Raw genomic sequence first — 57671 nt, forward strand, 5'->3', positions numbered from 1 at the left:
GTGAACAGCTGCGAGGCGATCACGAGGGAGAACACGTTGTAGATGGTGTCGTACTGGGTCTGGGTTAGGGAGTCAGGTATCAAGATGTCCTCTACTGTCCACGAGCATTCGTTGAAATTACGGGGAACGAACCGAAAAAATGACTATCCAGGTTGCGTAGCATAATTTACTCTGACTACGCCAGTTTCCCGGCTAACGCCGCACGGACAATCCGGAGGTAGGCCTTCCGACCGTGTCAGGCCTCGACGTTTCCACGCCATCCGCCTTGGTCGGTTCCCTTCGCCTCGATGAATTCCTTAAAGTTGGCGAGGTCCTTCTTGATGGCGTGATTGTCCACACCGAGAATGGCTCCGGCCTTCTCAAGCAGCCCGGTGGCCTCCCAGTCGAGCTGAACCGTCACGCGAGTCTCGTTCACGGCTAACTTGTGGAACGTGACAACCCCCGCATGGTCGACTTCGCCGCCGGTGCTGTTCCAGGCAACGCGCTCGTCGGGGTGCTGCTCGGTTATCCGAGCCTCAAATGTGCGCTCCACGCCGCCGATTTTCACCTTCCACTCGGTGAGCGTGTCGGTCACCTGCGTGATGGATTCCACGAAAGCCAGGAACTTGGGAAATTCCTCGAATTTCGTCCACTGGTTGTAAGCGACGCTAACGGGAACATTGACGTCGACGGTCTCGATGGCGTTCGGCACGATAACCTCCTGAAGAGAATGGAACTGAAGAATTATTTTCTGCAATTTCCGTTCACAGTACTCAAGGCTGGCGCGAGGTCAACCCGGTGAGGGCATGAAAGTGCCGGTATACGAAAGCTCGACAGAGCGCACCTGTGGTCGTTGACGTTCAAGATAGGAAGGCGCGACGCGACCACGAGCGACATCCGCGAAACCGCCCAAGGCCGGTCACAACGAAAGATGCTGCAGCCGCTCTGCACCATTGCTGTACCCCGCTAAGAAACCGGGTCTTGGGCGCACGCTCGAAGCCGACACCTCTCATTTGCGAGGTGTCGGCTTCGAGTTGCGGGTGCTGCTGTACTACTTCTTTTGCGGCGGACGCGTCATGCTCAGCACGTCGAGCGCGGTGTCGAGCTCGGCGAGCGTCAGGTCGCCGCGTTCGACGTGGCCGAGGGCGATAACGGACTCACGCACGGTGAGGCCCTCAGCGACGGCCTTCTTGGCAACCTTCGCAGCGGCTTCATAGCCAATGACGCGGTTGAGCGGGGTGACGATCGACGGCGATTTCTCGGCCAGGGCGCGAGCGTGTTCGAGGTTGGCGACGAGGCCGTCGACGGTCTTGTCGGCGAGTACCCGGGTTGCGTTGGTCAGTAGACGGATCGACTCGAGCAGGGCGGTGCCCATGACCGGGATACCGACGTTGAGCTCGAACGAGCCCGAGGCACCCGACCAGGCGATGGTGGCATCGTTACCGATGACGCGGGAGCAGACCATGAGAACGGCCTCCGGAATGACCGGGTTGACTTTGCCGGGCATGATCGATGAGCCAGGCTGCAGGTCGGGGATGCTGATCTCGCCGAACCCGGTGTTGGGGCCGGATCCCATCCAGCGCAGGTCGTTGCAGATCTTGGTCAGCGAGACGGCGATGGTGCGCAGGGCGCCGGAAGCGTCGACCAGCCCGTCGCGGTTGGCTTGGGCTTCGAAATGATCACGCGCTTCGGTGATCGGCAGCTCGGTTTCCTGCACGAGCAATTCGATGACGAGCTGCGGGAAGCCGTACGGAGTATTGATGCCGGTGCCGACCGCGGTGCCGCCGAGGGGAACTTCGGCGACGCGGGGGAGTGCCGTGCGGATGCGCTCGATGCCGAGGCGCATCTGGCGGGCGTAGCCGCCGAACTCCTGGCCGAGGGTGACCGGGGTGGCATCCATCAGGTGGGTACGGCCGGCCTTGACGGCCTCTTTCCACAGTTCCGCTTTGGCCTCGAAGGAGACAGCGAGGTGGTCGAGCGAGGGGATGAGTTCGTCGATCAGGGCGCTCGTCACAGCGATGTGCACCGAAGTGGGGAACACATCGTTCGAGGACTGGCTCGCGTTGACATGGTCGTTCGGGTGCACCGAGCGGCCGAGGGCGCGGGTCGCGAGGGTTGCGAGGACCTCGTTCATGTTCATGTTCGAGGAGGTGCCGCTGCCGGTCTGGTACACATCGATCGGAAATTCGGTGTCGAACTGCCCGGTGATGACCTCGTCAGCGGCCGAGGCGATCGCGTCGGCGATGTCCGCATCGAGCACGCCGAGCTGGGCATTGGCGAGAGCCGCTGACTTCTTGATCCGGGCGAGAGCGGCGATCTGCGCGGACTCGAGTGTGGAGCCGGAGATGGGAAAGTTCTCGACGGCTCGCTGGGTTTGGGCACCGTAGAGAGCATCCGTTGGAACGCGGACCTCACCCATCGTGTCATGTTCGATCCGGTAGCCGGTTTGTGCGGAGGTGTCCACCACTGTGTGCATTCCCTTTCGGTGCTGTATGAGATTGTGCTGTGCGTAACGGGTACGCGGGTGGTCTGGTCTAAATGACGCCAACCACGATGTTGGGGTCGGCGTGCCCCTCGCGAAGAACGTAGTTCGCACCGACGATAGCCAATGTACCTTCTGCGATGGCCGCGCTGATCACCTCGGACTGCTCGAGCAGTTCGGTGACGGTGTCTTTGAGATGTTCCCGGCCCACGTTGCCGGCATCGATTTGGGTGGGGTCTATGAAAGCGGATATCGGCTGCCCGCTCACCCGACGCACTGCCGGAACGATCTTTTCGATAATGTGCGTGATGTGTGCGGGAAGGGCCGGGGCATCCTCTGCTTGAGAGTCGATGGCGGCGCGCACCGCACCGCACTCGTCGTGGCCGAGCACGAGGATCAGCGGAACGTGCAGCACGGCCACGGCATATTCCAGGGAACCGAGTACTGACCCTGAGATGATCTGGCCGGCATTGCGCACGACGAAGAGGTCGCCGAGGCCCTGGTCGAAGATGATTTCGGCGGCGAGGCGGGAGTCGCTGCAGCCGAACAGGGCGGCATGCGGGGTCTGCTGGCCGACCAGTTCGGCCCGCCGGTCGACGTCCTGGCGGTGCCGTGGGGAGCCAGCGACGAAGCGCACGTTGCCTTCGCGCAATTCGTTCCAGGCCTCAGCCGGAGAGGGGGTAGCCGTAGATGCGGGGTTCATGGGGCTCCATTCTTTGCCACATTGGCAGCTAACGCGGTGGCGAGGGTTTCGAAGTCGCCGGTGGGTGCCGTACCGATGAGTAGATAGGTGCTCGTGCCAGCGGTCGTCACAAGGGCATACTCGAAATTGCCCCGATCGGCGGCGGGGGCACTGTTGCGGTAGACGTCCCAGGTGACGCCCGCAATGCTGGCGGTGTCAACGACGGGGGAGTTGGGCAGTTTCTGGGCCAGCCAGGTGGGGTTCGCGTCGAAGGCCTGGTTGAAACCGATGAACTGGTTATCAGGTGTGAGTAATCCGATATACCAGGACGGTACCTGGCCGTTGGTGCCGGCCTGCCACTCAGCGTCGTTGGCGCTCCAGCCATCCGGCAGCTCCGGGCTGGCGAGGGGGTGATCAACGACCGGCTGTACCTGGGCGGCGATGCTCGCGTAGTCGACGTCGCGAGTGATCGGGTTGTCGTTGCGCGGCACCAGAAGCACGAGTACGAGCACGGCGCCCACCGTCACGAGCAGCGAGAGCACGAGATTGTTCACGGTCTTGTGCGAGCGATACTTGCGTGAATTCTCGGCGAGCCGGTCGGCGGTCTCCTGCGGAGTCTCCGGCCGACCGAGCTCGGCCACGATGCGCGGCGGTTTGGGAGCGCGGCTCATCTGGTGGGCGCGGCGTCTTCGGTCGTGGGCGCCGTGGCCGCGAGGCGGGCCGCGTCGAGTCTGGCTTTGGCGCCGATCAGCCATTCTTCGCAGCGGCGGGCGAGGGCTTCTCCGCGTTCCCATAGCGCCAGCGACTGCTCCAGGGTGCTCGAGCCCTGCTCGAGCTCGTTCACCACGCGAATGAGCTCGTCGCGGGCCTGTTCGTAGCTGAGATCACTGATGGCGGGGGCAGGCGAGGTCATGGCATCTAGTCTAATTATTTCGACGCAGCGCTGGGGACGCCCGCAATGGCGGCGACGGTTCCGTGGGCCAGGGTGAGCAATAGCTCGGTTCCGACCGGGGAATCATCGGCGCGGCGCAGTACGAGACCGCCAGGCAGTTGGGCAATCGCGTAACCACGGTCAAGGGTGCCCTGGGGCGACAGGGCGCGCAGCTGGGAGCGCAGTTCCACCACGGCGGCCTCGGCGCGCTCGAGAATGCGCCCGGTCAGTTCGGCGCCGCGTGCAACGTAGCGGGTGAGGTCTTCGCTGCGGGAGTCGATGATCCAGCGCGGGTCGACGAGCACCGGCCGACTGCGCAACTGCGAGATTCGGTCGATTTCCGACGAGAGGATGCCGGTGAGCCGGCTGCTGAGACGCGCCCGGGCCTGCTGCACCCGGTTCAGCTCGTCGCTGACGTCGGGAACGACGCGCTTGGCGGCATCCGTCGGGGTGGACGCTCGCAGGTCGGCCACCTCGTCGAGCAGCGGACGGTCGGCCTCGTGCCCGATCGCGCTCACCAGCGGCGTCACACAAGCGGCCGCAGCGCGCACCAGGCTCTCATCGCTGAAGGTGAGCAGGTTCTGAAAGTCGCCGCCGCCACGCGCGACGATGATCACATCGACCTCGGGATCAGCATCGAGACGCGCGATGGCACTGGTGACCTCGCCAACGGCGCGATCACCCTGCACGGCGGCGTGAGCAACCCGAAAGTTGACGGCCGGCCAGCGCAGCTGGGCGTTGCGAATGACGTCTTTCTCGGCGTCGGAATCTTTTCCGGTCACGAGGCCGATGCAGTGCGGCAGAAACGGCAGACGCTTTTTGCGGGAGGCATCGAACAGGCCCTCGCTGGCGAGCTGTTTGCGCAGCCGTTCCAGCCGCTCGAGCAGGTCACCGAGCCCGACGTGGCGCATTTCGAAGGCCTGCATAGTGAGTGTGCCGCCCTTGACCCAGAAGTTGGGCTTGACCAGCGCGACGACGCGGTCACCCGCTTTGAAGTCGGCGGTGAGTTTGGCACGCACAGACGACCAGATGGTGAAACTCACGGTGGCGTCTTCGGAGAGGTCCTTGAGCTTGCCGTAGACGTTGCCGCCGCTTGCACCCCACTGGGTGATCTCACCCTCGACCCAGACCATCCCGAGACGTTCGATGTAACCGCGAATCTTGCCCGAGAGCAGGGCGACCGGCCACGGTGCTTCCACGGTGGCGGGGGCATCCGTCATGCGGTTGTCCTGGGTGTTGTGGTGGCTGTGGGCACAGTCGGATCCTCCCAGATTTCTTCGTGCGTGCGTGCGTAGACTGAGGCGGTGAACACCAGCGCGCACACTACAAGCAAGCCTCCCGTTATCGGCCTGGGTATGCCGCGCATTCCCAGTGCTCGCAACAGACTCAAGGATACCCCGGTGGTCGGACAGAAGCGCGTGCTGCTCGCCGCCCCGCGCGGGTACTGTGCCGGGGTCGACCGTGCGGTCATCGCGGTCGAGAAGGCGCTCGAGCATTACGGCGCCCCGGTTTACGTGCGCAAGCAGATCGTGCACAACATCCACGTGGTCTCCGAACTCGAAAATCTGGGTGCGATCTTCGTCGACGAGGTCGATGAAGTGCCGCACGGCGCGCACATCGTCTTCAGCGCCCACGGCGTTTCACCGGCCGTCGTCAACGCGGCCGCCGCGCGCGGCCTGCAGGCCATCGACGCCACCTGCCCGCTCGTGACCAAGGTGCACCGCGAAGCCGTGCGCTTCGCCCGCGACGATTTTCAGATTTTGCTGATCGGCCACGAAGGCCACGAAGAGGTCGAGGGCACCGCCGGCGAGGCCCCCGAGCACACCACGCTGGTCGGCAGCCCGGAGGAAGCCGACACGGTCGTTGTGCGCGACCCGGACCGCGTCGTCTGGCTGTCGCAGACCACGCTGAGCGTCGACGAGACCATGGAGACCGTGCGCCGGTTGCGGGTGCGTTTTCCCAACCTGCAGGATCCGCCGAGCGACGACATCTGCTACGCCACCCAGAACCGTCAGGTCGCCATCAAGAAGGTCGCCCGCGACTCCGACCTGGTGATCGTAGTCGGTTCCGCGAACTCCTCCAACTCGGTGCGCCTGGTCGAGGTGGCCCTGGAATACGGTGCCAAGGCCGCGTACCGCGTCGACTTCGCAAGCGAGGTCAAACAGGAGTGGCTCGATAATGCGGTGACCGTGGGGGTGACGAGTGGGGCATCCGTTCCCGAAGAACTGGTTGTCGAACTGCTCGAAGCGCTCGCCGATGCCGGTTACAGCGACGTCGAGCAGGTCAAGACCGCGCAGGAAGACCTCATCTTCTCGCTGCCCAAAGAACTGCGTAAAGACCTCTCCGGCGAGACGGATACCCGTGCCTTCGGCGGTCGCGCCGCCCCGGCCGAGTAGGCGACCGAGGCGCGCGAGCTACTGCTGGCTCAGAAAGTTGATGAGCGTCTGGTCGCCGAGCATAGCGGCGAGCATGAAGGAGAACAGCACAACGGTCGAGACGGCGCCCCCGATGATCGGCACGTAGAACGCTCGACGGTGTCTCAGGAGCAGGCCAATCGACACCGCCGTGGTAGCCAGCCAGACGAAGACTACGGTGACGGCCCCGACCGTAGTCAACGGGCCAATGTTGGCGGTGGGCGTGTAGGTTCCCAGCCCCTGCTGGGTGTAGATCAACTGCATGGCGTCAGGGAGCGCGCCGAGTGAAAACGCGCCGTACAGGGTGGCCAGCAGTCCGAACGCCAGCAGCCCGATAGTCAACGGCCGGTCCCAGCGTGGCGCGGTGCGCTTGGCTGGCCAGGATGGTTGGCCTCGCTGGTACTGCTTATGCGGTTCTGACGGAGCCGCCGGAATGATCGGCTGGTTCGCGCGTGGCGGCCCGCCTGCTCCCGCCCCGACAATGGGGGCGGGAGCAGGTTCAACCCCGACTTCTCCTTGCGGCGGCTGCCAGGTCCAGCCCTCAGGGGCGAGTTCGCCGTACTGGGGCCGTGGGCGTGGGTCTTTCGCGGGGGGTGGAACGAAATCCGGGTTCTCTGACATTGCTCTAACTGCGTGCTCTAACTGTTTGAGTGCCCGGCTGAGCCGAGCTGGCGGGTGGCATCGACAACGCGAGCGGCCATGGCCGACTCGGCCACCTTGCCCCACGCGCGCGGGTCGTAAACTTTTTTGTTGCCGACTTCGCCGTCGACCTTGATCACGCTGTCGTAGTTCTTGAGCATGTAGTCGGCGATCGAGCGGGTGAAGGCGTACTGGGTGTCGGTGTCGATGTTCATCTTCACGACACCATTGGCGACGGCTTCGGCGATTTCCGCATCGGTCGAGCCGGAGCCGCCGTGAAAGACGAGGTCGAGCGGCAGAGCGGCGAGCCCGAACTTGGCGGAGAGACCGGTCTGGATCTCCTTGAGCAGTTCCGGGCGCAGCTTCACGTTGCCAGGCTTGTAGACGCCATGCACATTGCCGAAGGTGAGGGCGGCCATGTATCGGCCCTGCTCGCCGAGGCCGAGAGCCTCGACCAATTTGATTGCGTCGTCAAGGGTCGTGTACAGGTTCTCGTTCACGTCGGCCTGGACGCCGTCTTCTTCACCGCCGACGGCGCCGATCTCAACTTCGAGGATGGCGTTGATCGCGCGGGTGCGCTTCAGAATGTCCGTGGCGATGTCAAGGTTCTTGTCGAGTGCGATGGCTGAACCGTCCCACATGTGCGACTGGAAGATGGGTTTGCCGCCATCGGCGACCGCAGACTCCGAAGCTTCGATGAGCGGGATGACGAAGTCGCCGAGAGCGCTCTCTGGACAGTGATCGGTGTGCAGCGCGACGGTGATCGGGTAGTTGTCAGCGACCGAGTGCGCAAAGCGGGCGAACGCGAGTGCGCCAGAGGCCCGGTTCTTCACGGTGTGCCCGGCGAAGTAATCGGCTCCACCAGTGGTGACCTGAATGATGCCGTCGGATCCGGCCTCGGTCAGGCCCTGGAGAACGGCGTTGATGCTCTGAGATGAGGACACGTTGAACGCGGGGTAGGCGAACCCGCCGGTCTTCGCTGTGTCGAGCATTGCGGCGTACTGGTCGGGGGTTGCGATAGGCATTGCTTCTCCTCGAAAATGTGCGGGGGTGTGACCCGAGTCTAGCGATGCCCGGTTCGGCGTGGTCCCTCGCGATAGGGTGACTCGGGCGGACAATCAGCGCGACCCGCCGCGCATCCGTCGTAATCGAAGTCGAACTTACGTCCGGGAGGACCTTTTGAACAGCACCGAGACCGCCACTCTGTTTCAACACCCCGACCGTAACCTCGCTATGGAGCTCGTGCGCGCCACCGAGGCCGCAGCGATCCGTGCCGTACCCTTCATCGGCCGCGGCGACAAGAACGCCGCCGACAAGGCCGCCGTCGACGCTATGCGCGTCTTCCTGGGTACCGTCAACTTCGACGGCCTCATTGTTATCGGTGAGGGTGAAAAAGACGAAGCCCCCATGCTCTTCAATGGGGAGCACGTCGGCAACGGCCGTGGCCCCGCCTGCGATATCGCGGTGGACCCGATTGACGGCACGAGCCTCACGGCCGCCGGCCGCCAGAACGCGGTCTCCGTCATCGCAGTGTCGGACCGCGGCACCATGCTCGACGCCTCTTCCATCTTCTACATGGACAAGATCGTCACCGGTGCGGCCGGTCGCGGCGTCGTCAGCCTGGACCAGCCGATCGCCGATAACATTCGCGATCTGGCGCAGGCTATGAAAAAGCCGGTCGGTGAAATGACGATCGCCGTGCTCGACCGTCCGCGCCACGCTGGCTTGATCGAAGCCATTCGCAGTGCCGGCGCTGGCACGCGTCTCATGCTCGACGGCGATGTCGCAGGCGGAATCAATGCCGCCCGCTACGAGACCCGGATCGACATGTGCGTCGGTATCGGCGGAAGCCCGGAAGGCATCACCACGGCCTGCGCGCTGAAGGCGCTCGGCGGTTATATGCAGGGTCGTCTCGCCCCGAAGGACGACGCTGAGCGTGCCCGTGGCGTCGCGGCCGGGCTCGACATCGATAAGTTGCTGGAGATCGAGGACATGGTCAGCGGTGACAATACGTTCTTCGTGGCGACCGGTGTGACCGACGGCGGCCTGGTCGACGGCGTGCGTCGTAAAGGCCCGATGATTCGCACCGAAAGCATCGTGCTGCGCTCGCGTTCAGGCACGGCTCGTCGCGTCATCGCCGAGCACCTCGCCGAGAAGTGGCTGTAAGCACTTCAACCGGCTTCTCGGGCCTCACCGAAACTGCACGCCTCGGATCTGTTCGTTCAGATGCGAGGCGTGCAGTTTCGTGAGTAGCCTGCACGGGGCATGGCAGTGCGGAAACCGACCTACGCGGGTACCTCGGAATCAGATTCGTCGACGTCAGCGAGACGTCGATTGATCACGCTGTGTTTAGCCTCGTTCAAGTCAGCGCCGTTCAAGTCAGCGCCGTCCAATCGCGGTGGAAGGTCCAGCGTGTCGCGTTCGGATGCTGGCGCCTCCAACTCGGGCGCAGTCAGTTTGCGCGGGGAATCGTGGATGACGGTGGGTTCGGTGAGCAGCCCGATCTTGGTCTGGTCGATCCCGGGAAACTGCCGGGCGGTCACGAGCACCCGGGATTCGAGCGAGTTGGCGAACTTGTTGTAGCTGTCCACCGTGCGCTCCAGCGCTTTGCGCAGCGACTCGGCATGGCCTGACAACGCACCGAGCCGCTGGTACAGGGCATTGCCAAGGTCGAAGAGTTTCTGCGCCTCGTCGGTCACCGCCTGTTGCTGCCAGGTGAAAGCCACCGTCTTCAGCACCGCCCACAGATTCACCGGCGACGCCAGGGCCACTCGTTTACTGAACGAGTAATCCAGAATTGACGGGTCGGCCTCGAGCGCCGCCGACAGCAGGGACTCGCTGGGTATAAATGCGATCACGAACTCTGGGCTGGCATCGAAACCTTCCCAGTAGGTCTTCTTGGCAAGCGCGTCGATGTGCATGCGCACAGCTTTCACGTGCTTGTCGATCAGCAACTTGCGGCGGGCGCCTTCCTCGCCGGTGGCCGTGTAGGGAATGGTGCTCGCCTCGATGTAGTGCTCGAGGGGAACCTTGGCGTCGATGGCGATCGACTTGTTGCCGGGCAGGCGCACGACCATGTCGGGCCGGCCGAGCCCGGCATCTGTCGAGATGTTGGTCTGCGTGTTGAAATCCACGTACTGGGCGAGGCCGGCGGCTTCGACCACGCGCCGCAGTTGGGTCTCTCCCCACACACCGCGGGTGCTGTTGGAACGCAGAGCGCTCGCAAGCGATTCGGTGGTCACCCGCAACTGTTGGTCAGAAATCTGGGCTTGCTTGAGTTGCTCCGAGAGTGATCCGTACTGTTCACTGCGCTGGGTTTCGAGCTCGGTGACTTTTTCCTGCATGGTGCGCAGGGTTTCGCGCACGGGGCTGAGGGCTTCGAGTACGAGGTGTTCGCGTTTCTCCCGCTCGGACTGCAGTTGCTGGTCAGAACGCTGCCGTTGGCCGGTTTCGCGCGCCGTGGCCCGGTCGTGCTCAATCTGCGCAGAGAGTCCGTCGACGGTGGCAAGGGCGGCCGACAGCTCACTCTGCAGTGCGGCGCGAACGGTGGCCTCACTTGCCCGAGCGTCGGCGAGGGCCACCTGATGGCGTGCCTCAAGCACAGCGGGATCGACAACGAGCGAGTCGTGGCCGGTAGTGCCCGCGCCGCGCCGTTGTACGAACACCAGCGTGAGCAGGGCGCCCAACGCGGCGCCGATGACGAGACCGACAATCAAACTCAGCATTGGTTCCATGCTTGAAGTCTGCCAGCGCCCACCGACATCGTCGAAATGACACTCGGATCGGGCGAATTGCTGACGCAGCCTGACTAGCTGAGCGCCATCGGACCGTGCGTCGATGCGTGTTCCCGGGTGGCCACCGGCCCAATAACGCCGACTTTGACCCGGGTCACGTGGGCGAGCTGCTCAAGTGTGTCAACTTCGTGGCGCCCAGCTGCGTGAATCATGATGGCCGCACATGCCTCGGCGTCGGCGAGCGCATTGTGGTGCGAGAAGTCCTCAAAACCGGCCGCCATGGCCGCCACCGGTAGCCGATACGACTCCAGATGATAGGTGCGGCGGGCCACCTGCAGGCTGCAGACATAGCGAAAGTCGGGCACCGGCTGGCCTGTCACGAGCGATGCCGTCTTGATCACGCCGAGGTCGAACCCGGCGTTGTGGGCCACGAGGTCGTCGCCGTCGACGAAGGCGACCAGCTGCGGAAGCTGCTCGGCCCAGGTGGCTGCACCCACGACATCCGCTGCGGTGATGCCGTGAATACGAGTGTTCCACTCGGAGAATTCATCGTGACCGGGAGGCGGGGCAATGAGCCAGTAGGCCGAATCGACGACCACGCCATGACGAACTTTCACCATTCCGACGGAGCACGCCGAGGCGCCAGAGGAGTTGGCGGTTTCGAAATCGATCGCGGTAAAATTCAGCACACCTTATGCTCTCACGGGCCACCGACAGAGCCCGTGTCCCGAGCTGCCGGTAGAATAATCTCTCGTGGCTCTTACTATTGCAATCGTCGGACTCCCCAATGTGGGCAAGTCCACCCTCTTCAACGCCCTGACCAAGAACAACGTGCTCGCTGCGAACTACCCGTTCGCAACCATTGAGCCCAACGTTGGAATCGTGAACCTGCCCGATTCGCGCCTGGCCGACCTGGCAACCATTTATGGCAGCAAGGCCTTGCTGCCGGCACCGGTGTCGTTCGTCGACATTGCCGGCATCGTTCGTGGTGCGAGCGAGGGGGAGGGCCTCGGCAACAAGTTCCTCGCCAACATTCGCGAAGCGGATGCCATCGCCCAGGTTATCCGCGGATTCGCCGACCCCGACGTGGTGCACGTCGACGGCAAAGTCAACCCGGCCGGCGATATGGAAACCATCAACACCGAGCTGATCCTCGCCGACCTGCAGACCCTCGAGAAGGCCGTGCTGCGCTTCGAGAAAGAGGTCAAGGGCCGCAAGATGGCGCCGCTCGTTCTGGAAACCGCGCTCAAGGCGCAGGCGATCCTCGACGGTGGCCAGCCGCTGTCCTCGGCGACGCTCGATATCGAGCCGATTCGCGAGCTTGGCCTGCTGACCGCGAAGCCGTTCATCTATGTCTTCAACGTGGATGAGGCCGTATTGCAGGACCAGGCCAGGCTCGACACCCTCGCCGCGCTCGTCGCTCCCGCGAACGCCGTCTTCCTCGACGCCAAGCTCGAAAGTGAGCTGAGCGAACTTGATGCTGAAGACGCCGCCGAGATGCTTGCCTCGACCGGTCAGGCCGAGAGCGGCCTCGACCAGCTCGCCCGGATCGGCTTCGACACACTCGGCCTGCAGACCTACCTCACGGCTGGCCCCAAAGAGTGCCGCGCCTGGACCATCCACAAGGGCTGGACCGCGCCGCAGGCCGCCGGAGTCATCCACACCGACTTCCAGAAGGGCTTCATCAAGGCGGAGATCTTCTCCTTCGAAGACCTCATGGCCGCCGGTTCGATTGCTGAAGCCCGTTCCAAGGGCAAGGCACGCATCGAGGGCAAGGAATACGTCATGCAGGACGGCGACGTGGTCGAATTTAGGTTTAACGTCTAATCAGGCCGGCCAAGGCCGCTTCTTGCAGGTCGAGGAGGTCCGCGAGAGCCTTTTCTGATGGTCGAGGAGGCCCGCGAGGGTCGTCTCGAGCGCGGTGTCCGTCGGTGTGCCGCCTCGCCGCATCAACGAGGTCGTGCACGGCCAGCGTCGAATCACCGCGAACACGGCTCTTTGCCTGGCCAGGTACTTCGGCACCTCGGCGCAATTCTGGTTGACGTTGCAGGACCGGCATGACCGCGATGTTGCCGAGGATCGCATGGCTGAGCAGATTGCGGCAATCACTCCGCGCCGCCCGCGGGACAAAGACCCTTCTTTCGAGGCACGGCGAACCTGGTGGGCGGCGAGCGGACTAGCATTCGGTTATGCTCACGGTCGACTCGCTCAGGAACCTCCTCGCAACGGGCCGTTCGGGTGACCTTGCGGCCCGACTCGCTTCCGTTGAGCCGTACGAGCGCCGCGCGGCGTGCAAGCCCCTGGTTGGTCAGGCCAAGGCCATCCTGTGCGCGAGTTCAGCATCGACGGTGACTTCGTGGCTTCGCGATCTGCGAGCAGACTATCCCGGGGGGTACGCGCAATTCGTTGACGCCTGGACAGGGCCATTGGAACTAGGGCACTGGGATGCGGCGACCACCGTCCTGCTGGCCTCCAAAGTGCCCGCTCAGGCCGCGAAAGTCTGGCCGATACCAGAGGACCGTTCGTTTGCGCAGTGGGTGTACCCGGCCTTGTTCCCCAACGACCTCATCGCGTTCGTCGATCAATGGTCTTCGGATTTCGCAGCGAATCCCAAGAACTGGGACCGTAACCGGGGTCGGGCCGTGATGTATGAGTGGATTGAAGAAGGTCTCGTCGAGGCACCACATCATGATGGAGCTGTCTTGATGCTGATCAGCGGTTGGGCTGACAGGCCGGGGAAGCCGCTTTTGTACTGGCTGCTTGCGAGACCGAAAGTCACCAGGGTGCTCTTCGCTCGTCTCTTCACGACGCGTGGCATCAAAGGTGCTTCTTTGAGGCAGAGCGACCGGAGTGATGTCAACGATCCACTTCGAACAGTGGTCGTGCCCGGGCTCGTGGAGGCTGGAGTGTGGAGTCGGAGCTTCGTCGTTCAAGGCGTCGAGTCAGCCTTGAGAAGTGATCTGCCCGCCTACCAGCGCCGCTGGTTCGTTCAGCTCGGTGCAGACCTGGGTCTGCCGGCGGCGGGGACGACCGCACTCGCTCGCTCACCCGGTTCAGGGGTTGTTCTGTAACGTAACGTGGTGGAGTTCCGGTTCAACGTGTAGCCGCAGCCGTCTTGGGTTGCACCCAAGGCCCGGATGAATATCTGGGACGGAGTGCTGACTCGCGTCTGGACCCAGGCGCGAGAGTTCTGGACGTGAGGCGACGTCAGGTCGTACGGTAGTCCTCACCTGGCCAGATCGGCCTGCAACAGGGCGTCCTTTTGCCTTGTTCTCTCCAACGAGGCAAAGGCTTAGGTGTCTCATTGTTCGGATTCCGCAAGAAGGCGCCGGTTCACAGTGTCTGGGACTTCCATTTTGAGGTGTCGGACGGGGATCGTGACCGGCTGATGCCGATGGAGCGACAATTATTGGCTATCTGTGACCTTCGTCAAGAGGTGCAATCTGGTGGGTTCGACTCGTACTTCCGGTACTGGGGTGGTGACACTGCTCCGCTAGCTCGGAGTGCGATCGGTCATCTGCTGGGGCGACCGTGGGCCGACCTTCTCGCAGAGGCGATGAGCATCTTCGGAGAGGTTTACCCTCTCGACTGCGACTCGCGAACGGAGCAGCTCGAGGTGCTTGACGCAGACGCGACGCTGAACGAATTCGATACCCGCCTGTACGACCTCGAACCGCAGCAGGATTCGGACGCGCTCCTGACTGCTGCGTTGAACACCGCGCGAACACGACCGCGATCAGGTAGGTCCTTCGCTACAAGGCAAAGCACCTCTTTTCCGAGTTAGCGCTTCGTGGGAGCTGTGCTGATTCCCGTGGGGGCCACCCACTGGGGCGTTGAATGAGAATCGTGCGCACCCGAGGTCACCCGCTGGTCGCGCAACTGGCGCACCTGTAATCGACGAGAACTGTCGGTGTTAAGCCTGGGAACGGCTACGCGCGACAGCGCCTCACTGCGGTGAAGCGTAGGTTCGTCTACGACCGCGAAATCATTCAGGCGCTCGACGGTCTGGGAGGCTTCTTCCCTGATGTTGCGAGCACGGAACCCTGGACCGAGCTGGGTGATGTTGATGTGGTGTTCCTCGACAAGCACGGCGAGGTGCTCGGAGCGACAGTGACGCATGAAGGAATGGTCATCACACCGGACGATGACGAGCGCCTCGATCGCCAGGCGTGAGGTTGCTTTGTCACGGAATCCGGTGGAGTTCCGCTTCAACGTGTAGAGAGCATGCCTTTGGCGGCAAGAAAGATACGGTCGGGGTACCGATTCTGATTGTGGTGCCGCATCCCCTCCAAACGACGTGGTAGGTGTCAGAGTGAAGACGGGTCCGCGTGGTCGGGCCGGGATCGAGTCGATTCTGACGCAGAGCGGAGTTCCCGTCGGGGTAGCGGCGTTCATCGGCCGTGACCGCGCCAAGGTGGCGGGACTGCCACCTCTGGGTTCGTGACCTAAACGCTGGGGATGTGCGTCTGCAGGCGGTGGTCACCGATCGATGCGCACCACCGAGTAGGGAGTGTCGGGTGTCGGGGGAGTGCCGAAGCGGGCGTTCGGGAGGTAGAGCCCGTTGCCAAACCTCGCAATCGTCGTGGGCACCTGAAAGTCGGGGTCCGTGTACCGGTCGATGAGTTCGCCGCTGGTCCCGGCTGCATTGAGGCGGATCACGGCGACGGTGTTCAACTGATTCTGCACGACGTACAGGGTGCGCCCGACGACGAGCAGCCCGTCACCGTTGGGGAGCAGGAGCCCACCCAGATCAACGACCGCGGCGGCGCCGGTCTCGGGGTCGACGCGGAACAGAATGCCCGTGGACGACTGGATGACCAGGAGCGCTTGATGGTTGGGGGTCTCCGCGATACCGTTCGCGTTGAAGCCCGGCTGCTGCATCCAGCTGCCCGACAGGGGAACGACTTCGATCGCATCCGCTCCAGGAAGCGCGCCGCCCGGTCCGAGGGGGAGCTTATAGAGTTGCGCTTGCTGGCTGTCGGTGAACCATGCGGCGTCGCGAGTCAGAACGACGTCGTTCACGAACGTTGGCGCACCGGTGAGGGCGTAGCTCTGCAGGAGGTTACCCGTGGCGGCATCCACGACCCGCGCCTGGCCAGTGGGCCCGCCCGCGATGAAAAGCCGACCGCGATTGTCGATCTTCAGACCGACCGACGGAGTGCCCGGGCCCTCGAGGGTTCTGATCTCCTCGCCGGTGCGCACGTCGAAGACGTAGACGTCGCCGTCGGCGAGTGAGCCGACGTAGGCAGTGCCGCGCGGGCCGATCGCGATTCCCTCGGGCTGGAATCCGTCGGGAAGCGCGATAACATCCTCGACATGACCGGGCCGTGGCTGCGGTGCGGCGTGGACTGCTGGTATCCCTGAAACAAGGAAGAGAGCACCCAATGCGGCGGCGGACAGTGTGCGTGCGACGATGCGACTGGTCATGGCGACAACAGTAGTCCGGCTCGGGCGCTGCCAATAGCCCTGATCGGCCTCGGGCGAAAATCACCGGGCCGGTCGTTGCTGCTCTCTCTCGTCAATTGTCGATTCGTGAGGTCACAGGAGACCACCGTCGCGCCTGATCGTTCGTATCGATGAGAGGAAGGAACAATCGCAGCATAGGACGAGTGGTCTATCGATCCGCAACCAGATCGCGTTCCAGAGTGATGTCGCTCATTCTCATTCTCGTTCCGGCTCCCGGTTGGGCCCAAAATCGACGCAATTTCACCGGCCGAGGCTGAAGGCTACCGTGCCGCTGAGGCCATGGCTGTGCCTCGGCAAGCGATTTCTGTCGTCACGGTGCCTGGTGACGCAATCCGGTGGAGTTCCACTTTAACGTCTAGCGTTATTGACGCGATGCGTTATACACTGCTCCTGTGATCAAGTCGTTCGGCAACGCTGCGACTGAGCGGCTGTGGCGTCGTGATCGTGTGCCGTCGCTGGATCCACGGATTGAACGGGTAGCGCTCAGAAAGCTGAGGCAGTTGAGTGCGGCAGAAGTGCTCGACGACTTGCGCGGACCACCGGGCAACCGGCTTGAGCGGCTCAAGGGCGACCGAGCCGGCCAACACAGCATCAGGATCAACGACCAGTGGCGGATCTGCTTCGTGTGGACCGACGCTGGCTCAGAGGAGGTAGAGATCATTGACTATCACTGACAAGAGTGACAAACTCGCGCCGATTCACCCAGGCGAGGTTCTCATGGAGGACTTCATTGAGGCGCTCGGCATCACCCAGAACAAGCTTTCCGTATCGATTCGTGTTCCGCCGCGACGGATCAACGAGATCGTCCACGGAAAGCGCGGTATCTCGGCCGATACCGCCCTGCGCTTGGCCAAGTACTTCGGAACATCAGCGCAGTTCTGGCTCAACCTGCAGTCGCAGTTCGACCTCGATGTCGCTGAAGACCGTGCGGCAGAAGAAATCAACGCCATCACCCCGCTCCGCGTCGCCTAACTTGTCGCATTGCCCTGCAGTGGCGCAATCGCTCGCGCACGCCATAAATTTGAGGGTCACATGCTCTAGGTACCGGCGATGTTCAGATGTCTCTGAACGACTGAATCCCGTGGAGTTCAAATTCAACGTTTAGACTGAACCCTTTCGCGTTAATCATCACAGCAGCATCAATCGAAGGAGACCATCGTGCCTGTCATCGCCATCATCGGAGCCGGACCGGGACTCGGAGCAGCAGTTGCGCGCAGGTTCGGCAGCGAAGGCTATTCAATTGCTCTGATCGCCAGGAACCAGTCGAAACTAGACGCTATGGCTGCCGAGCTCACCGCTGCCGGCTATACCGCGAGTGCCTACGCTGCGGACGTCCGCACGCCGGCGTCGCTCGAAGCGGCTCTTGGGAACGCCGCGGCAGAGCTCGGGCCCATCACCGCCCTGCAATATAGCCCGCTTCCGTCACGCGACTACCTCAAGCCGGTGCTTGAGATGACGCCCGAGCTGGCCTTAGAGGCACTGCAGTTCTCGGCTCTCGGGCTCATCCACGCGGCGCGAGCAGTGCTTCCAGCGATGCGGCAGGCAGGTAGCGGCAGCATCATCATGATCAACGGCGGAACCTCGGTCAAGGCCCGCGCCGGCTACGCCGGCACATCGGTCGCTTTTCCGGCGGAGAGCGCCTACGGCGAGATGCTCCACGAAGCCCTCGGGGATGAGGGTATCCGGGTCAACCAACTGGTGATTCCCGGCGGCATCCCACAGCTTCAGCTTGCCAACGGCATCGACGGGGTCGCCGATCGCATCTGGGACCTCCACACCGTGGCCGGTCCGTTCCGGACCATGCTCATCCCCCTTGAGGACGGTCGGGAGTAGGGCGGAGGCTGCCCTCGCTCTCAACTGGATTAAAGGGCGAGAGCACAGTCAGTTATCTGTCGGTGATCGGTGCCGAAACATGGTGAAGTTCCGCGTCAACGTGTAGCCCGCTCTGAGTTGGGCATGACAACGTTCGAGAGCTATCCGGCCGACTTGGTGTAGGAAGTGGGACACATCGTCATGTCGGCGGCGTGGGTCGAGGACGAGGCTGGTGAGGTGATCCAGTTCGTCCCGACTTTAAGGGGTGCGGTTATGTTAGCGAATACAAGTCGCTGGGGGCAACGATGTTTTCGATGATGCCGGTGTCCCGGCCGGTGAAGCCGATCACGCCGTACGTCATCGACAGCCCGTAATCCGGAATCACGCCTGAAAATGACGAGGGCATGTCGAGGGTCACAGAGTCGATCCCGAAGGTTTCGTCGTAATGCACTTGATCGACAGGCTTGCCGTCAACTGTTGAATCGAAGTCCTGACCGGTCTGGTTGCCGTTGACATCCTCAATTGCGACACCGTTGGTGGCCATGGTTCCGGAGGCTCTGACCACAAAGGCGGGGTTGTACGGGTCCGGCCGCGGATTGAAGCCTGCGTCAGGACGGTTCACCCCAATCGTGAAGCCGTTCCATTCCGTGAGGTCGGCCTTTGGGTAGTGGGACGACTCTTCCACTGATTCTGACGTCGGCTCGCCGAGAAGGCCCCTGAGTACGGCCACGGCTGCATCCCCATCGCTCTGATAGCTCAGCGATGAGAGGACGGTGCCGTCGACTGCGACGATATCGGTGGCTTCGGCGCCGATGATTATGGTTGCCGGCAGCGCAGCAGGGGTCGCCGATGGAATGGGTTCCGGTGTGTGTGTTAGCGCGGCGGTTGCGACCGGTTTCGGAGACGATGCGGTATCATCGCCTTCGGTCTGTCCGGTGCTGCATGCGGTAATGGTGAGCAGGGCGACCGCCGCAATGACGGTCAAGGTCAGCGTTCGGCGCATTACAAAGTCCCTCAGGTTGTGGAGTCGCGGCTGGTCAAACTCTACTTCTTCCTCGCACGGCCCCTGTCGGTTTAAGGGCTCCGAGACGGAGCTTCCATGCATTCATGCTCCCCCCAGAAGAGGTCACACGCGGTAGCCGGAACGTCCCTGCAGAGTCTCTGGCTCTCGGGTGCATTCACTCTATAATTCCTCAAGTCCCCACTCTTCGTCTTCCGTGAGCGAGCGCAACGTCGAGTCTGCGGTGAGAGGCGCTGGAAGGAACTGGGCGCTGGTACCCATCAGCCAAAGCGCGTCCACTGAGCGTATTTTCCTATTTACTATATTTCGGACGGGTAGAGCTTGGTTGGAGTGCTTGGAATCATTCATTGGTACCAATAAATAGTTAGTAGACACGGAACATGGTGGAGTTCCGCTCCAACGTTTGAGCCTGTCGGGAAACTACTGGCTCATAGCGCCTGTTACAGGTATCTTCGGCGCGTGCCAGGGGGAGATCGGGTCGGAGCACATCGTCAATCTGTTGCGGTCGGCCGCATCGATTCAACGAGCGACGACCAGTCGTGTGTTGTATCGGTATCGGCATCGTGGGACGGGTGATCCAGGGAAAGATCTGGACCGTCGCTGGAGGCGTCCAGGCCGCGAAGCCTCGCCCCGCGGTGGTGTTGCAGGATGATCGTTTCGACGGCAGTGGTGGGCGTGCTCGCTAGGCGAACCGGATCAATGGCGGAGCGGTGGCACAATGGGCGGATGACCACCCTGCACCTCACCGGCGACGCCGCCGCCGACGCTCTCCTCAGCGAGAATTCGTTCGCCCTGCTCGTGGGCATGCTGCTCGACCAGCAGATCGCCATGGAAACGGCCTTCGCCGGCCCGGCCAAAATCCGTGACCGCATCGGCGCGCTCGACCCGGCCGCGATCGCTGGCTACGACGCCGACGCCTTCGTCCTGGTGTTTCGCCAGTCGCCGGCCGTGCACCGTTTTCCGGGCTCGATGGCCAAACGCGTACAGGAAGTCGCCGCGGTCATCATGAGTGACTGGAACGGCGACACGGCGTCGATCTGGACCGCTGAGCACCCGACCGGCCCCGAGGTCCTGCGCCGGCTCAAGGCGCTGCCCGGGTTTGGCGAGCAGAAGGCGAAGATCTTCCTCGCACTCCTCGGCAAACGACTCGGGGTCGACGCGGACGGCTGGCGTGACGCATCCGCTCCCTACGGCGAAGACGGCGCGTACCGGTCGGTGGCAGACATCGTCGATCCCGAGTCAGTGACCCGGGTGCGCGCGACCAAGCGGGCCGCGAAAGCCGCAGCGAAAGCGTAGCCTCGCGTGGTGAGCCCTCATCCCAGTGGATAGACATTCGACAGTCTCGATGAACTCGAGCATCGCAACGAACGCGAATGGTTTCAGGAACACAAACCGATCTACGTGGTCGAGTTGACAGAGCGGATGCTTGCCGTCATCGCAGCGCTCAACGTGGCCCTCGCTGCCCCGCTCGAGCAGAACGCAGCCACTGGCCGGCGGTGCTCGGCCTGAGTCACCAGTACCGAATTCGTGCCGGTCGCGTTCTTCGCGACCGCCGGCATCCGTTTTAGAGAAGTTTCGAAATGCGGCTCAGTACCCGCTCCGGAACTGCCCCAAGCGGCACCTCGCCCACCAGAAAATCACCGACCGGCAACGTGTCGGTGTCGTTCGACCAGAAATCCGTGCCGATCACCGCTCCGTGGAGCGCACTTTTGTGCAGCTCGACCCGATCGTCGTGCCGCTGGCCGAGCGCCCACTGGTAGTGGTCGGTCACGTTGGTGATCGGCGAGTACGTCGACAGCGGTATCGGTTCGCTGCCGAGAGAGGGTTCGCGGTCGTCGAGCAACACCGCGATCAACGGCAGCGCGGCGAATCCGCGCAGCCAATCGGCGACATACATCGATGCGTTTTCGGCAGTGTCGGCGTCGAGCCCTGACACGTCGGCCGACCCCGAAAACGGATGCGTTCGCGCCAGCCACTGCATAGGTGACGGAATCTGCAGCACGACCGGCACCCGCTGAGTCTGGCTCAGAACGGTGACCAGTTCAATCACGGACGCCGTCGTTTCGGCATCACCCAGCAGGGTGCGGAGGGCGTAACCGGTGCGGGACTTGGCGCCCATTGCGGCTTGCAGAGCGGGATCAGATGCGACCCGGTGTGCATAGAACCGGTCGAGACTGACCAGCGCCAGATCGGACTTGAGAACGCCCTGAACCTGGCCGAAGAAATTCGCGTACGCCATGGGTTCCTGCCACGGCACGGGCTTACCCTGCAAAAAAACGGATTGGGCATAATCGTGACTGTCCAACACCACAGCCCGACTGCGGCCCGAGGGTGGCTCGGCCAGAAGCTCAGGTAGCGAAAGTGTCATGGTGTCTCCCTGCGATCGAATAAAAGGGTGACCCGTGGCTGCGAGGCCGCCAGGAGACGACCCCGCAGCCACGGGTCAGAAAGGACAGGTCAGGATTTGTGCACGGTCTCTTCGCCGTATTTCTGCTCGAGTTCACGTACCCGCGCCTCGAGCTTGCTGATTTTCAGTACTCGGCGGTCAGGAACCATGATGAGTGGCAGATCTTTGATCTTGCCCTTGACTCGCTCGGGCTCGATTTTGCCCCAGTGCGTCGCCAGCAGTTCCTCGTTGTTGTCCTGTCCCCACGAACCGTAATAGAGCAGGTCCTTGGGCGGCTCTTCTTGAACGAACTCCGCAACGAACTCCTTGTACGGCTTTCCGCGGCTGATCCGATCCTGGCGCATCTGTGCCCGCAGCAGGGTCGTTTTTTCTTCGTGCACCACGAAGGTGTCTGCTTCCCAGACCACGCCGTAGATGTTCGTGGCGACGTGGGCCGAGATCCGGTCCAGTTCCAGGTCAGTCACGACGAGTTCGGGGTCGCGCTCCAGCACGTCGCCGTAGCCGCCGCCGGCGCCCTGGGCGATCATGTACAGCTCGCCCTCCTTCGCCACGTCGAACTGCAGTCCCATGTGACCGGACTGGTAGTCGCCGCCCGCAAAAGGCTGCTCGTTCATGACACGTTCCATCGACAGGTTGAACTGCGAGGGGTCTTTCTTGATGATGTCGTAGATGTTGATGTTTTTGACCATGGCCAGGGGGTACGTCGGGCATCCGTACCCTCCGAACATGCCCGGAACCGAGGAGAACTTTGATCCAGAGGTGACGGTCATGAAACCCCAGCTCGGTGTGCCGCGTGAGGCCACCATCATCTCGTAGCCCATACCGCCGCGAAACTTCCCGAAGCCCTGGTTGTCGCGCACCAGCCGCTTGCTGACCAACTGCAGAAACGGAACTTCCTCTTCCATGACTTCCTGCTCGCCGAGGTCGGCCATGGCGCAGAATAACGGCGCTACGGCATTTTCACCGTCGCGGAACGCCTTCGCGCCGCCGCCCATGCCGTTGAGGTCAGCGCACAGGTTGCCCACTTGTTCACCGTTCTGCGTGGTGCCGCCCCAGAGAAAATCGTTGATCTGGTTGAACCAAGGCGCGACGACGTTCGAGTATTTCTGCGGCGATGAGAACTGCATCTTGGCGAAGGCCGACTGCAGGGCCGAGAAGCCGCGGAAGGATGCCTGCAGCGACTGGCCGACGGGCGCGTCGTACCCGGCATCCGCCCAGGTATGTTCCTCCGTGATGATTTCGATCGGCGACAACGCTCCGGTGCTGCGAGGCAGGTCGGGCCACCAGTACGAGAGAACTGCCTGGGACATGAACGATTTCGTTGACGCGAGCGGTGAGTTGAGGGCCCGATTGAGAATCTCGGGACCGGTACCGGTGAGGTCGATAATCATTCGTTCGCCCGTGACGGTGATCTTGCAGGCGAACTTGATCAGGATGTTCTCCTTGAGCGTGGAGTCCACGAACTGATTGAAGGTGACGGTGCCGTCGGGCAACTCGGCGATGCGGCGGCGTACCTCAGTCTCGACATCCTCGACGGTGACGCGAAGGGACGCGACGAAGGTCTCCTGTCCCACCTCGTCGATGAGCCGGTCGACGGTGTCCATGATGCGCCGGGTAGCACCCATCTTTACCTTGATGTCGGCGAGCATGAGCTTCGGGTCGCGCGTGGAGTGCTGCAAGAACGTGAGCAGGTCACGACGCAGATGGCCCTTCTCCACGATCTTGATCGGCGAGGCCCGCAGACCGTCATCGAATGGTGACTCCGAACCCGACGGCATGCCACCAGGTTCGCACGCTCCGTTCTCGCCTTCGTGGATGGTCGCACCCACCCAGGCGATGATGATTCCGTCGCGCATGACCGGCACAAGCATCGACTGGTCGGTGTTGTGCACCATGCCGAAGCGAGAGTCGTTGTGGAAGAAACCGTCACCCGGGTTGATGCCGACGGTGGGCTCATCCTTCCAGTTCTTCATGATGTAGCGGATGGGGTGGTGCAGCACCGCAGAGAAGGCGATCACGCCGCGGTTGGAGAGATACGTGACATCGCCCTCGGCGGTGTAGACCGCGCAGGAGAGGTCGGCCCACTTCGCTCCGGGCGCCGCACCCATGCTCTCGCACATCTCGAAGGCCTCATCAAGTGCACCGGCCAGGCGCTTGCGAATCCGGTCGACCTCGAGCGGGTCGATGCCCTGCGCGATGCACTCCTCCTCATAGGCGGTGCGCGGCATGATCTCGTGAGTACGCATGATGGCCGGGTCTGGTCCGAGAAAAAGAGTGGTCTCGTCCATGAACTTGTCGACCCACTGCTGTTCCTGGTCGGTGAGTAGCTGGGACGCGTCGTCGTTTCCGCTGGTGGGCACGAACTTGTCAGTTGTCAATGTCATGGTTCAAGCTCCTTTGCTTATTTGAGGTGTTGCGAGGGTGAGAAAAACGGTCAGTCGCTCAGTAGCCATACCGCACCCTGACTGGTCGGTTCCAGCCGCCAGCCGGGCTCGACCAGATAGGTGGTGTTCTCGGTCGTGACGATCGCCGGTCCGTGGATCACGTATTCGTGTTTGAGCGCCTCGGCGTCGTAGACGGGGGTGTCGACCGCGCCGGCGATACTCGTGAAATGCACCGACCGATGCGAGACCGGTTCCGGCTTGATCTTCTCCCCGCCGGTGTGAATCGACTCGAATGCAATGACTTCGCCCTCGATATAGGACGCTACGCGAATGGTCTGCGCACGGACGCCCGCCTCCGGCGCCTGGGTACCCTCGCCGTAGCGTTCGCCAAAGAGATCGGAGAACGTCTTGATCAGGTGCAGCACGTCGGCGACTCCATTGACCCGGTTGATGGTGAAGGCGACGGCCGTGGTGACGAGCTGGTTGCCGTAGCGCATGTCCATTTCGAGGCGGTAGCGCACGTCGGCGCGGTCGTAGCCCTGACGCACGAGGTCTTCGGCGCCCTTCGCTTCGAGCTCCTCGATGTACCCGTTGAGCGCCTCGTACTGGGCGTAGAGGCTGCGCTTGATCGGTTCGTAGAGAACGACGTAGGCGCTGCGTTCGTGAATGTGCAGCGGACGCATGTTGCCGGCCCCGAGCGCGGAGAACACCGAGGCGAACGGCGGAAACAAGATACGGCTGATGCCGGCGCTCGCCGCGATGCCGCAGGCATGCAGCGGGCCGTTACCACCGTAGGCGAGCATCGTGTAGTCCTCGATCAGGCCGCCACGCGAGCGCAACTCCTTTTCGATGCCGATCGCCATCTGTTCGTCGACAGTCTTCTTGATCACCTTGGCAACCTCGACAGCGTCCAGGTCGAGCTCGTCGCTGAGCGTCTCATCGATGACATAGATCGAACGCTTCTTGTTGAGAGTGATGTGCCCGTTGGCGTAGTTGTCCGGGTCGAGATAGCCGAGTACCAGGTCGGCGTCGGTAACCGTTGGGCGCAGGCCACCGCGGTCGTAGCAGGCCGGGCCCGGGTCGCTTCCGGCTGACTCCGGCCCGATCTGGAGGGCATGGTGAATGCGGTTGTAGGCGGCGATAGATCCGCCGCCGGCGCCGAGCGTGTTGAGGTGGATCATCGGCGCGGAGACCATCCAGCGACCAATGGTGGGCTGGAAGTCGTAGTGCCGTACCCCGCCCTCTGGCACCAGACCGATGTCGAACGAGGTGCCACCCATATCCATCGACACCACGTCGCCGAGGCCGGTCGACTCCGCGAGGTGCTGGGCCGCCCCGACACCGGCGATCGGTCCGGAGTGGATCGTCTGCAGGGCATCCGTTGAATTGGGCTGCGCCATACCGCCCGAGTTATGGATGACCAGCATCGGCTTCTCATAGCCGGAGTCGCGCAGGTTGTTGGAGAGCTGGTTGAGCGCATGGAACATGGTCTGGTGCAGAAAAGCGTCGACGATGGTGGCCATGGCCCGCACATATTCACCCTTGCGCCCTGATACCTGGCTGCTGAGTAGCACCGGAATAGACCCGAGCTCGTGCGCGGGGTACTCATCGAGAATGATTTCCAGAATGCGATCCTCGTGCACCGAGTTCTCGGTGGCGTTGGTCAGGGCAATGACGATGGCCTCGGCGCCGTTGTCGACGAGCTCGCGCACCTGGGTGCGCACGTCGTCGTACATGATCGGCACGAGCACCTCCCCGACCGAATCAATGCGTTCCTTCACCGAGCGGATGAGCTGGCGTGGCACGAGCGGTTCGGGACGTTGGGCGTCCGGCATGTCGCCCTGCTTGGCCCCGTCGAGTCCTTCGCCATAGCCGCGGCCGCGGGAGAGTGGGATGGTGTCTTCGAAGCCGTGGGTGACGATTGCCGCGACCCGTGGGCCCTTGCCCTCGATCAGGGCGTTGGTGCCCAGCGTCGTGGCGTAGCGCACCGAGTCGACCTCTTTGAGTGCTGTCTCGCGGCTGATACCAGCCCGCTCGCAGGCCCGGTCCAGGGCTTCGTTGAAACCGAGCGCCAGGTTGTGGTGCGTGGTGAGCGCCTTGGATTCGATGTAGACGTCATCCCAGACGAAGAAACAATCGCTGAACGTGCCGCCGATGTCTACCGAGATTCGTTTCACGGTCAGTGTCCTTCGTTTCGGCGCGAGTGGGCGTGGGGTGCCACGGAGTCGAACCGGGCGCTGAGGTCGGCCTCGGCGTTTTCGCCAGGACCATAGTTGACGACCTCTTCGGGGTTGCCCCCATGCACACTCCACTTTTCGCGCAGCGAGTCGATGTCCCACAGCATGTCAACGGTCGGTGGATGCCCCGGCGGCAGATATTCGGCTTCGATCTGGGTTCCGCAGGTGGGGCAGTAATACTCGAGGATGCGGCAGAAGGTGGGGTCGGGAGAGAACGTGAATTCGTATTTCTCCGGGTCGATCACGGGAGGATGAATCTCTTGGGGGTCTCGGTCGTAGACCAGGGTGCCCTCTTTATAATTGCCACGAGCATCGCCGAAGTCGTGGGCGCAGACGCGGCAGATCCATCGTTCCGTGTCGAGGTCGATGAGCAGGTATTCGGTCATGGGAACGCGCATTTTGTTTGTACCTTCCTTGGGAAACAAAGTGGGTTGAGGTATCGGGTCAGAGCGTGTCGGCAAGTTGCAGGTCGCCGGCGGTCGAAACCGTGAGAGTCCAGCCGAGCGGCACCCGCGCGGTGAAGAACGGGCCCTCGACGATGGCCGGCCCGGCTGCCGTCGCACCGGGCTTCTGCTCGTCGAGGTGGTAGACGGCCACGGTGTCAACCTGGGTGGGAGTAGAGCGCACCTGTCGGGTTCCGGCGGCGACGGCGATGCTCGCTGTAGCGGGCGCTCCGTTGGCAATTTCCGGGTGCGGCAGCCGGAAGGTGGCCTTGAGGGCGAGGATCTCTTCGCCATCTTCGACCCGGGTCGACCAGTCGAGTTGGCACTCGCTCAGGTCGTGTCCTTCCTGAAACATGTCCTTGCCGGCATCCGCTTGCAGTGCGGTGCGTACCGCACCGATCTCGGCCGGTGAGAAGCTGGTGACGTTGGCTTCGTAGGACTGCGCGATGTCGGAGAAGCTGATGCCGTAGGCGGAGAACACTGCTGCGAGTCGCGGTACGAGTACCTGGTGCACGCGTGCTATGCGCGCGGCACTGCAGGCGTTCATCGGTCCGCCGCCGCCGAACGCGGCGACAGTGGTGTCACCGGTTGCACTCACGAGGTCGGCGAAGGAGCGCGCCAGGTGGCTGGAATAGCTCGCTTCCATGAGAATCAGAGCCTCCTCGAGACTGATCCCGAGCGGGTCGGCGACGGTCTTGATGATGACCGCGCGCGACCGCTCAGCATCCAGTGCCATCTCGCCGTTCAGGTAGGTGGCAGGGTCGAGCACACCGAGCAGCAGGTTGACGTCGGTGATCGTGGCCGAGGTGCCGCCGAAACCGAAGCAGGCTGGTCCGGGCGCTGCGCCCACGCTTTCCGGGCCGACGGTGATCTTGCCGTCGTGGACGGCGATGATCGAGCTGCCGCCGACCCCGGTGGAACGCACGTTGCTCATCTCATAGGAGATGTCGACGCCCTGGATCGATCCGCGCCGGTCGACGGCGATCGTGGAGTTGGCGACGGCTCCGACATCCGTTGTCGTGCCGCCGACATCGATCATGAGCACGTTGTCGAGACCGTAGGCCTCGGCGAGGGCACGCGTACCCTCGAGCCCGCCGCGCGGTCCGGAAGAGTAGGTCTTGAGTGCGACCGACTTGGCGACGCGGGAGGAGGCGCCGTCGTTGCGGTAGATCAACAGCGGATTCTTGACCTTGTAGGCGCGCAGCCGGTGTTCGGCGCTGTAGAGAAAACGCTCGACCGTTGGATGCAGGAAAGAGTTCAGAATGCCCGACCAGACCTGGCGCTGCCGGGAGGTGTCTGTGGCGAACTCGCGGGAGAACAAGATCGGGACCGACCCGAGCAGGTGCCGCGGAAAATTCTTCAGCATTGTTCGTTTGAATAGGTGCTCGCGTTCAGCGCTCTGGCCGGCGACAACGAGACGTTCGGCCCCGGCGGTGGTCAGCCGGTTGATCTCGGCGACGAGCTGCTGGGCCAGGTCCTCCGGGGTCCCGGCGGCGGCGATGATGCCGACGCGGGCGCCGATCAGATCGTTGAAAAGCCCGGCCGTCTCTTCCGAGTTGCCGAGCGAGTCTGGCAGAGTGGGATCGTCGGTGATCAGGCCGATCAGCGGGCCCTTGCGCTGCACGAGCGCGTTGGTGCCCTGCGTCGATGAATAGCGGATGTGCTGGGTCGAGTGCAGCAGACCGGCAAGGTTGGCGTCACCATAGATCTGCGCCGACGCCTTCGTCATGGCGTCGAAGAGACACTGGGACAGGTCGACCGGGGTGGTGAGGGTCTTGGTGAACGTGAAATCCGTGCCGCTGGCGACGACAATGTCGGTGAGGGTTCCACCATTGTCAATGTTGATCAAACGTTCCATGAGCGCTCCTTTGCGTTGCAGTTGTGAGTGACCGAGGCTCCCGAGGAAACCGCTCCCGTAAGAATGACCCCGCGTTCCCGCGGCGGGGTGTCCCACATTGGGACACCCTGCGGCTGGCGTTCGCCGGTCGCAGGGGGCATGCTTGCAGAGTCCACAAGGGAGTAGATATGTACAGAGTCGCCGAACGGCGAAGCAGGATTGCCGCCGCTCGCGCCGATTTTCTTCGCTTCGGCCACGCCGAAACCCAATCGGTTCCCGGATTGGTAGCGGCTTCCTGGCAGCGATCCTTTTTGGCCGGCGTCGATGCCGTGTCGTCGCAGGCGGTTTTTCACAGCGACCTGGATCTCACCGGTCGGCTGATGCGGTGCTCCGAACCGGTCATCGCCCGACTGAGCGACGAGATGGCCCAGATGCCGCTGTCGATCGTTCTGACCGACTACAAGGCGCGCATTCTCAGTCGCTCCGAAACCGACAAGACGATCGGAACCCTGCTCGACGAGGTGTCGCTCGCGCCGGGCTTCAACTATGCCGAAACAAACGTCGGAACCAACGGCATCGGCACCGTACTCGAGTCGGGCCAGTCGCTGTACATCGTGGGACCCGAACATTTTTTGGAGCACCTGCAGCCCTTCGCGTGCGCCGGGAGCCCCATTCGTGACCCGCTCACCGGCCGGGTAGAGGGGGTGCTCGACATTAGCTGCCTGAGCGAGGATGCCAGCCCCCTCATGCATTCCCTGGTGCAGTCGGCCGCCCGTGAAATAGAGCGCAACCTGCTCATCGACCGCAGCCAGCGGCAACAGGCTCTGTTTGACGCGTATGTGCGGGTGGATTCTCGCACCCGCGGCGCGGTCATGGCGATCGGCGGTACCGTCGTGATGGGCAACACAGTGGCGCAGAGCCAGTTCTCTCCCGATGAACAGTGGACCATCCACCAACACGCCCGCTACCTGATGATCTCACCGGGGCAGCCGGTCGATGCGATCGAACTGTCGTCGGGCAAGATCGTGCAGATTCGGGGCAAGCGCGTCGTCGTCGGCTCCGACATCGTCGGTATCGTCGTGGTCGTCGAGATCAAGTCCGAACGGGCACGCCTCCCGGTCCGGGAGTCAGGTCTGACCCTGTCACCAGGGCGCGGGCGGCGGGTGCATGAACCCGAGCGGAGCTCTGCAGCGGCAGCGGCCATCGTCCACGATGTGTCTTCCCTGCTCGGCAAACGCGCCTCGAGCAGCCTGGTCACCGCGCTGACTGCGGGGGCGGCCCTGCTCGTATGGGGGGAGGCCGGCGGCGGTAAGGTTTCGCTCCTGGCCGAACTCTATCGCCAGATCGTCCCGCTGGGTCGCAGTGTCGTGTTCGGCGCTGAAGCGCTCAACGAGAACGGCCTGCAATCCCTGTTGGAGAACGACCTGCTCAGCGTCGGGGTTCCTCCCACGCTGTACATTTTTCGCAATTTCGATCGGTTGAGTACGGCGGTCACCGAAGAAGTAGAAGCATTCCTCGTCGCCCGGGAGACTCGCGCCGACCCTGCCGGCATCGCCGTGACCGTGTCGCAACCCGATCTCCAGGCTGATCTCGCCGTCAATCGCGCGTATACGAGCCTGCTGCACCATTTTGAAACCTCCGTCACTGTGGCGCCCCTGCGGCATCGCATCGACGACCTGCCCGACATCGTCACCCAGGTCCTCTCCCGACGAGCCGGATTGCGCCCCGCCACCGTCAGCGCCGGCGCTATGCGGGTGATTTCCCGCTACCCCTGGCCGGGCAACATTCGGCAGCTCGAAGAAGCGCTCGATATCGCCCTGCTCACGCGCCCAGTCGGTGCCATCCAGGCGGAAGACCTGCCCGCCTACTGCCACGGCGTTGCGCCCCGGCTGCTGACGGCGCTGGAAGCAGGGGAGCGCGACCTCATTGTCGGCGCGCTACACAAAGCCGAAGGCAACCGGATGCGCGCGGCGGAGTCCCTGGGAATCGCTCGGTCGTCGCTCTACCGCAAACTGAAAAGCTTCGGCATCACGGTCACCGACTCGTAGTCGCTATGCGCAGCCGACCGATGGACCAGACCACCACAATCGCAACCAGGGGCATGGCAGCGATGCCGAGCCCGGAGTAGCCGGCCAGCGCCAAAATCGGACCGGCGAGCGCGCCGCCGAGCGCGCCGGCCGCGTTCATGGCGAGGTCAGAGAAACCCTGCAACGACGCGCGCTCCTCGATCTGCACGGCTTCGGACACGAGCGTCGAACCGGCCACAACGGATGCCGACCAGCCCAGTCCCAGAAAGATCAGGCTGAGCGTCATCGTGCTTTGTGATCCGTCGCTGAGCGAGGCGACGGTGAGGGCGACGAGCAGCAGGGCCTGTCCTCCGAGAATGACCGGGACACGACCCACCCGGTCGGCGAGTGCGCCGAAGACGGGGGAGAGGGCGTACATTCCGGCCACGTGCAGGCTGATAGTCAGCCCAACGACGGTGAGGGTGGCGCCGTGGTCACGCAGGTGCACAGGAGCCATCGACATCAAAGCCACCATGGTGGCGTGGCTGAGCGCGATGACCATGACGGCGTACCGGGCCGCCACGTTGCCGCGCAGAATTGACAGACCGCCATTGGCCCGGCGGATGCCCGCGCTCGCCGTACGCGCGGCCAGCGCGGTCAGCAGAGGGTCGGGGAGCAGCCCGAGCGCGTAGACGAAGGCGGCGGCGACCGTGGCAGCGAGGGAAAACGCGAAAGCGCCCGTCATCGCCGGCAGGCCGAGCGCTGCGCCGAGCATTTCGCCCGGTCCGAACAGGTTCGGGCCGAGTACGGCTCCAATCGTGGTCGACCAGACCACGATTGAGAGGTCGCGGGCCCGAAAGTGCGGGGTGGCGAGGTCAGTGGCCGCGAAGCGAGCCTGAAGATTGGTGGCCGAGCCGGCACCGAGCAGCATGAGGGAGAGAAGCAGCAGGACAAAGCTGTCGACCGACACCGAGGTGATGGCGAGTATCGCACCCGTGCCGGCGGCGAGCGAGCCGGTCGCGAGCGATACCCGACGTCCGCGGGCCTGCGCCAGCCGAGCGAGGGGTATGGCCACGATCGCGGCGCCCAGGGTGCTCATAGTCGCAGCCATGCCCGACCAGGCACTCGAACCCGACAACTGCGCAGCCAGCAGCGCGCCGAGGGACAGGGTCGCGCCCATGCCGATTCCTCCGAGGATCTGCCCGGCGATGAGCACCCGCACCACGCGCTTCTGCAGCGCTGTGTGCATCACGGGCGCCTGCGGCAAAGTCATCGGGTCGAAGCTGTCATTGTTGTCGTTCATCGTCTCGATTCCCCCGGTTACAGCCTCAGCAGACCCCTGCTGCACGGCCGAGGCTCACTCTACCGAGTAGCAGGCACGGGGACCGTGCGGTCAATGAGATTATGGAGTAATGACCGGAACACTCGTGGCCAGGGGCCTGGCCGGCGGCTACGCGCACCGCACCCTTTTTGAATCACTCGATCTCACGGTCGCCCCCGGCGACGTTATCGGCGTGGTCGGTGCCAACGGGGCCGGTAAATCCACCCTCTTGAACCTGCTGTCCGGGCGTGGCGAGCCGCAGGCCGGCACCATCACCCTCAGCCCGGCGGATGCCTTCGTCGGCGCGCTCCCGCAGGAACACGAACGAGTTATCGGCGAGACCATCGCCGCATACATCGCCCGGCGCACGGGCTGTGCTGCGGCGACGCGTGAAATGGATGCCGCGGCATCCGCTCTCGGGGATACCCAGCCGCGTACCGACGGAACCGATGCGGCCGACACCTATTCGACCGCGCTCGAACGCTGGCTGGCCAGCGGGGCTGCCGACCTCGACGAGCGACTGCCCATCGTTCTTGCCGACCTCGGCCTCGCGCTTGGCACCACACTGACCGCCGACAGCATGATGACGACGCTCTCCGGTGGCCAGGCCGCGCGCGTCGGGCTTGCCGCCCTGCTGCTGTCCCGCTTCGACATCGTGCTGCTCGATGAACCCACCAACGACCTCGATCTCGACGGGCTGGAACGCCTCGAAGCTTTCGTCACGGGCCTCCGCGGCGCAGTCGTGCTGGTCAGCCATGACCGCGAATTTCTGGCCCGCTGCGTCACCCGCGTGCTCGAACTTGATCTGGCCCAGGGCGCGAACCGGGTGTTCGGCGGCGGCTACGATTCGTACCTTGAGGAACGCGAAACAGCGCGTAGGCACAACCGCGAGAACTACGACGAGTTCGCCGCTAAGAAGGCCGACCTCGTCGGCCGGGCCAGGACTCAGCGGGAATGGTCTAGCCAGGGGGTGCGCAATGCCCTGAAGAAAGCGCCGGACAACGACAAGATCCGCCGCAAGGCCTCGGTCGAGTCGAGCGAGAAGCAGGCCCAAAAAGTGCGCCAGATGGAGAGCCGCATCGCGCGCCTCGACGAGGTCGAGGAGCCCCGCAAGGAGTGGCAGCTCGAGTTCACCATCGGTTCGGCCCCGCGCTCGAGCGCCGTCGTGGCTACCCTGAACAACGCCGAGTTCTACCAGGGAGACTTCGTGCTCGGCCCCGTGACGTTGCAGGTCAACGGCGGTGAACGCATCGGCATCACCGGCCCGAACGGTGCCGGCAAGTCCACGCTGCTGCGTGCCCTGCTCGGCCGTCAGAAAGCGGATGCTGGCAGCGCCCACCTCGGAACCAGCGTCTCGATTGGTGAAATCGACCAGGCTCGGGCCCATCTAGCCGGTGCCCGGCCTCTCGCGGTGAGCTTCGAGTCGCTCGTGCCCGAACTCTCGCCCGCCGAAGTGCGCACGTTGCTGGCCAAGTTCGGGCTCAAAGCCGACCACGTGAACCGGCCTGTTGACGAGTTATCACCGGGAGAGCGCACGCGCGCCGGCCTCGCCCTGCTGCAGGCGCGCGGCGTCAACCTGCTCGTTCTCGACGAGCCGACCAACCACCTCGACCTCGCCGCGATCGAACAGCTCGAGCAGGCGCTTGACAGCTATGAAGGAACACTGCTGCTTGTCACGCACGACCGCCGAATGCTCGACAACGTGCACACCGACCGGCACTGGCACGTCGAGGCTGGGCAAGTCACCGAGCTTTGATTTCGGCCGATTCTCGCGTTTCACAGGCCACCGCGCGCTTGGCGTGGGGGCACCCTTCGCAGTCGTGTGCCAGGAACGCAGGGACTACCGCGACTGGCGCTTCTTGCCGAGCTTGGGTTGGCCCTTCACCGCGGGCGCGCGGCCCCGGCCCTTATTGGCCTTGGCCTTGCCGCCGCCCGATCCGCCGCCCGAATTACCGGCTGCGCCGGGCTGGGAGCCGCGACCGGCGGCGTGTGCGAGCTCGAGGCGCGCGTCGGCAAGAAAAGCGATCCCGATCTCGGTGAGCATCGTGCTCTCGGCGGAACGATCGAACAGCGCGTAGCCGAGTTCGGCTTCAACCTGCTTCACTGAGGCGCTGAGGGTGTCGCGCGAGACGCCGAGCGCCTGGGCGGCACGGGCGAAATCGGGAGCCTCGGCGGCGGCCACGAAGTGCCCAAGCAGGGTGATGTCCACGAACAGCCTTTCGTCGTTTGCGCGGGTGCGCGGTAGACCCTCTAGGCTACGCGTCGAATGCAGCCCATTCCAATCCGTCGCGCATAGGGCTTGGCGCAATGCCGATGACGTGGTTCGCTGGGGGCATGACGACCCTGCCGATGTTTCCCCTGGGATCCGTGCTGTTTCCCTACATGCCGCTGCAACTGCGTGTGTTCGAGGAGCGCTACCTCGTCATGCTGGCCCGGGTGCTTGATTCCGAGCCGGCCGAGTTCGGCATCGTGCTGATCGAACGCGGGCAGGAAGTCGGCGGCGGCGAACGTCGCTTCAGCATCGGCACCGTCGCCCGGGTCACCCAGCTCGAAGCGCCAGAAGGCTACCTGGGGCTGGTCGTTCAGGGTGAGCGCAGAATCGAGGTGACCGAGTGGATGCCGGAAGACCCGCATCCGCTCGCCACCGTTCGCGCGGTGCCCGACTTGACATGGGACGATGCGCTGCAGCCGCGCCGGGAACAAGCCGAACAGATCGTGCGCCGCACCCTGTCGCTCGCGAGCGAGTTCTCCGACCAGGAGTGGTCGCCCGATGTGGCGCTCTCGCACGATCCGACCGCCGCTGCCTGGCAGCTCGCCGCGATCGCCCCGGTTGGACCGCTCGACCAGATCGCGCTCCTGCGCTCCGACACGATGTCAGCACTGCTGGACAACATCATCGAGCTGACCGAGGCTGCAGCCGAGTCTTTGTCCTGGTGAATTGCCCCACACTCGCGGCTTGGCGACGGCCGTCTGCGGGGCCGGTGTCTAATGGTTCGTATGGAACAATTACCAGCCCCCGGGGTGATCGTCGGCCCCGATGGGCTCGCCCGCCCCGCCTGGGCCTCGGTCGACCCGATGTTGCGCGATTACTACGACACGGAGTGGGGCGTGCCCGTGCGCGACGAGCACGGGTTGTACGAACGCATCAGCCTCGAGGCGTTCCAATCCGGGTTGTCCTGGGCGATCATTCTGCGCAAGCGCCCCGGGTTTCGAGCAGCATTCGCCGACTTTGACCCCGAGCGGGTCGCCGCCTTCGACGAAAATGACGTTATGCGGCTGCTGAACGATGAGAAAATCGTACGCAACCGCCTCAAGATTCACGCCACTATTACGAACGCGCGGGCCACGGTCGCCCTTCGCGAAAGCGGTGGCCTGGTGAATTTTGTCTGGTCGTTCCAACCCGATGCCACGCCAGCGCCGCTGACGCAGTCCGACGTGCCCACCCGCTCCGATGCATCCGTCGCACTCTCGAAAGCACTCAAGAAGGTCGGCTTCGTCTTCGTTGGACCGACCACGATGTTCGCCCTCATGGAAGCGATCGGCATCATCGATACCCACCTCGTCGACAGTCATCGGCGTGGCAGCAGCGGGGTGTGGGGCTAGGCTGGCTCCAAGTCACATCACAACTAAACATCGGGTCATATGGACGATGCGGGAGAGTTCGGCGCGAAGGCGTGCGAACACCGAAGGAGCAATCCTCCCCGACAATCTCTCAGGTACTCGTACCGCATCGAACTGGCCACTCTGAAAAGTAGATTGAACGCGCTCTGCGTGTTTCACAATCTCGCCCACGGTGAAAGTCAGTGCGTCCGCGCTGGTGAAGCTCTCAGGCACGAGCGACAGAGGGGGAGTTCCCACGAGGCTCAACCGAGCCTCGCACACATGCGGCCGCGCCTGTTCGGCCCTGTCACCCCGGAGAACTCATGACCTCGGCCAATTCCAGCACCCTCGCCAGCACCGAGCGATTCTCGCCGCTGCACCAGGCGCACGTCGACGCCGGTGCGAGCTTCACCGACTTCGCCGGCTGGCAGATGCCGGTGCGCTACTCGAGCGATCTCGCCGAGCACCACGCCGTGCGCACCGAAGCAGGCCTGTTCGACCTGTCGCACATGGCCGAGATTCTGGTCGAGGGCCCGGATGCCGCCGCCTACCTCGACTACGCGCTCGCCAACAAACTCTCGGTCATCGAGCTGTGGCAGGCCAAGTACAGCCTGCTCCTCGCTGAGAACGGCGGCATCATCGACGACCTCGTCGTCTACCGCCTGGGCGACACCAGGTTTCTCATCGTTGCCAACGCCGGCAATCGTTTCGCCGCTTTCGATGCGCTGCGCGCCCGTGCCGACGGCTTCACCGTGAGCGTCGTCGACCAGAGCGACGACTACGCCCTCATCGCCGTGCAGGGCCCCAACGCCCTCGCCATTCTTGACGCCACCGAGGGCGTCACCGACCTCGGCACCGACCTGCACTTCATGAAGTATTACCGCATCACGGATGCTTCCTTCCTCGGCCAGTCACTTCTGGTGGCTCGCACCGGCTACACCGGTGAAGACGGCTTCGAGCTCTACCTCGCGGCCGCGCGAGCCCGAGAGCTGTGGGATGCACTCATGAGCGCCGGCGCCGAGAAAGGGCTCGTTCCGGCAGGGCTCGCCAGTCGCGACACCCTTCGGCTCGAAGCCGGCATGCCGCTCTACGGTCACGAGCTCACCCTGAACACCTTCCCGGCGCAGGCGGGCCTTGGCCGGGTGGTCAACCTGGGCAAGGAGAACGACTTCGTCGGCCGCGCCGCGAGCGAGGCGGGGCCGGAGTCGGGGGCATCCGTTTTGGTGGGTCTCATTGCCGCCGGCAAGCGTGCCGGGCGCGCCGACTACGAGATTTTCCGCAGCCTCGACGCCGAGACTTGCGACGGCGTCATCACGAGCGGCGCGCTCTCACCAACCCTCGGCTACCCGATCGCCATGGCCTACGTCACTCCCGATCTCGCCCGCCTCGGCACCGAGGTGTACGTCGACGTGCGTGGCACCCGCCTTCCCGCCACTGTTACCTCGCTTCCGTTCTATAAGCGCGTCAAATAGCTCCGCCCTGTTGAAATAGCCCTGAATCCGTTCACCCTGCGAAAGGCAACACCATGACAGACACATCCCAACTGCACTACACCGCTGAGCATGAGTGGATTCTGGTCGACGGCAGCATCGCGACCGTCGGCATCACCGCCTATGCCGCCGAGAAGCTCGGCGACGTGGTTTTCGTCGAACTGCCCGAGGTGGGCAGCACGGTCGCCGGCGGCACGGTCATCGGCGAAATCGAGTCGACCAAGTCGGTCGGGGAACTGTTCGCACCGGTCAACGGCACCGTCACCGCCATCAACAATGCCGTGGTCGAGAGCCCCGAGCTGGTCAATAGCGACCCGTTCGGTGCAGGTTGGCTGATCAAGGTTGAGTTCGACACGCTGCCCACCCTGCTCAGCCTGGCCGAATACTCGGCCCTCATCGGCGAGTAGCTCATGGAAACGCAGGTTCGGCAGCAGATGCCCTCGGCCTTCACCCAGCGCCACATCGGAACGGATGCAGACGCCCAGTCCCACATGCTTGCCACACTCGGCTATGACTCGGTGGACGACCTCGTTTCCGCCGCCATGCCCGCGTCGATTCACGCCGATCTGTTTCGGCAAGACTCAGGCAGCGCACTTCCGCCCGCCGCGACCGAGAACGAGGCAGTTGCCGAACTGCGCGCCCTGGCCGATCGCAATACGGTCAAGCGCTCCATGATCGGTCTCGGCTATTACGACACGTTCACGCCCGCAGTGATCAAGCGCAACGTGTTCGAGAACCCCAGCTGGTACACGGCGTACACGCCGTACCAGCCCGAGATCTCACAGGGCCGCCTCGAAGCCCTCATCAACTTTCAGACCATGATTGCTGACCTCACCGGTCTGACCACCGCCAACGCGTCGATGCTCGACGAGTCGACGGCGGTCGTTGAGGGCATGCTGCTCGCCCTGCGCGCCTCCAAATCCACCTCACGACGATTCATCGTCGACACGGATGCTTTTCCCCAGACCCACGCGCTGCTCGCCAACCGCGCCGCAGCCCTCGGCATCGAGCTCGCCCAGGTCGCGCTCAGCGAACAGACCACGGCCGAGGACCTCGGCGATTATTTCGGAGTCTTCGTGCAGTACCCGTCGGCATCCGGTCGCATCTGGAACCCGCAAGTGGTCATCGATCTTGCGCACGAATGCACAGCGCTCGCCGTGGTGGCCGCCGACCTGCTGGCGCTCACCCTGCTCAAGTCGCCCGGCGACCTCGGCGCCGATGTCGCCGTCGGCACGAGCCAGCGCTTCGGCGTGCCGATGGGGTTCGGCGGACCGCACGCCGGCTACATGGCCGTGCGCAAGGGGCTCGAACGCCAGCTGCCCGGACGCTTGGTCGGCGTGAGCGTCGATGCCACCGGACACCCCGCCTACCGCCTCGCCCTGCAGGTGCGCGAACAGCACATCCGCCGCGACAAGGCCACCTCGAACATCTGCACCGCCCAGGTGCTGCTCGCCGTCATGGCCGGAATGTACGCGGTTTACCACGGGCCACAGGGTCTCGCCGCGATCGCCGAGCAGGTGCACGAGCGAGCTGGAGCCCTCGTCGCCGCCTTGCGTGCCATTGACGTCGACGTGCAAAGCGACACGTTCTTTGATACCGTCCGGGTCTTCGTCCCGAGCGCGGCCGAGGTCGTTGCGAAGGCGGCGGCGAGCGGCTTCAACCTGTATCAGGTCGACGAGACCACCATCAGTGTGTCGGTCGATGAGACCACCACGCTCGCTGATCTGTCCTACGTCGTCGGCGCGTTCGGCGGCCGCGATGCGTTCGGCCACGTCGACTTCGACGCCGTACAGCACGGGCTGCCGAGCGAGTTGGGTCGCGAGAGCGAATTCCTCACCCACCCGGTGTTCAACACGCACGCTTCCGAGACCAGCATGATGCGCTACCTCAAGCGCCTCGCCGACTACGACTACGCGCTTGACCGGGGAATGATCCCGCTCGGCTCCTGCACCATGAAGCTCAACGCAGCGAGCGAAATGGAGGCCGTCAGCTGGCCCGAATTCGCCGGGATCCACCCCTTCGCCCCGAAAGCGGATGTCGAGGGTTACCTGCACCTCGTTCGGCAGCTCGAAACCTGGCTCGCCGATGTCACCGGGTACGACTCCGTGTCGTTGCAGCCGAACGCCGGCAGCCAGGGCGAACTCGCCGGCCTGCTCGCCATCCGCGGGTACCACCAGTCCAACGGGCAGATCGACCGCACGGTCTGCCTGATCCCGTCGAGCGCGCACGGCACAAACGCGGCATCCGCTGTGCTGGCGGGCATGCGCGTAGTTGTCGTGGCCTGCGACGAGCTCGGTAACGTCGACCTCGCCGACCTGCACGCCAAGATCGTCGAGCATGCCGACAGCCTCGCCGCCCTCATGATCACCTACCCCTCGACGCACGGCGTCTACGAGCACGAGGTCGCCACCATCTGTTCGGCCGTGCACGCCGCCGGCGGCCAGGTCTACGTCGACGGCGCCAACCTCAACGCGCTGCTCGGTTTCGCCCGCTACGGCGATTTCGGCGGCGACGTCTCACACCTGAACCTGCACAAGACCTTCTGCATCCCGCACGGGGGCGGCGGACCGGGCGTCGGCCCGGTTGCGGCCAAGGCGCACCTCGCGTCGTTCCTCCCGGGGCATCCGCTTGCCCAGAGCGACGAGCATTACCTACTGGGAAGCGGCGGAGCCAGCACCACCGTCGTGCATGCCGGCGGTCCGGTCTCGGCGGCGCCCTATGGCAGCCCGAGCATCCTGCCTATCTCGTGGGCGTATGTGCGCATGATGGGCATCGACGGCCTCAAGCAGGCCACCGGCGCAGCCGTGCTCGCCGCCAACTATGTCGCGAAACGCCTCGAAGACAGCTACCCGCTGCTTTACTCTGGCGAAAACGGCCTGGTCGCGCACGAGTGCATTCTCGACCTGCGACCGCTCACCGCGACTACGGGAGTGACCGTCGATGACGTGGCTAAACGCCTCGTCGACTACGGCTTCCACTCGCCGACGATGAGCTTTCCGGTGGCTGGAACGCTCATGGTTGAACCCACCGAGAGTGAAGACCTCAGCGAAATCGACCGTTTCGTCGACGCCATGATCGCGATCAAGGTCGAAGCGGATGCCGTCGCCGCCGGCCGCTGGCCCGCCGACGACAACCCGTTGCATAACGCGCCGCACACTGCGCAGTCGGTGATCGAGGGGGAGTGGGAGCACCCGTACGACCGGGCCACCGCGGTCTATCCACTCGCGAGCCTGGTGCGGGGCAAGTACTGGCCGCCGGTGCGGCGGATCGACAACGCCTACGGTGACCGCAACTTGGTCTGCGCCTGCCCGCCGCCCGAGGCGTTCGAGTAGAAGTTAGCTGGCCGGGGCGAGCAGCCCCGGCCACCAGGCCAGTGCGAGCGGGTAGCCGACGAACGAGAGAATGTCGAGCAGCCAGTGGGTCACCACGAGCGGCATGGTGCGCCCCCACCGGGTGTAGCACCAACCGAACACGACGCCCATGGCGACGTTGCCGAAGAACGGCCCAACGCCCTGGTACAGGTGATAGCTGCCGCGCAGTGTGGCCGAGCTCAGAATGATGATCCAGGGTGACCAGCCGAGTTCACGCAGCCGGGTGAACAGGTAGCCGACCACGATGATTTCCTCGACCAGCGCGGCCTTCAGCGCGGCGAAGACCAGAATCGGTATGGTCCACCAGAAAGTGTCGAGCGGCGAGGGCACCACGGCCACGGTGAAACCGAATGCGCGCCCGGCCAGGTAGAGCGCGAGGCCTGGAATTCCGATGACCAGTAGCAGTCCGAACCCGCCCAGCACGTCCTTACCCGGTCGGGTCAGGTCGAAGCCGAGCCGGGTGAACGGGTTCTGCCCGGGACGCCAGAGCAGAAACATCACCAGGGCTACCGCTCCGAGCCCGAACGCGATACCCAGAAACTGGTACGTGAAGTCGAGCCACTCACGCGGCGACTGCGAGCCGTTCAGCGTCGCCGACTGGTCGGCGAGGGGGGTCGTGTCGCTCAGCCGGGCCACGATCGACACGATCGAGTACACCGCCGACGCCCCGAGCGACAGCGCGAGAACAATGCCGATCTCCCAATAGTTCCGGGAACGGTCGAGCCGGGAACTCGGCAACAGGGATGCTTGCGGCATGGCCCTATCCTGCCACCCCGCCATCCCAGGTACCCGCTTCACGATCACAGGAGCTGGACCTCCCCTTTGAGGCCACCTCGCAACATATGTGCAAAAGCGCACTGTTTTACGCTCAATAGTTGCCGAAAGGGTTGCGCGTCGATAACATTCTTCGCCCCATTACTCATTCTGGGCGAATAACAAACTAGGCTCGAAACAACCCCCCAATCTTGAGTGCGCTCTTCTGCGACCAAAATTGGGTTGACTCTACTGGCGCTCGACACGATCAAGAGCCGTGTCGGGCCCCCATTTGTGCATTGGAGCAAAAATTGAAAATCAAGAGAATGGGCATTGTCGCCATTGCTCTCGCGTCGACCGGAGCGCTCATGCTCGCTGGCTGCGCTGGCGGCGGAGCGACCACCGGTGATGACAGCGCAATCATCACGACGAACGGCAGCGAGCCGCAGATGTCGCTGATCCCGACTAACACCACCGAGGCGGGCGGCGGCAAGATCGTCACGTCGATTTTTGCCGGCCTGGTCTCCTACTCGGAGGCCGGGGAGATTGAGAACGAGGTCGCCGAATCGATCGAGTCTGACGACGCCACGACGTGGACTGTCTCGCTCAAGGATGGTTGGACCTTCAGCAACGACGAGCCGGTCACGGCTTCGTCCTTTGTCGACGCCTGGAACTACGGCGCCCTCGTCACCAACGCGCAGGGGTCCTCCTACTTCTTCGACAACATCGTCGGCTACTCCGATGTCTCCAACACCAAGGATGATCCCACCGGGGCCACTGACGATGCCGGTCAAGTTCTTCAGGTTCCCGACCCGCTCGCCGAGACCATGTCCGGCCTGAAGGTTGTCGATGACACGACGTTCACCGTAGAGCTCGCCGGCACCGAGGCCGACTGGCCGCTGCGCCTCGGCTATACGGCCTACTCGCCGCTGCCCGCCGTGGCCTTCGAAGACATGGACGCCTTCGGCCAAAACCCGGTTGGTAACGGCCCGTACATGCTGGCCGGCGAGGACGCCTGGCAGCACGACGTGCAGATCGAGCTCGTCACGAACCCGGACTACTCGGGTGTGCGCACCCCGAAGAACGACGGATTGACCATCGTCTTTTTTGCCTCCTTCGATGCCGGCTACGCGGCCGTGCAGGGCGGCGACCTCGACGTGCTCGACCAGATCCCCGAATCTGCCCTCGCGACCTACGAATCCGACTTTCCGGACTCTTTCGTGAATGAGCCCGCCGCAGTGTTCCAGGCCTTCAACATGCCGTACTACCTCGAGCACTGGTCCGGTGAAGAGGGCAAGTTGCGCCGCGCCGCTCTCTCTATGGCCATCGACCGTGCCGAGATCACCGACGTCGTGTTCCAGGGCACCCGTACCCCGGCCACCGACTTCACTTCTCCAGTCATCGACGGCTATTCTGACTCGCTCGAGGGTTCCGAAGTGCTTGATTTCAACCCCGACGAGGCTGTCGCGCTCTGGGCCGAGGCCGATGCCATCTCCCCGTACACGGGTACGTTCGACATCGCGTACAACGCCGACGGACCGCACCAGGTCTGGGTCGACGCCGTCGTCAACAGTGTCAAGAACACCCTCGACATCAACGCGGTCGGCAAACCGTACCCGACCTTTGCTGCCTCCATCGATGACCGTGAAGCCCAGACGTTGACCGGCGGTACCCGCTCTGGCTGGCTGGCCGATTACCCCTCGCTCTACAACTTCCTCGCGCCGTTGTACCAGACCGGTGCCGGCTCGAACTACGAGGGTTACAGCAGCGAAGAGTTCGACACGCTCCTTAAAGGCGGCGCCGCGGCGTCGAGTGTTGAGGATGCCACTGCCAAGTACGTCGAGGCTCAGGAAGTTCTGCTGCAGGACCTCCCGACCATCCCGCTCTGGTACCAGAACACCTCCGGTGTCTGGTCCGACAGCGTGAGCAACGTCGAGTTCGGCTGGGATTCCGTGCCGCTCTACTACGCAATCACCAGGAACTAACAGTTCGCTCCTAGTACGTCGTTCCGAGAGGCCCGGGGGTCATTCCCCGGGCCTCTCGAGTTTCACTTAATGATTGCGATTTTCCATGCACCTGATTTCCGCCGTGTCGACCAGCACCGTGTCGACCAGCGCCGTGTCGTCAAGAACCGTGTCGTCAAGAACCGTATCGACCAGCACCGTGTCGACCAAGCCCCTGGATACCTGATGCTCTGGTACACCGGCAAGCGCCTGATCCAGATGATTCCCGTGTTCTTCGGCGCCACGTTTTTGATCTACTTCATGGTGTTCTCCCTTCCGGGGGACCCCATCGCTGCCCTCTACGGCGATCGGCCGCCGTCGGCCGCCGTTCTCGCGCAGATCCGGGCCGAGTACAACCTCGACAAGCCGTTCATCGTGCAGTACCTGCTCTACATCGGTAACTTTTTCCAGGGCGACCTCGGCACCACCTACTCCGGTCGTTCTGTTTCCGACGTCATGGCCTCGGCCTTTCCGATCACGGCACGGCTCGCCATGCTCGCCCTCGCCTTTGAGGCGTTTTTCGGAATTTTCGTCGGTCTCATTGCCGGTCTCCGCAAGGGCAAACTGTTCGATGCAAGCGCTCTCGTTGTGAGCCTGTTGCTGATCAGCGTGCCCACGTTCGTCATCGGTTTCGTGCTGCAATTCGTGTTCGGTGTGCAACTCGGCTGGGCCCGCACCACGGTCAGTGGTGCAGCACCGCTCGACGAACTGATTCTGCCAGCGCTGGTCCTGGCATCCGTTTCATTTGCCTACATTGTGCGCCTGACCCGGGCTAGTGTGTCCGACAATCTCAACGCCGACTTCGTGCGCACCGCGACGGCCAAGGGCCTATCCCGCCCCCGTGTCGTGACCGTGCACGTGCTGCGCAATTCCCTCGTTCCCGTGATCACCTTTCTCGGTGTCGACATTGGCTCGCTTATGGTCGGTGCCATCGTCACCGAGGGCATCTTCAATATCAACGGGGTCGGTGGCACCGTTTTCAAGGCCATTCGCCTGGGCGAAGGACCAACCGTTGTCTCGTTCATTGCCGTTATGGTCGTGATCTTCGTACTCGCCAACCTGCTCGTCGATCTGCTGTACGCAGCTCTGGACCCAAGGATCCGTTATGCCAAATAAGAATCCGGGCGTGCAGCCGCACTTCGTTGCCGCGCTCGAAGACACCCCGCTCGTCGCCATCGATCGCCTCGACGAGACCGCGAAAGCTCGCAGCACCTGGGCGGATGCCTGGGAGGCGATGCGACGTCGCCCCACGTTCTGGATCTCCTCGGGGCTTATCCTGCTGATCGTGCTGGTAGCGCTGTTCCCCACCTGGTTCGCCTCGGTATCGCCGACCCAATGCCAGCTGTCGGACAGCAACGGGGTTCCGCAGTCAGGGCACCCGCTGGGATTCACCTTCCAGGGCTGCGACGTCTATGCCCGAATCATCTTCGGCACGAGTGCCTCGGTGACCGTGGGAATACTGGCTGCGGTAATCGTGACCCTGTTCGGTCTCATCGTCGGCGCCCTCGCCGGCTACTACGGCGGATTCCTCGACGGCGTCGTCTCACGGATCGGCGACATCTTCTTCGCTGTTCCCACCGTGCTCGGCGCCATCGTGTTGCTCTCGGTTCTGCCCGACCGCACTCCGGTGGTGATCGCCCTGGTCATCTCGATCTTCGCCTGGCCGCAAGTTGCCCGCATCATGCGCGGCGCAGTGCTCACCGCCCGCAACTCGGACTATGTCGTGGCTTCGGTCGCACTCGGCGTGTCAAAGTTCAAAATTTTGGTGCGCCACGTGATGCCTAATGCCATCGCCCCCGTGATCGTGATCGCGACGGTGTCGCTTGGAACGTTCATCGTTGCCGAAGCCACGCTGTCGTTCTTGGGGATCGGCCTCGGTCCCGGCACGATGTCGTGGGGACGCGATATCGGTGAAGCGCAGACATCCATTCGCACGAGCCCGCAGGTGCTGTTGTACCCCTCGATCGCGCTTTCCTTGACCGTGCTGGCCTTCCTCATGCTCGGGGACGTTCTGCGCGATGCGCTCGACCCCCAGGCGAGGGCACGCCGATGACCCAGTTAGCGACCGAAACCGTGAAGCAGATCCCGTCCACCGACTCCGCACCGCTGCTTGAAATTCGTAACCTCGAGGTCGGCTTCCGCACCCAGCGGGGTCTCGTGTCCGCCGTTCGCGGTGTGAACCTCATGCTCTACCCCGGCCAGACCCTTGCTATCGTGGGGGAGTCCGGCTCGGGTAAGACCACAACCGCCCAGGCGATCATCAAGCTGCTAGCCGGTACCGGCCACGTGACCGGCGGGCAGATCCTGTTCGAGGGCCGCGACCTGACCGCCCTGACCGCCGCCGAAATGCAGGCCGTGCGCGGCCGTGAGATCGGCTACGTTCCGCAGGACCCGATGAGCAACCTCAACCCGGTGTGGAACATCGGTTTTCAGGTGTCCGAAGCGATCAGGGTCAATAGTGCTCTCCGGGGCAAGGCATTGAAACAGCGCACCATCGAAGTGCTGCAGGACGCGGGGCTGGCCGATGCCGCCGACCGGCTCAAGCAGTACCCGCACCAGTTCTCCGGTGGAATGCGCCAGCGCGTACTCATCGGCATCGGGCTGTCTGCCCGGCCGAAGTTGCTCATCGCCGATGAGCCGACCAGCGCGCTCGATGTCACCGTGCAGCGTCAGATTCTCGATCACCTCGCCACCCTCACCCGGGACTACGGCACGAGCGTCCTGTTCATCACGCACGACCTCGGCCTTGCCGCCGAACGGGCCGAGCAGCTTGTAGTGATGTACAAAGGCAAGGTTGTCGAGTCCGGGCCGTCTCAGGAAATCCTGGCCAACCCGCAGCATCCTTACACGCAGCGCCTCGTGGCGGCCGCTCCGAGCCTCGCGTCGCGGCGCATCCAGGCCAAAAAGAATCAGGAGCCCGCCGCCACCGAGATCTTCTCGATCGGCGGCATCGACACCGCGTTGATCACGCGCGCCACCGAACGCGAACTGGCGGCGTCGGGCAAGGACCTCATCTCGGTCGAGGGCATCAGCAAGATGTACCGCATTCGCAAATCCGGCCTGAAGTACGACCAACTCCTCGCCGTAAACGACGTGTCGTTTGGCGTGCAGAAGGGCACGACCACGGCGATCGTGGGGGAGTCCGGTTCCGGCAAATCGACCGTGGCCAAGCTCATTTTGCAGTTGGAGAGCCTCACCAGCGGGCGGATTGAATTCGAGGGGCGCGACGTCGCTGGGTTGAAGGGCCGGGAACTGCTGAACTTTCGTCGGCGCGTGCAGCCCGTGTTCCAAGACCCGTATGGTTCACTCGACCCGCAGTACAACGTGGGTAACACCATCGCTGAACCCCTGCTCGCGCACAAAGTGGGAACCCGGAAGGAGCGGCAGAAGCGGGTATTGGAGTTGCTCGATCAGGTGTCGCTGCCGGCTGCGACGCAGTTTCGTTACCCGAGCGAGCTGTCCGGCGGCCAACGCCAGCGCATCGCGATTGCGCGTGCCCTGGCGCTGAAGCCCGATGTCCTCGTGCTCGACGAGGCGGTGTCTGCGCTCGATGTGCTCGTGCAGGGTCAAATTTTGAACCTGCTCACCGAGTTGCAGACGGAACTGGATCTGACGTACCTGTTCATCACCCATGATCTTGCGGTGGTGCGACTGGTCGCCGACAATGTCTGTGTCATGCAGAAGGGACGTATCGTCGAAGCGGCATCCACCGACGACGTGTTCGACAATCCGAGAGAGCTCTACACGCAGGAGCTCCTCGCCGCCATCCCCGGTGGCGATTTCGAGTTCGGTCGCTAACGGCTCGATTCGTTCCAAACAGGCCTGACCGGCAATAACGGTCAGGCCTGTCCGGCGTTCAGCGCCACTGTGGACCGCGGACCAACTCGGGGCCCCTGTGGTGCTTTCCGCGGTTTGGTCGGTAAAAAAGGGACAAATTCCGCGCACGGGCGGACCAGACGCAATTTTTGTGCAGAATGCCCGACTTGAACGAAAAAGAATGGAGCTATTTCATAACAGTTCGGCAATTTGATTGGCAAGCTGGGGATTTCTCTCTATGGTCATAGCTAAACACGATCGACTCGCGGCGCCTCGCCCGTATCGACGATCACTTCGCCCAGGAGGAATCTTGTCCATCAGAGGAAAACTGCTTAGGAAGAGCCTCAGCGGGGTCGCCGTTCTCGGCGTCGCTGCCCTCGCCCTGACCGCATGCACCACAGCCGGCAGTACCGCCCCGAATACGGATGCCGCGGCCAGCGGCGGCACGGTCACGGTTGCCGTGGTCAACGACTTCACGTCGTTCAATAACCAGACCCCGCAGTCCAACCTCGACACCAACGGCCAGGTCGGTTACCTCATGGGCAGCTACGGCTCGGCCTTCTCCTACATTGATAAAGACTTCAAGATCGTGCATGAAAAAAAGTTCGGCACCTTCGAGAAAACCAGTGACGACCCGCAGACCGTCACATACACGCTGAATCCCGAGAACAAGTGGTCAGACGGAGAGCCCGTGACCGCCGATGACATGGTGCTTTCCTGGGCAACCCAGGCCGGCTATTACGACAGTTCCACTACCGATGAGGCCACCGGTGAGGTGACCACCGGTACGACCTACTTCGAGATTGCGGCGAGCACTGCCGGCCTCGACACGACAGCTTTTCCCACGGTCAGCGATGACAACCTGTCGATGACGTTGGTCTACGGCACCCCCTATGTGGATTGGGAGCTGGTCAACCCGATCGGCCAGCCCGCACACATCGTTGCCAAGAAGGCCGGGCTGAGCTCTGCCGCTGATCTGACCGCCTTGCTCAAGGGGCTGCCAAAAGGCGACCCGGCCAACCCGGCCGCTCCCGACCCCACGCTCAAAGCTGCTGCGGACTTCGTAAACACCGGCTACGACGTGACCGCCTTCCCAACCGACCCCGACCTACTGGTTTCCAGTGGTCCGATGGTGCCGACCGGCTGGACCCCCGGCCAGTCGTTCACGATGGAGCGCAACAAGTACTACGTCGGCGGCATGATTCCCAAAATCGACAAGATTGTGCTGCGCGTCATCCCCGACGCGAACGCGCAGGTCACCGCGCTGCAGAACGGTGAAGTGGACATCATCAACCCGCAGGCATCCGCTGACACACTGACCGCACTGGAGAACACCGGCGCTGACGTGCTCACCGGCGACCAGGTGTCGTACGACCACCTCGACCTCAACTTCGGAGCCCCGGTCTTCGCCGACCTCAGTGTTCGCCAAGCGTTCCTGAAGACCATTCCGCGGCAGCAGATTCTTGACTCCATCGTGACCCCGGTCAACCCGGACGCCAAGGTTCTGAACTCGCAAATCTGGGTTCCGGCCAACGAACCGTACGCCGACTCGATTGCGAACAACGGATCCAGCGACTACGCAGAGGTCGACATCGAAGGCGCCAAGACGCTCCTCGCCGGAGCAACACCAACGATCAGCATCCTCTACAACACCAAGAACCCAAACCGCGTCGATGAGTTCCAGGCCATTCAGGAATCGGCTACCAAAGCCGGTTTCAACATCGTGGACAAGGGCTCACCCGACTGGGCCTCCCTTTTGGCCGGTGGCGACTATGACGCCTCGATCTTTGGTTGGATCAGCCCGGGTGTCGGCTCTGCCGGTATTTCGCAGATCTTCTCAACCGACGGCGGTGGAAACTACAGCCGTTACACGGGAACCAATGCTGATGCCATCGCGACCCAGACCACTCTGGATCCCGACGAACTCGTCAAGATCGAGAAGCGTATGGACAAGCAGATGTTTACGGATGCCTACGGCCTGCCGATGTTCCAACTGCCCGGTGTGTTCGGTGTCGCCAAGCGCGTGAGCGGCGTGGAGTATATGGGCAACCAAACCGGTCCGTTCTGGAACTTCTGGGAGTGGTCCGTCAGTAAGTAGCACGACCGAGATATACAGCTCGATCGCGCCGTTGGGCTCCTGGGCACGCCCGGGAGCCCAACTCGTGAGTCTGGCGGCATCCGTTCTTTTGTTCTTTCGCCTAATTCAGAAGTGCGAACCAACCCCCTACAGCGAGGTAGCCCACACATGGTGACCTTCATCCTGAGACGTGTTCTCGTTTCCGTGCTCATCCTGGTCGCTGCATCATTTCTGATGTACGTCATGGTGGGCTATTCGGCCGACCCGCTTCAAGACCTCCGAAGCAGCAATTCGCCCAATAAGCAGCAACTGATCAACGCCCGCGTCTCGCTGCTCGACCTTGACGTTCCGCCGCCCTTGCGCTGGGTGCTCTGGATCGGAGGTGTGGCGAAATGTGCGATTCCGTTCGCCAACGCTTGCGACCTGGGCTCGACTATCTCGAATGCTCGGGTGGTCGACATCCTGCCCAACGCCCTTGCCGCGACGGTGCAGCTCGTCACCTTCGCGCTTGTGCTGGCCATTCTGCTCGGCGTGACGATCGGTATCATCACCGCCCTCCGCCAGTACAGCGGCCTGGACAACACGGTCACCTTCGTCAGTTTCTTCCTGTACTCGCTGCCCGCCTTCCTTGTCGCCGTGCTGCTCAAAGAATTCGTCGCCATCGGTTTCAACGACTTTCTGCGAGACCCCGTGATCGGTGGCGTAGCCTTGCTGGTCATCGGCCTCATCGTCGGGGCCATCTGGCAGTCGCTCCGCGGTGGTGACGGGCGGCGCAGACTGGTCGTCTTCCTCGTGTCGGGGCTTGCGACATCGGGTGTTCTGCTGCTGATGAGTGCGACGGGATGGTTCATGCGCCCGGGCCTCGGCGCGATCCCGATCATTCTGCTGGTCGCTGCGATCGCCCTCGGCTCGGCCACCCTGCTGGCTGGCCTGCGCAACCGTCGGGCACTCATCACGGCGGGTATCAACGCGGTGATCGCCATTGCGGCGTACTTCACCCTGCAACCATTGTTCGCGGTGTCGAGCGCGGGCACCCTGTTCATTTTGGCGCTCGCCACCGTCGCGGTAGGTCTCGTGAGTGGTTTTCTGGCCGGCGGCTACGACCGGGGCCAGAACATGCGGGTCGGTCTCGTCACTGCCCTGTTTTCCGGCGCTGTCGTTCTGCTGGACCGCTTCATGCAGTCCTGGGGCGATCTGCTGTCCGCTACGAACGGACGACCGATCGCGACGGTGGGCTCGAAGACACCGGGGCTGTCCGGCGATGTGTGGCTTTCGGGCCTCGATGCCTTCGTGCACCTGACCCTGCCGACAATTGCGCTGCTGCTCATCTCCTTCGCCGGGTACACCCGATACTCCCGCGCCGGCATGCTCGAAGTTCTCAGTCTGGACTTCATCAGGACGGCTCGCGCCAAGGGACTACCCGAACGCACCGTGATCATGCGTCACGCCTTTCGCAACATGCTCATTCCCCTGACAACCCTCGTCGCTTTCGACGTCGGCGCCTTGCTCGGTGGCGCGATCATCACAGAATATGTCTTCGCTATCCCGGGCATGGGCAGTCTGTTCAATGCGGGTCTCTTTCGCGGTGACGTCAATCCGGTCATGGGGTACTTCCTGATCGTGGCCGCGATGGCCATCACCTTCAACTTTCTGGCCGATATGGCCTATGCCGGGCTCGACCCGAGAGTGAGGATTCGCTAAATGTCCACACCGATTGGTTCGGGGCAGACCCCGCCCACCGAAATTCCGGCCGACGAACTCACCGCCGCCAGCGCTATCCCCGAGAGCCAGGGGCGTTTGATTTGGCGACGGTTCATCGGCAATAAGGTCGCCGTTGCTTCGATCATCGTCATTGCGTTCATCATCATTTTTTCCTTCTCCGCCATCGGCGTCGGCGCCATTCCCGGCTGGTGGAAATACGATTTCAAATCACTCAATCCGCAGGTGAATCAGGGTGACCCGACCCTGTCGCTCCTGCCCCAATTCCTCGGCGGCAACGGAATCTCGCTGGGCGAACATCCGTTTGGCCAAGACCGTATCGGCAAGGACTACTTCGCCATGACCATGCGCGGAATTCAGAACTCCGCGCTCGTCATGGTGGTTCTCGGCCTGATCGCCACGGTCGTCGGAGTGGTGGTCGGGGCGGTCGCGGGCTACTACCGCGGCATGGTCGATGCCGTACTGATGCGCGTCACGGACGTCTTCATCGTGATTCCCGCGCTCGTCATCGGCTCGGTCGTCGGCCACTGGTTCGGCAGCCTGGGCGCCCCGATACTCGCAATCATGCTCGGGTTCTTCTCCTGGATGGGCATCGCCCGGCTGGTGCGCAGCGAGTTCCTGTCGCTGCGCGAACGCGAGTTCGTCGAGGCCGCCCGGGTCGCCGGGGCCTCGGACGCGCGCATCATCTTCAAGCACATCCTGCCCAACGCCATGGGAGTGGTCATCGTGTCGGCCACGCTCATCATGGCGTCTGCCATTTTGCTGGAGACAGCGTTGAGCTTTCTCGGCTACGGTATCCGCTCTCCCGACGTGTCGCTCGGCCTGCTGATCAGCTCCAACCAGTCGGCGTTCCAAACCCGACCGTGGCTGTTCTGGTGGCCCGGTGCCTTCATCGTGTCACTGGCGTTACTCGTCAACTTCGTCGGCGACGGCCTCCGCGATGCCTTCGACCCGCGCCACCGCCGGTTCAACCTCAGCAAAATGCGCGAAACCCGGCCGGAGCCGGAGACCCAGCCGTGACGTCGCGCAGCGCCGTAGAGCTACGCCAGCAGAATGGCCACAACGGATGCCGCAGCACCCGCCGCCAGCACGCCAGCGCGACCCCAGGCCCAGACCACCGCAACGGGCGTCTGTGCCGCGAGGCCGCCATCAACCCGACCGGTCTTCTGGAGCAGGTCCCAGCGTGCGCGCACCAGTTGCGCCGCCTCCCCGGACTCACTTCCCGGCAAATCGCCGGGCCGCGGGAAGCCGCTGACGTAGGGCACCGGGTCGGTGCTCTTGCGGCGTCCGGAGCTGGTCAGGCTGCGGCCGGGCGCTGGGGCACAAAACACCGCGAACTTACGACCTGGCGTGTAGAGGGTGAGGGCGAACTTGGTGTCCACGTGCACGAGCGCCGCCCACGGAACGACGATGGTGCGCAGCGGATTGCGAATGGTGACGGCATCATCGCTCACTCGCAGGTCGGGCCGCCAGAGCACTTCCCAGACGAACAGCATCACGAACAGGGCTGGGATGACCAGCCAACGGTTCGACGCTGTCGGGAGCAAAAACAGGCTCAGCGCGCTGAGTGCGGCGACCGCGCAGAAGACCGCCGCGATGATGCGATTGAACCGCGAGTAGAAAACATTCGGAACGGCAGCGACGGACATGCAGCCATGCTGCCAGATTTTGGCGGCAACCACCGAAGCAGCAGCAGCATTGACGAAAGCAGGACTTCATGACCGACCAGGTGACGACCACATTCTCCGGCCCGGTGCTGCAGGTCACGGATCTCACGGTGCATTTCGGCGTCGACAACGTCTGGGTGCCGGCCGCGCTCAACCTGAACTATTCGATCGAGCGGGGCAAGGTGCTCGCCATCGTCGGCGAGTCCGGCTCGGGTAAGAGCGCCAGCTCGATGGCCATTCTCGACCTGCTCCCCGAGAACAGCCGTATCTCCGGCAGCGTCAAACTCAACGGCCGGGAGCTCATGGGGCTGAAGCCCGCCCAGATGCATAAGGTGCGCGGTGGTCAGATCGCCATGATCTTTCAGGAGCCGATGACGGCACTCAACCCGGTCTACACGATCGGGTTCCAGATCATCGAGACTCTGCGCGCCCACTTCGGCATGTCACCCTCACAGGCCAAGGCGCGTGCCCTGGAACTGCTCGACCTGGTCGAGCTGCCCGATCCACTCAAAGCCTTCGACTCCTACCCGCACCAGCTGAGCGGCGGACAGCGCCAGCGCGCCATGATCGCCCAGTCCATCTCCTGCGACCCGCAGCTCCTCATCGCCGACGAACCGACGACAGCCCTTGACGTGACGGTGCAGGCCGAGATCCTCGACCTGCTGCGTAGCCTGCGCGACCGACTCGACAGCGCCATCCTGCTGATCACGCACGACATGGGTGTCGTTGCCGACCTTGCCGATGACATCGCCGTGATGCGACGGGGAGTCATCGTCGAACGCGGCACGGTCGATCAGATCTTCAACGAGCCCACCCACCCGTACACCATCGCCCTGCTCCAAGCCGTTCCGCACCTCGGCCAGCGCGGTGACCAAGCGATCGACATGACGGCCGCGCTCGCCATCGGCACCGACATTGTGGTGGACGCCGTGCTCGCCGCTCGTATCGAGGTCAACGAACGTCTGGCAAATGAGGCCGCCGCTGCAGCCCGGCGTGATAGCCGCGAAGTGGTCGTGAAGTTTGACGACGTCGTCATCGAATACCCCAAGCATGGTCGCGTCGCGGCGTTCCGCGCCGTCGACAAGGTCAACCTGTTCGTGCGCCAGGGAGAGGTTCTCGGACTCGTGGGGGAGTCGGGCTCCGGTAAAACCACCCTCGGACGTGCCGCCATCGGTCTACTCCCGATAACAGAGGGAACGCTGCACGTTGCCGGTCAGGATATCTCGAAGGCCAGCCGTGACGAGATCCATCGACTGCATAAAAGCGTCGGCATCGTCTTTCAAGACCCCTCCTCCTCGCTCAACCCGCGGATGCCCATTGGCGACAGCATCGCGGAACCTCTCAAACTCGGCAAGGGTTTGAAGGGCGCGGCACTGAGCGCCGAGGTGGAACGGCTGCTCGATAGCGTTGAGCTGCCGCGGTCTTATCGCAGCCGCTTTCCGCACGAACTCTCCGGTGGGCAGAAGCAGCGTGTCGGCATTGCCCGTGCGCTCTCGCTTGAGCCGAAAGTACTCATCGCCGATGAGCCCACCAGCGCGCTGGACGTATCGGTGCAGGCCCGCGTGTTGCAGCTGATCCAGGCGCTGCAGCAACAGATGAATTTCGCCTGCCTGTTCATCACCCACGATCTTGCCGTCATCGACGTGCTGGCCGATCGCATCGCGGTCATGCACCACGGCCGCATCGTGGAAACCGGCACGCGGGATGAGATTCTGCGCTACCCGAAAGACCCTTATACCCAGCGTCTGCTGGCCGCCGTTCCGATCCCCGATCCGACCGAACAGCGTGCCCGCCGCGAACTGCGCCGTGAGCTGCTGGCCGGCGGCTCCGACAACTAGGGCCAGCACTCACCGCCTTCGTATTGGGGTCCTTCATCGTGCCTGACATAGCACGCTACCAACTTCGCAAAGGTCACAGACCCACAACGATTGATGGTGAATAATTCGATTTAATCAAGGTTAGACGCGGATTTGTGCGATTTCGTGGCTTTTTGTGCGTAGAAGCTCTCGAGAACCCTAGGCTCTGATCAAAGCACTACAAAGCAAGGATGCTTTGCACCTGTACATATGCATTTCCTGCAAGGAGATGCAAAGGAGGATCACCGTGGTTTCGACACGTTTGAAGTTGGCTGTTGTTCGCCTAGCGGATCACGAGTGTGGGTACTAGAGGCAGCGAAAAAGCTCCCACGTGGTTTTCTACATCGTTCGTCGATTCCTCAACTACTTTGTTCTCTCTGCAATTGCAACCTGTCTGGCCTACGTAGTCGCCAGTGTCGCGCTCGACCCCGCGGCGAAGTATCTCGGCCGTAACCCTCGGCCGAGCGACAGCACCATCACGAGCATTCTCGACGGGCTCGGCGTGAATCCCGACGTACCGGTACTCTCGCGGCTGTGGGAGTGGATCGTCAACCTCGTTGCGCACGGGTCGCTGGGAAACACGGTCGGCGGAACGTCGGTCGTGCAGGAAATCATCGCGCGATCGGGGGTGAGCCTGCGTCTGCTGCTGATTGGGTCGGTCATCGGAGCCATCCTCGGTGTGGTTTTCGGAGTGTGGGGTGCCGTGCGGCAATACCGTGCGAGCGACCAAATCGTCACGTACAGCTCCTACCTCATCTTCGCCACCCCAACCTTTGTCGTGGGCGTACTGCTCATGATCGGCGCGACGGCCATGAACGGTGCGGTCGGCAACCAACTCATCAACTTCACCGGGGAATACTCCGCGGGTCTTTCCGGCCCATGGTGGGTGCTCGCGGCTGACCGGGCGGTGCACCTGCTGCTGCCCACCCTCGCCCTGGTGCTCATGGGAGCGGCCAGCTATTCGCGGTACCAGCGCAGCGTCATGCTCGATGTGCTCGCCGCCGACTATATTCGCACGGCCCGTTCAAAGGGCCGCTCGCGAAATTCCGCCCTGGTGCGCCACGGCGTGCGGGTCGCGCTCATTCCCATGTCGACATTTTTCGCCTACAGCTTCGGCACGCTCATCTCGGGCTCGATCATGCTCGAGATCGTCTTCTCATTTCATGGCATGGGCGAGTTTGCGCTGCAATCGATCACCCAGAGCGATATCAACGGTGTCGCCGGTACGACCTTGTTTCTTGCGATTCTCGTGTTGTTCTCGTCCACGCTTTCCGAGGTACTGTACGCAGCCCTCGACCCACGAGTGAGGTACTGATATGGCTGATATCGGCATTAGGCCGATACCGGACACCACGATCGCGCTGCAGAGCGAGGGAGCAGCCGACCTGGCCGGCGGCATCCGCTCTTCTCAGGCACGATCCCGCGGACGCCTCATCTGGCACCGTCTCGTCCACACACCGCGGTTCTGGGTGGGCGCGATCGCGATAACGCTCATCGCTCTCTGGGCGATTCTTGGTCCGGTTTTCTACCCCTACAACGCCACGGGACGCGATTCGCTCAACATGGGTATCGGTCCCACCCAGCTTCATTGGTTCGGTACAAACGGCATCGGGCAGGATCTGTATGCACAGACACTCGTGGGGCTGCAGAAGTCCCTGGTGATCGGGCTTATCGCCGGACCGCTCGGAACCGCCATCGCAGCAATTGCCGGTTCGGTGGCCGGTTATATGGGCGGCATCGTCGACAAAGTGATCGTGTGGTGCATCAATCTCCTGCTCGTTCTGCCATCGTTCATCCTTCTTGTCATCCTGAGCCCGCTTTTCAAGGGACTCTCGTGGGTATTCCTGACCATTTTCTTAGCGGCATTTAGCTGGATGATCATGGCGCAAGTGATCCGGTCGCAAACCCGTTCGCTGCGAAATCAGGACTTCGTGAAAGCGGCGCGGTACATGGGAGTGCCGATGCCGAAAATTCTCGGCCGTCACATCATTCCCAACGTCGCCTCGCTGCTCATCATCGACGCGACGCTGGGTGTCGTCGGGGCGATCATGGCTGAGACGAGCCTGAGCTATTTCGGCTTTGGCGTACGGGCGCCGGACGTGTCGCTCGGAACGCTCTTGTCCGAGGGCACCAGCGCGGCAATCACCCGGCCCTGGTTGTTCGTTTTTCCGGCCGGCGTTCTCGTGGCAACCCTTTTCGCCGTCAGCCTCGTGGGTGATGCCCTTCGGGATGCTGTCGATCCAACCTCGGGAGTAAACCGTGAGTAATTCAGTGACAGAAATCGTTGCGGCCGCGCGGAAGGTCAGCGCGCGATCGATAGCCCGCCCGCCCCTGCTCGAGGTGAAAAACTTGTCGGTGACTTTCCCGCAACGCGGCGGCCCTACCGTGCAGGCCGTTCGGGGGATCAGCTATCAGGTGCACGAGGGAGAATTCCTCGGTATCGTCGGCGAATCCGGCTCGGGAAAATCAGTCTCATCGCTGGCCCTCATGGGACTCCTTCCGAGCTCGGCCGTGGTGCAGGGCAGCATCACCTTCGACGGCCGATCGCTCCTCGACCTCAATGACCGGGAGTTGTCGAAGATACGTGGCAAGGACATCGCCATGATCTTCCAGGACCCACTCTCGGCCATGACGCCGGTGTACACGGTGGGTGACCAGATTGCCGAGGCGCTCCTGCTGCACGATGCGGCACTCAGCAAGAAGGCGGCGCGTGCGCGAGCGGTGGAATTGCTCACCGTCGTCGGTATCCCCGACCCACGACGACGTGCGAAGGCCTTCCCCCACGAGTACTCGGGTGGCATGCGTCAGCGGGCCATGATCGCGATGTCCATCGCAAACGACCCTCGGCTGATCGTCGCGGACGAACCGACCACGGCCCTCGACGTGACCATTCAGGCGCAGATCCTGGACGTGCTCGAAACGGCCAAGGAACTTACCGGGGCAGCCGTGGTTCTCATCACCCACGACCTGGGTGTCGTGGCCGGCCATGCTGATCGCATTGCGGTGATGTATGCCGGAAAGCTCATAGAGAACGGCTTGACAGCTGATGTTTTCGCCGACCCCCACATGCCGTACACGGTGGGGCTGCTGCGGTCCGTTCCCAACATGCAGACAGCAGGAACGCAACGGCTCGTTCCCCTCGAGGGCCGACCGCCGTCGTTGACGGCTTTGCCGAATGGATGCCCGTTCGCTGCGCGCTGCCCGATTGCGATCGATACCTGCCGTGACACGGAGCCGGAGTTGCTTGGACACCGCGCTGCGGCATCCAAGATCGTCCTGACCGGCGAGCACGACGTGACCCATGTGGCGGCTTGCCATCGCTCTGATGAGATCGCATCGGGTTCGTTGGCCAAGGGCGATATTTTTCCTCGGCCGGAACCGCTCGTCGTCAGTCAGCCCTCACAACGGCCGGGGGAGGATCCTGTTCTCACGGTGTCGAACCTGGTGCGCCATTTTCCCTTGACTAAGGGCGGAGTGTTTTCTCGGCGTATCGGAACCGTGCGGGCGGTCGACGGAGTCTCATT

Annotated in this window: 50 protein-coding genes, 2 pseudogenes and 1 riboswitch (1 of these 53 running past the window's edge); of the genes and pseudogenes, 31 read left to right on the forward strand and 21 right to left on the reverse strand. The window is 63.2% G+C overall.

Annotated elements, in window-relative coordinates; translation table 11 throughout:
* Positions 1 to 235: 235 nt before the first annotated feature.
* The 6 genes from E3T27_RS04955 to xseA form a co-directional block, all read right to left on the reverse strand.
* Positions 236 to 691, reverse strand: a complete 456-nt coding sequence (locus E3T27_RS04955; RefSeq protein ID WP_104197481.1) for an SRPBCC family protein — start codon at positions 689 to 691, stop codon at positions 236 to 238.
* 339 nt (positions 692 to 1030) lie between these two features.
* Positions 1031 to 2455 (reverse strand): class II fumarate hydratase, encoded by a 1425-nt coding sequence (locus E3T27_RS04960; RefSeq protein ID WP_104197482.1) that lies wholly within the window; start codon positions 2453 to 2455, stop codon positions 1031 to 1033.
* Between the two features lie 58 nt (positions 2456 to 2513).
* Entirely contained in the window at positions 2514 to 3164 is a 651-nt protein-coding gene (locus tag E3T27_RS04965; protein WP_134571801.1) for a carbonic anhydrase, read from the reverse strand.
* Positions 3161 to 3814 carry a DUF4245 domain-containing protein gene (locus E3T27_RS04970; protein ID WP_166786105.1) on the reverse strand — a complete coding sequence of 218 codons (654 nt, stop codon included), beginning with the start codon at positions 3812 to 3814 and terminating at the stop codon, positions 3161 to 3163. Before E3T27_RS04970 ends, E3T27_RS04965 begins: the two co-directional genes overlap by 4 nt.
* The gene (locus E3T27_RS04975) at positions 3811 to 4056 is read right to left on the reverse strand and encodes an exodeoxyribonuclease VII small subunit (protein ID WP_104197485.1); all 246 of its coding nucleotides are present in this window, start codon (positions 4054 to 4056) and stop codon (positions 3811 to 3813) included. Before E3T27_RS04975 ends, E3T27_RS04970 begins: the two co-directional genes overlap by 4 nt.
* A 14-nt stretch (positions 4057 to 4070) precedes the next feature.
* Complete coding sequence (gene xseA / locus E3T27_RS04980) at positions 4071 to 5294, reverse strand: exodeoxyribonuclease VII large subunit (protein ID WP_134571803.1); 1224 nt, start codon at positions 5292 to 5294, stop codon at positions 4071 to 4073.
* Between the two features lie 135 nt (positions 5295 to 5429).
* On the opposite strand from xseA, the gene E3T27_RS04985 reads away from it, so the two are divergent.
* Entirely contained in the window at positions 5430 to 6470 is a 1041-nt protein-coding gene (locus tag E3T27_RS04985; protein ID WP_104197747.1) for a 4-hydroxy-3-methylbut-2-enyl diphosphate reductase, read from the forward strand.
* Between the two features lie 18 nt (positions 6471 to 6488).
* Here the strand turns inward: E3T27_RS04985 and E3T27_RS04990 are convergent, their stop codons facing one another.
* Together E3T27_RS04990 and fbaA are read right to left on the reverse strand one after the other, a co-directional pair.
* Positions 6489 to 7109, reverse strand: coding sequence for a DUF6264 family protein (locus E3T27_RS04990; RefSeq protein ID WP_134571804.1), 621 nt, complete (start codon positions 7107 to 7109; stop codon positions 6489 to 6491).
* A gap of 17 nt (positions 7110 to 7126) precedes the next feature.
* Positions 7127 to 8152, reverse strand: coding sequence for a class II fructose-bisphosphate aldolase (gene fbaA / locus E3T27_RS04995; RefSeq protein WP_104197488.1), 1026 nt, complete (start codon positions 8150 to 8152; stop codon positions 7127 to 7129).
* A gap of 208 nt (positions 8153 to 8360) precedes the next feature.
* Here fbaA and glpX point away from each other — a divergent pair, with 208 nt between their 5' ends.
* Entirely contained in the window at positions 8361 to 9293 is a 933-nt protein-coding gene (gene glpX / locus E3T27_RS05000; RefSeq protein WP_104197748.1) for a class II fructose-bisphosphatase, read from the forward strand.
* 119 nt (positions 9294 to 9412) lie between these two features.
* Here the strand turns inward: glpX and E3T27_RS05005 are convergent, their stop codons facing one another.
* Positions 9413 to 10861 carry a DNA recombination protein RmuC gene (locus E3T27_RS05005; protein WP_104197489.1) on the reverse strand — a complete coding sequence of 483 codons (1449 nt, stop codon included), beginning with the start codon at positions 10859 to 10861 and terminating at the stop codon, positions 9413 to 9415.
* A gap of 74 nt (positions 10862 to 10935) precedes the next feature.
* On the reverse strand, positions 10936 to 11550 hold the full coding sequence (locus tag E3T27_RS05010) for an exonuclease domain-containing protein (protein ID WP_104197490.1): 615 nt from the start codon (positions 11548 to 11550) through the stop codon (positions 10936 to 10938).
* A 64-nt stretch (positions 11551 to 11614) separates the two neighbouring features.
* Between E3T27_RS05010 and ychF the strand changes: the two genes are divergently transcribed.
* The 6 genes and pseudogenes from ychF (at position 11615) to E3T27_RS17155 (ending at position 15305) form a co-directional block, all read left to right on the forward strand.
* Entirely contained in the window at positions 11615 to 12688 is a 1074-nt protein-coding gene (gene ychF, locus E3T27_RS05015; protein ID WP_134571805.1) for a redox-regulated ATPase YchF, read from the forward strand.
* A 94-nt stretch (positions 12689 to 12782) separates the two neighbouring features.
* Positions 12783 to 12974, forward strand: a pseudogene (locus E3T27_RS16920) (HigA family addiction module antitoxin); the annotation flags it as partial.
* Positions 12975 to 13050: 76 nt separating this feature from the next.
* Positions 13051 to 13932 (forward strand): hypothetical protein, encoded by an 882-nt coding sequence (locus E3T27_RS05025; RefSeq protein WP_092450349.1) that lies wholly within the window; start codon positions 13051 to 13053, stop codon positions 13930 to 13932.
* A gap of 323 nt (positions 13933 to 14255) precedes the next feature.
* A complete protein-coding gene (locus E3T27_RS17300; RefSeq protein WP_420898042.1) occupies positions 14256 to 14645 on the forward strand; it encodes a DMP19 family protein in 390 nt (129 codons plus the stop codon).
* A gap of 170 nt (positions 14646 to 14815) precedes the next feature.
* Positions 14816 to 15034: a hypothetical protein gene (locus E3T27_RS05035; protein WP_134571808.1), complete on the forward strand. Its 219-nt coding sequence runs from the start codon at positions 14816 to 14818 to the stop codon at positions 15032 to 15034.
* A gap of 139 nt (positions 15035 to 15173) precedes the next feature.
* Complete coding sequence (locus E3T27_RS17155) at positions 15174 to 15305, forward strand: hypothetical protein (RefSeq protein WP_255408770.1); 132 nt, start codon at positions 15174 to 15176, stop codon at positions 15303 to 15305.
* Between the two features lie 35 nt (positions 15306 to 15340).
* Here the strand turns inward: E3T27_RS17155 and E3T27_RS05040 are convergent, their stop codons facing one another.
* Positions 15341 to 16288, reverse strand: a complete 948-nt coding sequence (locus E3T27_RS05040; RefSeq protein ID WP_134571809.1) for an SMP-30/gluconolactonase/LRE family protein — start codon at positions 16286 to 16288, stop codon at positions 15341 to 15343.
* 431 nt (positions 16289 to 16719) lie between these two features.
* Here E3T27_RS05040 and E3T27_RS05045 point away from each other — a divergent pair, with 431 nt between their 5' ends.
* The 3 genes from E3T27_RS05045 to E3T27_RS05055 all read left to right on the forward strand — a co-directional run bounded on the left by E3T27_RS05045 (position 16720) and on the right by E3T27_RS05055 (position 18160).
* Positions 16720 to 17001, forward strand: a complete 282-nt coding sequence (locus E3T27_RS05045; RefSeq protein WP_134571810.1) for a type II toxin-antitoxin system RelE/ParE family toxin — start codon at positions 16720 to 16722, stop codon at positions 16999 to 17001.
* A complete protein-coding gene (locus E3T27_RS05050; RefSeq protein WP_104197498.1) occupies positions 16988 to 17299 on the forward strand; it encodes a HigA family addiction module antitoxin in 312 nt (103 codons plus the stop codon). Before E3T27_RS05045 ends, E3T27_RS05050 begins: the two co-directional genes overlap by 14 nt.
* A gap of 186 nt (positions 17300 to 17485) precedes the next feature.
* On the forward strand, positions 17486 to 18160 hold the full coding sequence (locus E3T27_RS05055) for an SDR family NAD(P)-dependent oxidoreductase (RefSeq protein ID WP_134571811.1): 675 nt from the start codon (positions 17486 to 17488) through the stop codon (positions 18158 to 18160).
* A gap of 250 nt (positions 18161 to 18410) precedes the next feature.
* On the opposite strand, the gene E3T27_RS05060 is transcribed toward E3T27_RS05055, so the two are convergent.
* Positions 18411 to 19142: a hypothetical protein gene (locus tag E3T27_RS05060; RefSeq protein WP_134571812.1), complete on the reverse strand. Its 732-nt coding sequence runs from the start codon at positions 19140 to 19142 to the stop codon at positions 18411 to 18413.
* Between the two features lie 744 nt (positions 19143 to 19886).
* On the opposite strand from E3T27_RS05060, the gene E3T27_RS05070 reads away from it, so the two are divergent.
* Both E3T27_RS05070 and E3T27_RS16480 read left to right on the forward strand, forming a co-directional pair.
* Positions 19887 to 20456 (forward strand): HhH-GPD-type base excision DNA repair protein, encoded by a 570-nt coding sequence (locus E3T27_RS05070; RefSeq protein ID WP_104197500.1) that lies wholly within the window; start codon positions 19887 to 19889, stop codon positions 20454 to 20456.
* A gap of 45 nt (positions 20457 to 20501) precedes the next feature.
* Positions 20502 to 20669: pseudogene (locus E3T27_RS16480) on the forward strand (DUF2461 family protein); the annotation flags it as partial.
* A 55-nt stretch (positions 20670 to 20724) separates the two neighbouring features.
* Here E3T27_RS16480 and E3T27_RS05080 read toward each other — a convergent pair.
* The 5 genes from E3T27_RS05080 to E3T27_RS05100 form a co-directional block, all read right to left on the reverse strand.
* Positions 20725 to 21528: a hypothetical protein gene (locus tag E3T27_RS05080; RefSeq protein ID WP_134571814.1), complete on the reverse strand. Its 804-nt coding sequence runs from the start codon at positions 21526 to 21528 to the stop codon at positions 20725 to 20727.
* 89 nt (positions 21529 to 21617) lie between these two features.
* Positions 21618 to 23951, reverse strand: a complete 2334-nt coding sequence (locus E3T27_RS05085) for a hydantoinase B/oxoprolinase family protein (protein ID WP_104197502.1) — start codon at positions 23949 to 23951, stop codon at positions 21618 to 21620.
* Between the two features lie 50 nt (positions 23952 to 24001).
* On the reverse strand, positions 24002 to 26128 hold the full coding sequence (locus tag E3T27_RS05090; protein ID WP_104197503.1) for a hydantoinase/oxoprolinase family protein: 2127 nt from the start codon (positions 26126 to 26128) through the stop codon (positions 24002 to 24004).
* Between the two features lie 2 nt (positions 26129 to 26130).
* Complete coding sequence (locus tag E3T27_RS05095; RefSeq protein ID WP_134571815.1) at positions 26131 to 26586, reverse strand: acetone carboxylase subunit gamma; 456 nt, start codon at positions 26584 to 26586, stop codon at positions 26131 to 26133.
* Positions 26587 to 26632: 46 nt separating this feature from the next.
* Positions 26633 to 28489 carry a hydantoinase/oxoprolinase family protein gene (locus E3T27_RS05100; protein ID WP_134571816.1) on the reverse strand — a complete coding sequence of 619 codons (1857 nt, stop codon included), beginning with the start codon at positions 28487 to 28489 and terminating at the stop codon, positions 26633 to 26635.
* Positions 28490 to 28656: 167 nt separating this feature from the next.
* Here E3T27_RS05100 and E3T27_RS05105 point away from each other — a divergent pair, with 167 nt between their 5' ends.
* Entirely contained in the window at positions 28657 to 30516 is a 1860-nt protein-coding gene (locus E3T27_RS05105; protein WP_134571817.1) for a sigma-54-dependent Fis family transcriptional regulator, read from the forward strand.
* Here the strand turns inward: E3T27_RS05105 and E3T27_RS05110 are convergent.
* The gene (locus E3T27_RS05110; RefSeq protein WP_338144890.1) at positions 30503 to 31777 is read right to left on the reverse strand and encodes an MFS transporter; all 1275 of its coding nucleotides are present in this window, start codon (positions 31775 to 31777) and stop codon (positions 30503 to 30505) included. The genes E3T27_RS05105 and E3T27_RS05110 overlap by 14 nt on opposite strands.
* A gap of 109 nt (positions 31778 to 31886) precedes the next feature.
* Between E3T27_RS05110 and abc-f the strand changes: the two genes are divergently transcribed.
* Positions 31887 to 33551, forward strand: a complete 1665-nt coding sequence (gene abc-f, locus E3T27_RS05115; RefSeq protein ID WP_134571818.1) for a ribosomal protection-like ABC-F family protein — start codon at positions 31887 to 31889, stop codon at positions 33549 to 33551.
* 84 nt (positions 33552 to 33635) lie between these two features.
* On the opposite strand, the gene E3T27_RS05120 is transcribed toward abc-f, so the two are convergent.
* Positions 33636 to 34004 (reverse strand): LysR family transcriptional regulator, encoded by a 369-nt coding sequence (locus E3T27_RS05120; protein WP_134571819.1) that lies wholly within the window; start codon positions 34002 to 34004, stop codon positions 33636 to 33638.
* A 125-nt stretch (positions 34005 to 34129) separates the two neighbouring features.
* Here E3T27_RS05120 and E3T27_RS05125 point away from each other — a divergent pair, with 125 nt between their 5' ends.
* The 5 genes from E3T27_RS05125 (at position 34130) to gcvP (ending at position 40217) form a co-directional block, all read left to right on the forward strand.
* A complete protein-coding gene (locus tag E3T27_RS05125) occupies positions 34130 to 34732 on the forward strand; it encodes an LON peptidase substrate-binding domain-containing protein (RefSeq protein WP_104197750.1) in 603 nt (200 codons plus the stop codon).
* A gap of 60 nt (positions 34733 to 34792) precedes the next feature.
* Positions 34793 to 35398, forward strand: coding sequence for a DNA-3-methyladenine glycosylase I (locus E3T27_RS05130; protein WP_104197509.1), 606 nt, complete (start codon positions 34793 to 34795; stop codon positions 35396 to 35398).
* Between the two features lie 39 nt (positions 35399 to 35437).
* A riboswitch (glycine riboswitch) is annotated at positions 35438 to 35533 on the forward strand.
* A gap of 185 nt (positions 35534 to 35718) precedes the next feature.
* Entirely contained in the window at positions 35719 to 36867 is a 1149-nt protein-coding gene (gene gcvT, locus E3T27_RS05135; protein ID WP_134571820.1) for a glycine cleavage system aminomethyltransferase GcvT, read from the forward strand.
* A gap of 53 nt (positions 36868 to 36920) precedes the next feature.
* On the forward strand, positions 36921 to 37292 hold the full coding sequence (gcvH, locus tag E3T27_RS05140) for a glycine cleavage system protein GcvH (RefSeq protein ID WP_104197511.1): 372 nt from the start codon (positions 36921 to 36923) through the stop codon (positions 37290 to 37292).
* Positions 37293 to 37319: 27 nt separating this feature from the next.
* Positions 37320 to 40217 carry an aminomethyl-transferring glycine dehydrogenase gene (gcvP, locus tag E3T27_RS05145; protein ID WP_420898043.1) on the forward strand — a complete coding sequence of 966 codons (2898 nt, stop codon included), beginning with the start codon at positions 37320 to 37322 and terminating at the stop codon, positions 40215 to 40217.
* 3 nt (positions 40218 to 40220) lie between these two features.
* Here the strand turns inward: gcvP and E3T27_RS05150 are convergent, their stop codons facing one another.
* Positions 40221 to 41012 (reverse strand): CPBP family intramembrane glutamic endopeptidase, encoded by a 792-nt coding sequence (locus E3T27_RS05150; protein ID WP_241992128.1) that lies wholly within the window; start codon positions 41010 to 41012, stop codon positions 40221 to 40223.
* Between the two features lie 308 nt (positions 41013 to 41320).
* Between E3T27_RS05150 and E3T27_RS05155 the strand changes: the two genes are divergently transcribed.
* The 7 genes from E3T27_RS05155 to E3T27_RS05185 all read left to right on the forward strand — a co-directional run bounded on the left by E3T27_RS05155 (position 41321) and on the right by E3T27_RS05185 (position 51644).
* Positions 41321 to 42994 (forward strand): peptide ABC transporter substrate-binding protein, encoded by a 1674-nt coding sequence (locus E3T27_RS05155; RefSeq protein ID WP_134571822.1) that lies wholly within the window; start codon positions 41321 to 41323, stop codon positions 42992 to 42994.
* Positions 42995 to 43198: 204 nt separating this feature from the next.
* A complete protein-coding gene (locus E3T27_RS05160) occupies positions 43199 to 44128 on the forward strand; it encodes an ABC transporter permease (protein ID WP_134571948.1) in 930 nt (309 codons plus the stop codon).
* The gene (locus E3T27_RS05165) at positions 44118 to 45065 is read left to right on the forward strand and encodes an ABC transporter permease (protein ID WP_104197515.1); all 948 of its coding nucleotides are present in this window, start codon (positions 44118 to 44120) and stop codon (positions 45063 to 45065) included. The genes E3T27_RS05160 and E3T27_RS05165 overlap by 11 nt, the downstream gene beginning before the upstream one ends.
* Entirely contained in the window at positions 45062 to 46810 is a 1749-nt protein-coding gene (locus tag E3T27_RS05170) for a dipeptide ABC transporter ATP-binding protein (RefSeq protein ID WP_134571823.1), read from the forward strand. The genes E3T27_RS05165 and E3T27_RS05170 overlap by 4 nt, the downstream gene beginning before the upstream one ends.
* Positions 46811 to 47138: 328 nt before the next feature.
* On the forward strand, positions 47139 to 48926 hold the full coding sequence (locus E3T27_RS05175; protein WP_104197517.1) for an ABC transporter family substrate-binding protein: 1788 nt from the start codon (positions 47139 to 47141) through the stop codon (positions 48924 to 48926).
* A 147-nt stretch (positions 48927 to 49073) separates the two neighbouring features.
* On the forward strand, positions 49074 to 50606 hold the full coding sequence (locus E3T27_RS05180) for an ABC transporter permease (protein WP_134571824.1): 1533 nt from the start codon (positions 49074 to 49076) through the stop codon (positions 50604 to 50606).
* Entirely contained in the window at positions 50607 to 51644 is a 1038-nt protein-coding gene (locus E3T27_RS05185; protein WP_104197519.1) for an ABC transporter permease, read from the forward strand.
* Between the two features lie 20 nt (positions 51645 to 51664).
* Here the strand turns inward: E3T27_RS05185 and E3T27_RS05190 are convergent, their stop codons facing one another.
* Positions 51665 to 52273 (reverse strand): PH domain-containing protein, encoded by a 609-nt coding sequence (locus E3T27_RS05190; protein WP_134571825.1) that lies wholly within the window; start codon positions 52271 to 52273, stop codon positions 51665 to 51667.
* Positions 52274 to 52341: 68 nt separating this feature from the next.
* On the opposite strand from E3T27_RS05190, the gene E3T27_RS05195 reads away from it, so the two are divergent.
* The 4 genes from E3T27_RS05195 to E3T27_RS05210 form a co-directional block, all read left to right on the forward strand.
* Positions 52342 to 54129, forward strand: coding sequence for a dipeptide ABC transporter ATP-binding protein (locus tag E3T27_RS05195; RefSeq protein WP_104197521.1), 1788 nt, complete (start codon positions 52342 to 52344; stop codon positions 54127 to 54129).
* A 349-nt stretch (positions 54130 to 54478) separates the two neighbouring features.
* On the forward strand, positions 54479 to 55462 hold the full coding sequence (locus tag E3T27_RS05200; RefSeq protein ID WP_134571826.1) for an ABC transporter permease: 984 nt from the start codon (positions 54479 to 54481) through the stop codon (positions 55460 to 55462).
* A gap of 1 nt (position 55463) precedes the next feature.
* A complete protein-coding gene (locus tag E3T27_RS05205; protein WP_134571827.1) occupies positions 55464 to 56414 on the forward strand; it encodes an ABC transporter permease in 951 nt (316 codons plus the stop codon).
* A 4-nt stretch (positions 56415 to 56418) separates the two neighbouring features.
* A protein-coding gene (locus tag E3T27_RS05210) for a dipeptide ABC transporter ATP-binding protein (protein WP_241992129.1) crosses the window boundary here: on the forward strand, positions 56419 to 57671 show its 5' portion. 925 nt of this gene lie beyond the right edge of the window; only the first 1253 of its 2178 coding nucleotides appear in the window; the start codon lies at positions 56419 to 56421; its stop codon lies beyond the right edge, outside the window.

Source organism: Cryobacterium lyxosi (assembly GCF_004403345.1).
GTDB classification, from domain to species: domain Bacteria; phylum Actinomycetota; class Actinomycetes; order Actinomycetales; family Microbacteriaceae; genus Cryobacterium; species Cryobacterium lyxosi.

Excerpts from the sequence above, each read along its gene's own strand:
- E3T27_RS04960 (WP_104197482.1), bottom strand. The coding sequence starts at position 2,455 with ATGCACACAGTGGTGGACACCTCCGCACAAACCGGCTACCGGATCGAA.
- E3T27_RS04965 (WP_134571801.1), bottom strand. The coding sequence starts at position 3,164 with ATGAACCCCGCATCTACGGCTACCCCCTCTCCGGCTGAGGCCTGGAAC.
- E3T27_RS04970 (WP_166786105.1), bottom strand. The coding sequence starts at position 3,814 with ATGAGCCGCGCTCCCAAACCGCCGCGCATCGTGGCCGAGCTCGGTCGG.
- E3T27_RS04975 (WP_104197485.1), bottom strand. The coding sequence starts at position 4,056 with ATGACCTCGCCTGCCCCCGCCATCAGTGATCTCAGCTACGAACAGGCC.
- xseA (WP_134571803.1), bottom strand. The coding sequence starts at position 5,294 with ATGACGGATGCCCCCGCCACCGTGGAAGCACCGTGGCCGGTCGCCCTG.
- E3T27_RS04985 (WP_104197747.1), top strand. The coding sequence starts at position 5,430 with ATGCCGCGCATTCCCAGTGCTCGCAACAGACTCAAGGATACCCCGGTG.
- E3T27_RS04990 (WP_134571804.1), bottom strand. The coding sequence starts at position 7,109 with ATGTCAGAGAACCCGGATTTCGTTCCACCCCCCGCGAAAGACCCACGC.
- fbaA (WP_104197488.1), bottom strand. The coding sequence starts at position 8,152 with ATGCCTATCGCAACCCCCGACCAGTACGCCGCAATGCTCGACACAGCG.
- glpX (WP_104197748.1), top strand. The coding sequence starts at position 8,361 with ATGGAGCTCGTGCGCGCCACCGAGGCCGCAGCGATCCGTGCCGTACCC.
- E3T27_RS05005 (WP_104197489.1), bottom strand. The coding sequence starts at position 10,861 with ATGGAACCAATGCTGAGTTTGATTGTCGGTCTCGTCATCGGCGCCGCG.
- E3T27_RS05025 (WP_092450349.1), top strand. The coding sequence starts at position 13,051 with ATGCTCACGGTCGACTCGCTCAGGAACCTCCTCGCAACGGGCCGTTCG.
- E3T27_RS17300 (WP_420898042.1), top strand. The coding sequence starts at position 14,256 with ATGGAGCGACAATTATTGGCTATCTGTGACCTTCGTCAAGAGGTGCAA.
- E3T27_RS05040 (WP_134571809.1), bottom strand. The coding sequence starts at position 16,288 with ATGACCAGTCGCATCGTCGCACGCACACTGTCCGCCGCCGCATTGGGT.
- E3T27_RS05060 (WP_134571812.1), bottom strand. The coding sequence starts at position 19,142 with ATGCGCCGAACGCTGACCTTGACCGTCATTGCGGCGGTCGCCCTGCTC.
- E3T27_RS05070 (WP_104197500.1), top strand. The coding sequence starts at position 19,887 with ATGACCACCCTGCACCTCACCGGCGACGCCGCCGCCGACGCTCTCCTC.
- E3T27_RS05080 (WP_134571814.1), bottom strand. The coding sequence starts at position 21,528 with ATGACACTTTCGCTACCTGAGCTTCTGGCCGAGCCACCCTCGGGCCGC.
- E3T27_RS05085 (WP_104197502.1), bottom strand. The coding sequence starts at position 23,951 with ATGACATTGACAACTGACAAGTTCGTGCCCACCAGCGGAAACGACGAC.
- E3T27_RS05095 (WP_134571815.1), bottom strand. The coding sequence starts at position 26,586 with ATGCGCGTTCCCATGACCGAATACCTGCTCATCGACCTCGACACGGAA.
- E3T27_RS05100 (WP_134571816.1), bottom strand. The coding sequence starts at position 28,489 with ATGGAACGTTTGATCAACATTGACAATGGTGGAACCCTCACCGACATT.
- E3T27_RS05105 (WP_134571817.1), top strand. The coding sequence starts at position 28,657 with ATGTACAGAGTCGCCGAACGGCGAAGCAGGATTGCCGCCGCTCGCGCC.
- E3T27_RS05110 (WP_338144890.1), bottom strand. The coding sequence starts at position 31,777 with ATGAACGACAACAATGACAGCTTCGACCCGATGACTTTGCCGCAGGCG.
- abc-f (WP_134571818.1), top strand. The coding sequence starts at position 31,887 with ATGACCGGAACACTCGTGGCCAGGGGCCTGGCCGGCGGCTACGCGCAC.
- E3T27_RS05125 (WP_104197750.1), top strand. The coding sequence starts at position 34,130 with ATGACGACCCTGCCGATGTTTCCCCTGGGATCCGTGCTGTTTCCCTAC.
- E3T27_RS05130 (WP_104197509.1), top strand. The coding sequence starts at position 34,793 with ATGGAACAATTACCAGCCCCCGGGGTGATCGTCGGCCCCGATGGGCTC.
- gcvT (WP_134571820.1), top strand. The coding sequence starts at position 35,719 with ATGACCTCGGCCAATTCCAGCACCCTCGCCAGCACCGAGCGATTCTCG.
- gcvH (WP_104197511.1), top strand. The coding sequence starts at position 36,921 with ATGACAGACACATCCCAACTGCACTACACCGCTGAGCATGAGTGGATT.
- gcvP (WP_420898043.1), top strand. The coding sequence starts at position 37,320 with ATGCCCTCGGCCTTCACCCAGCGCCACATCGGAACGGATGCAGACGCC.
- E3T27_RS05150 (WP_241992128.1), bottom strand. The coding sequence starts at position 41,012 with ATGCCGCAAGCATCCCTGTTGCCGAGTTCCCGGCTCGACCGTTCCCGG.
- E3T27_RS05160 (WP_134571948.1), top strand. The coding sequence starts at position 43,199 with ATGCTCTGGTACACCGGCAAGCGCCTGATCCAGATGATTCCCGTGTTC.
- E3T27_RS05165 (WP_104197515.1), top strand. The coding sequence starts at position 44,118 with ATGCCAAATAAGAATCCGGGCGTGCAGCCGCACTTCGTTGCCGCGCTC.
- E3T27_RS05170 (WP_134571823.1), top strand. The coding sequence starts at position 45,062 with ATGACCCAGTTAGCGACCGAAACCGTGAAGCAGATCCCGTCCACCGAC.
- E3T27_RS05180 (WP_134571824.1), top strand. The coding sequence starts at position 49,074 with ATGGTGACCTTCATCCTGAGACGTGTTCTCGTTTCCGTGCTCATCCTG.
- E3T27_RS05185 (WP_104197519.1), top strand. The coding sequence starts at position 50,607 with ATGTCCACACCGATTGGTTCGGGGCAGACCCCGCCCACCGAAATTCCG.
- E3T27_RS05190 (WP_134571825.1), bottom strand. The coding sequence starts at position 52,273 with ATGTCCGTCGCTGCCGTTCCGAATGTTTTCTACTCGCGGTTCAATCGC.
- E3T27_RS05195 (WP_104197521.1), top strand. The coding sequence starts at position 52,342 with ATGACCGACCAGGTGACGACCACATTCTCCGGCCCGGTGCTGCAGGTC.
- E3T27_RS05205 (WP_134571827.1), top strand. The coding sequence starts at position 55,464 with ATGGCTGATATCGGCATTAGGCCGATACCGGACACCACGATCGCGCTG.